The sequence below is a fragment of the Pseudodesulfovibrio sp. genome, from assembly GCF_028692895.1.
Taxonomy (GTDB): domain Bacteria; phylum Desulfobacterota; class Desulfovibrionia; order Desulfovibrionales; family Desulfovibrionaceae; genus Pseudodesulfovibrio.
In genome coordinates this window covers 1-42,677 of sequence record NZ_JAQUWN010000029.1, presented here as the reverse complement: position 1 = coordinate 42,677, position 42,677 = coordinate 1, and the positions used below count along the sequence as shown (strand labels likewise).

At 65.7% G+C, this 42,677-nt stretch carries 38 protein-coding genes and 1 other RNA gene; 22 read left to right on the top strand and 17 right to left on the bottom strand.

Going from position 1 to position 42,677, the window contains the following annotated elements; translation table 11 throughout:
* Positions 1 to 1,035 precede the first annotated feature (1,035 nt).
* The 12 genes from PHP91_RS17290 to PHP91_RS09135 form a co-directional block, all read right to left on the bottom strand.
* Positions 1,036 to 1,299 (bottom strand): leucine zipper domain-containing protein, encoded by a 264-nt coding sequence (locus PHP91_RS17290; protein WP_366141556.1) that lies wholly within the window; start codon positions 1,297 to 1,299, stop codon positions 1,036 to 1,038.
* Positions 1,300 to 1,584: 285 nt separating this feature from the next.
* On the bottom strand, positions 1,585 to 2,217 hold the full coding sequence (locus PHP91_RS09185) for a redox-sensing transcriptional repressor Rex (protein WP_300139803.1): 633 nt from the start codon (positions 2,215 to 2,217) through the stop codon (positions 1,585 to 1,587).
* A 118-nt stretch (positions 2,218 to 2,335) separates the two neighbouring features.
* Entirely contained in the window at positions 2,336 to 2,647 is a 312-nt protein-coding gene (locus tag PHP91_RS09180; RefSeq protein ID WP_300139801.1) for an ATP synthase F0 subunit C, read from the bottom strand.
* Between the two features lie 73 nt (positions 2,648 to 2,720).
* Positions 2,721 to 3,413 carry a F0F1 ATP synthase subunit A gene (gene atpB, locus PHP91_RS09175; RefSeq protein ID WP_300139799.1) on the bottom strand — a complete coding sequence of 231 codons (693 nt, stop codon included), beginning with the start codon at positions 3,411 to 3,413 and terminating at the stop codon, positions 2,721 to 2,723.
* A 22-nt stretch (positions 3,414 to 3,435) separates the two neighbouring features.
* The gene (locus PHP91_RS09170; RefSeq protein WP_300139797.1) at positions 3,436 to 3,852 is read right to left on the bottom strand and encodes an ATP synthase subunit I; all 417 of its coding nucleotides are present in this window, start codon (positions 3,850 to 3,852) and stop codon (positions 3,436 to 3,438) included.
* On the bottom strand, positions 3,839 to 4,111 hold the full coding sequence (locus PHP91_RS09165; protein WP_300139795.1) for an AtpZ/AtpI family protein: 273 nt from the start codon (positions 4,109 to 4,111) through the stop codon (positions 3,839 to 3,841). The genes PHP91_RS09170 and PHP91_RS09165 overlap by 14 nt, the downstream gene beginning before the upstream one ends.
* A gap of 317 nt (positions 4,112 to 4,428) precedes the next feature.
* Positions 4,429 to 5,616: a DUF3426 domain-containing protein gene (locus tag PHP91_RS09160; protein WP_300139794.1), complete on the bottom strand. Its 1,188-nt coding sequence runs from the start codon at positions 5,614 to 5,616 to the stop codon at positions 4,429 to 4,431.
* Between the two features lie 19 nt (positions 5,617 to 5,635).
* The gene (gene hpt, locus PHP91_RS09155; RefSeq protein WP_300139792.1) at positions 5,636 to 6,175 is read right to left on the bottom strand and encodes a hypoxanthine phosphoribosyltransferase; all 540 of its coding nucleotides are present in this window, start codon (positions 6,173 to 6,175) and stop codon (positions 5,636 to 5,638) included.
* Positions 6,176 to 6,196: 21 nt separating this feature from the next.
* Positions 6,197 to 6,652, bottom strand: a complete 456-nt coding sequence (locus PHP91_RS09150; protein WP_300139790.1) for an N-acetyltransferase — start codon at positions 6,650 to 6,652, stop codon at positions 6,197 to 6,199.
* 2 nt (positions 6,653 to 6,654) lie between these two features.
* Complete coding sequence (locus tag PHP91_RS09145; RefSeq protein WP_300139788.1) at positions 6,655 to 7,164, bottom strand: TlpA disulfide reductase family protein; 510 nt, start codon at positions 7,162 to 7,164, stop codon at positions 6,655 to 6,657.
* Between the two features lie 131 nt (positions 7,165 to 7,295).
* Positions 7,296 to 8,729, bottom strand: coding sequence for a sigma-54 dependent transcriptional regulator (locus PHP91_RS09140; RefSeq protein WP_300139786.1), 1,434 nt, complete (start codon positions 8,727 to 8,729; stop codon positions 7,296 to 7,298).
* Between the two features lie 200 nt (positions 8,730 to 8,929).
* Positions 8,930 to 9,220, bottom strand: a complete 291-nt coding sequence (locus tag PHP91_RS09135; protein ID WP_300139784.1) for a hypothetical protein — start codon at positions 9,218 to 9,220, stop codon at positions 8,930 to 8,932.
* A 262-nt stretch (positions 9,221 to 9,482) separates the two neighbouring features.
* Here PHP91_RS09135 and PHP91_RS09130 point away from each other — a divergent pair, with 262 nt between their 5' ends.
* Positions 9,483 to 11,579, top strand: a complete 2,097-nt coding sequence (locus PHP91_RS09130) for a glycosyltransferase (protein ID WP_300139782.1) — start codon at positions 9,483 to 9,485, stop codon at positions 11,577 to 11,579.
* On the top strand, positions 11,572 to 13,245 hold the full coding sequence (locus PHP91_RS09125; RefSeq protein WP_300139780.1) for a glycosyltransferase: 1,674 nt from the start codon (positions 11,572 to 11,574) through the stop codon (positions 13,243 to 13,245). Before PHP91_RS09130 ends, PHP91_RS09125 begins: the two co-directional genes overlap by 8 nt.
* 143 nt (positions 13,246 to 13,388) lie before the next feature.
* Here PHP91_RS09125 and PHP91_RS09120 read toward each other — a convergent pair whose 3' ends face one another.
* The 3 genes from PHP91_RS09120 to PHP91_RS09110 all read right to left on the bottom strand — a co-directional run bounded on the left by PHP91_RS09120 (position 13,389) and on the right by PHP91_RS09110 (position 16,266).
* Positions 13,389 to 14,564 carry a class I SAM-dependent RNA methyltransferase gene (locus PHP91_RS09120; protein WP_300139778.1) on the bottom strand — a complete coding sequence of 392 codons (1,176 nt, stop codon included), beginning with the start codon at positions 14,562 to 14,564 and terminating at the stop codon, positions 13,389 to 13,391.
* A 14-nt stretch (positions 14,565 to 14,578) separates the two neighbouring features.
* Complete coding sequence (locus PHP91_RS09115; RefSeq protein ID WP_300139776.1) at positions 14,579 to 15,838, bottom strand: hypothetical protein; 1,260 nt, start codon at positions 15,836 to 15,838, stop codon at positions 14,579 to 14,581.
* A 197-nt stretch (positions 15,839 to 16,035) separates the two neighbouring features.
* Positions 16,036 to 16,266, bottom strand: coding sequence for a hypothetical protein (locus PHP91_RS09110; RefSeq protein ID WP_300139774.1), 231 nt, complete (start codon positions 16,264 to 16,266; stop codon positions 16,036 to 16,038).
* On the opposite strand from PHP91_RS09110, the gene PHP91_RS09105 reads away from it, so the two are divergent.
* Both PHP91_RS09105 and PHP91_RS09100 read left to right on the top strand, forming a co-directional pair.
* Positions 16,265 to 16,693: a hypothetical protein gene (locus tag PHP91_RS09105; RefSeq protein ID WP_300139772.1), complete on the top strand. Its 429-nt coding sequence runs from the start codon at positions 16,265 to 16,267 to the stop codon at positions 16,691 to 16,693. The genes PHP91_RS09110 and PHP91_RS09105 overlap by 2 nt on opposite strands.
* A gap of 147 nt (positions 16,694 to 16,840) precedes the next feature.
* Entirely contained in the window at positions 16,841 to 17,356 is a 516-nt protein-coding gene (locus PHP91_RS09100; protein ID WP_300139770.1) for a methylated-DNA--[protein]-cysteine S-methyltransferase, read from the top strand.
* 36 nt (positions 17,357 to 17,392) lie between these two features.
* Here the strand turns inward: PHP91_RS09100 and PHP91_RS09095 are convergent, their stop codons facing one another.
* Entirely contained in the window at positions 17,393 to 18,160 is a 768-nt protein-coding gene (locus PHP91_RS09095; RefSeq protein ID WP_300139768.1) for an exodeoxyribonuclease III, read from the bottom strand.
* A 235-nt stretch (positions 18,161 to 18,395) separates the two neighbouring features.
* Here PHP91_RS09095 and PHP91_RS09090 point away from each other — a divergent pair, with 235 nt between their 5' ends.
* The 7 genes from PHP91_RS09090 to PHP91_RS09060 all read left to right on the top strand — a co-directional run bounded on the left by PHP91_RS09090 (position 18,396) and on the right by PHP91_RS09060 (position 29,034).
* Positions 18,396 to 19,622 (top strand): aminoacetone oxidase family FAD-binding enzyme, encoded by a 1,227-nt coding sequence (locus PHP91_RS09090; protein WP_300139766.1) that lies wholly within the window; start codon positions 18,396 to 18,398, stop codon positions 19,620 to 19,622.
* A gap of 352 nt (positions 19,623 to 19,974) precedes the next feature.
* Positions 19,975 to 21,189: a glycosyltransferase gene (locus PHP91_RS09085; RefSeq protein WP_300139765.1), complete on the top strand. Its 1,215-nt coding sequence runs from the start codon at positions 19,975 to 19,977 to the stop codon at positions 21,187 to 21,189.
* 3 nt (positions 21,190 to 21,192) lie between these two features.
* On the top strand, positions 21,193 to 22,602 hold the full coding sequence (locus PHP91_RS09080) for a glycosyltransferase family 9 protein (RefSeq protein ID WP_300139763.1): 1,410 nt from the start codon (positions 21,193 to 21,195) through the stop codon (positions 22,600 to 22,602).
* Between the two features lie 106 nt (positions 22,603 to 22,708).
* Positions 22,709 to 24,445, top strand: coding sequence for a flagellar hook-length control protein FliK (locus PHP91_RS09075; protein ID WP_300139761.1), 1,737 nt, complete (start codon positions 22,709 to 22,711; stop codon positions 24,443 to 24,445).
* Positions 24,446 to 24,457: 12 nt separating this feature from the next.
* The gene (locus PHP91_RS09070) at positions 24,458 to 25,186 is read left to right on the top strand and encodes a flagellar hook assembly protein FlgD (RefSeq protein ID WP_300139759.1); all 729 of its coding nucleotides are present in this window, start codon (positions 24,458 to 24,460) and stop codon (positions 25,184 to 25,186) included.
* Between the two features lie 60 nt (positions 25,187 to 25,246).
* Positions 25,247 to 26,932: a flagellar hook protein FlgE gene (locus PHP91_RS09065; RefSeq protein ID WP_300139757.1), complete on the top strand. Its 1,686-nt coding sequence runs from the start codon at positions 25,247 to 25,249 to the stop codon at positions 26,930 to 26,932.
* A 1,166-nt stretch (positions 26,933 to 28,098) separates the two neighbouring features.
* Entirely contained in the window at positions 28,099 to 29,034 is a 936-nt protein-coding gene (locus PHP91_RS09060; RefSeq protein ID WP_300139755.1) for a flagellin, read from the top strand.
* Between the two features lie 106 nt (positions 29,035 to 29,140).
* Here the strand turns inward: PHP91_RS09060 and rnc are convergent, their stop codons facing one another.
* Positions 29,141 to 29,824 carry a ribonuclease III gene (gene rnc / locus PHP91_RS09055; protein WP_300139753.1) on the bottom strand — a complete coding sequence of 228 codons (684 nt, stop codon included), beginning with the start codon at positions 29,822 to 29,824 and terminating at the stop codon, positions 29,141 to 29,143.
* Positions 29,825 to 29,842: 18 nt separating this feature from the next.
* Between rnc and PHP91_RS09050 the strand changes: the two genes are divergently transcribed.
* The 11 genes from PHP91_RS09050 to PHP91_RS09000 all read left to right on the top strand — a co-directional run bounded on the left by PHP91_RS09050 (position 29,843) and on the right by PHP91_RS09000 (position 42,428).
* A complete protein-coding gene (locus PHP91_RS09050; RefSeq protein WP_300139751.1) occupies positions 29,843 to 31,945 on the top strand; it encodes an acetate--CoA ligase in 2,103 nt (700 codons plus the stop codon).
* A gap of 86 nt (positions 31,946 to 32,031) precedes the next feature.
* Positions 32,032 to 33,096, top strand: coding sequence for a phosphotransacetylase family protein (locus PHP91_RS09045; RefSeq protein WP_300139749.1), 1,065 nt, complete (start codon positions 32,032 to 32,034; stop codon positions 33,094 to 33,096).
* Between the two features lie 306 nt (positions 33,097 to 33,402).
* The gene (locus PHP91_RS09040) at positions 33,403 to 34,758 is read left to right on the top strand and encodes an MATE family efflux transporter (protein WP_300139747.1); all 1,356 of its coding nucleotides are present in this window, start codon (positions 33,403 to 33,405) and stop codon (positions 34,756 to 34,758) included.
* Positions 34,759 to 34,844: 86 nt separating this feature from the next.
* On the top strand, positions 34,845 to 36,212 hold the full coding sequence (gene glmU / locus PHP91_RS09035) for a bifunctional UDP-N-acetylglucosamine diphosphorylase/glucosamine-1-phosphate N-acetyltransferase GlmU (RefSeq protein ID WP_300139745.1): 1,368 nt from the start codon (positions 34,845 to 34,847) through the stop codon (positions 36,210 to 36,212).
* Positions 36,213 to 36,276: 64 nt separating this feature from the next.
* Positions 36,277 to 36,453, top strand: a complete 177-nt coding sequence (locus PHP91_RS09030; RefSeq protein ID WP_300139743.1) for a hypothetical protein — start codon at positions 36,277 to 36,279, stop codon at positions 36,451 to 36,453.
* Positions 36,454 to 36,465: 12 nt separating this feature from the next.
* Positions 36,466 to 36,735, top strand: coding sequence for a cell division protein ZapA (locus tag PHP91_RS09025; protein ID WP_300139741.1), 270 nt, complete (start codon positions 36,466 to 36,468; stop codon positions 36,733 to 36,735).
* Between the two features lie 27 nt (positions 36,736 to 36,762).
* Positions 36,763 to 36,945: non-coding RNA, 6S RNA (gene ssrS, locus PHP91_RS09020), on the top strand.
* A gap of 176 nt (positions 36,946 to 37,121) precedes the next feature.
* Positions 37,122 to 38,678, top strand: coding sequence for a ribonuclease Y (gene rny / locus PHP91_RS09015; RefSeq protein ID WP_300139739.1), 1,557 nt, complete (start codon positions 37,122 to 37,124; stop codon positions 38,676 to 38,678).
* A 143-nt stretch (positions 38,679 to 38,821) separates the two neighbouring features.
* Complete coding sequence (locus PHP91_RS09010) at positions 38,822 to 39,721, top strand: protein-glutamate O-methyltransferase (protein ID WP_300139738.1); 900 nt, start codon at positions 38,822 to 38,824, stop codon at positions 39,719 to 39,721.
* A gap of 197 nt (positions 39,722 to 39,918) precedes the next feature.
* Positions 39,919 to 41,199, top strand: coding sequence for a tyrosine--tRNA ligase (gene tyrS, locus PHP91_RS09005; RefSeq protein WP_300139736.1), 1,281 nt, complete (start codon positions 39,919 to 39,921; stop codon positions 41,197 to 41,199).
* 188 nt (positions 41,200 to 41,387) lie between these two features.
* Positions 41,388 to 42,428 carry an IS481 family transposase gene (locus tag PHP91_RS09000; protein WP_300139734.1) on the top strand — a complete coding sequence of 347 codons (1,041 nt, stop codon included), beginning with the start codon at positions 41,388 to 41,390 and terminating at the stop codon, positions 42,426 to 42,428.
* Positions 42,429 to 42,677 lie beyond the last annotated feature (249 nt).

Here is a 42,677-nt window from a genome sequence, read left to right as displayed (position 1 = left end):
CAATCTCCGAGAATCACCAGAAGTAAGTCCCCGCCATGTTAGGAAAACACGGCGGGGACTAGTTCCTCGAATACGCGGTGGGTCTTTTTGGGAAAAGGTCCCCCTCTTCCCCTTCCCCCGGACCCCATCCCCATCTCCCCTCCCAAACTTTTTGGCTCCGCTGCGCGGGGTAGGTCGGCGATCGGCCTGCGCTCAGTCCGGTCCAACGTCCGGAAAGGAGGGGAGGGATTTGATTTGGCGGGGGTGGCGGAAGCATCGATCACTGACCGATTCGTGGCCGGGTCGGATTGACTGCGATGGGTGGAGGCTCTTGCCGGGCGCACTTGACGGGAGCCGACAACCGACGGGGATGACGAACCAAGCCGCCACCCGCCGCATACGCGACCTCTACGGGACTTAGCTGTGGAGTTGCAAGACGTTGTTCACAGATTTTCCTAATCGGCTGATGGGCGTTTTATTCTGTAACGCCGAATGATTCCGGTAATTATTGTATTCATGGAGCCAGCGGGGCAACTCGCAGGCTCTTTCGCGTGAATTCGCATAGCTGGCAGGCCCCCTCGCGGAGCGCGGTCTGGATGAATCGCTCCGCCTTGCCATTGGTGCGCGGCGTATAGGGTCGGATGCGGATATGCCGGAGCCTGGATTGTAAACACGCTCGCGGAACAGCTTGGAAACATGGCCCATTCCATTGTCCGTCATTACCCGCCGCACGGTAATTCCCAACGACTTGTAAAAACGAAGAGCCGATGAAAGGAACGCAGCGACGCACTCCCAGACCGCACCGCACCTCTCCCTCCGTCGGTCGCCATGCACGCGGTGGCCAGGCTGGGCGAAGCACCCCGATTTCTTGATTCCGATGTGCAGTGAACCGCCCGGATTTTTCAACTGATAGCGCCGCCGAGGAAGGGGTGACCCCTATGATTTAAGCCGGTTCATGCGCAATCGACGCAACGCGCGGTGCACCCGCGCTGCGGAGAGCCCGAGCATAGCGGCGATGCGGCAAGCGGCGAGGTGCTGGCGGCGCAAGGCGGCGATTCACCCTATGGTCCGAGGCTGCAGGGCTGTCGGCGAATGATGGGGCCGTGAGGACTTGTCGAAAAGTTCCTCCTCTTTCCTGCGGCGCGCCAACCACTTGTAAACGGTACGCCGGGATACCCCAAACGCCGCCACCACATTTTGTGGCCGTGATCCGCTTTCCATCCGGCCTACAAGCTCCACTCGACGGACAAGCGTCAATCCGGCATCAGCATGAATGTTCCCTCGGTCCTCCTTTCGGGAATTGCGTCTTCGTAAACACAAGTTGACCGATTAGGGCCGAGTGAACAACCGCCCAGAACTTCACAACTAGCGACCATACACGTTCCGCATCCCGCCCAATCCGCCCCCGTCCCGCCTACTACAGTCAGAAGACACCGCCATCCTGGCCGCAGTCGGCAAGGCGTTGCGCGGCCGCAGCGGATACGGCTGACGACAAGGCGTTGCGCGGCCGCAGCGGATACGGCTGACGACAAGGCGTCGCCCGGCCTCCCCTGGGCGGGGTGGCCGGATTCGTCCTGTTGCCGTGCGTTGCCCGAAGGCGGCCGGTTAGTCGTTGCCGAGGGTGATCTGGAAGGCGATGGAATAGAGGTGGTCGAAGAAGTCGACGTACTCCACGGGGATGTGTTTGGGCACGTTGATGCGCGAGGGCGCGAAATTGATGATGCCGCGGATGTTGGCGTCCACCAGGTGGTTGGCCGCGCGCTGGGCGCGGTCTGGCGGGGTGGCGATGATGCCGATCTCCAGGTTGAGCTCCGGGGCCTGCTCCTTGAGGTGCGTCGGGCAGACGATCTCCATGCCCTCGAACTCCAGCCCGATCTTGTCCGGGTCGCAGTCGAAAGCCGCGCAGATCTTGAAGCCGCGCTTCTCGAAATCGTGATGGCGCAACAGGGCCGTGCCCATGTTCCCCACCCCGATCAGCGCACACTTCCAGACGCGGTCGATGCCCAGGGATTGTTTGATGGAAGTGATGAGTTCCTGAACATAGTACCCAACGCCGCGCACGCCGAACTCGCCAAAATAGGCAAGATCCTTCCGAATCTGTGAGGAGTTCACCGAGCACGCCCGCGCCAGCTTCTCCGAGGAGATGACGTCGTTCCCGTCCCGGAGCAGGTTTTCCAGGACCTGGATGTACACCGCCAGGCGGCCGATGGTGGCCTTGGGGATATGTTCGCTCTTGATGTTCATCCGCTCGTCTCTCATTGATAAGTAGCGTCCGCTATGTGAAATTTCGAACAAGACGTTAGCAGAAAAAGGGAGGCCGAAGCCTCCCTTTGAGTCTTGATCGGTCGAATAGGAACTAGACGACGAAGAGCAGGATGAGGCAGACGACCAGGCCGTAAATGGCCAGGGACTCGATGAAGGCGAGGCCCAGGATCAGGGTGGTGGTCAACTGGCCGCCGGCTTCGGGGTTGCGGGCGATGCCTTCGCAGGCGCCCTTGAGGCCCATGCCCTGGCCGATGCCGCACAGACCGGCGGCGATGCCCATGCCGATGGCGGTGGCGTAGGCCTTGGCGGCCATGACGGGATCACCGGCGCCTTCGGAAGCGAAAGCGATGGAAGCAACCAGGACCATAGCCAGGGTCGTGAACAGGATCTTCGCGATTTTCATCTGTAATTCCTCCAATGGAATTCTTTATTGTTGTGGTCCAAGGACCATTTCCCCAATGTTGCGAGCCCGCCGCCTAGTGGGCGTGCTCGATGGATCCCTGCAGGTAGATCATCGTCAGCATGAAGAAGATGAATGCCTGGATGGTCTTGGCAAGGATGAACAGGAAGTACATGGGCAGCGTGCCCAGGATCGGAGCCAGCATGAACAGCAGCACGAGCACGATTTCCTCACCGCGAATGTTTCCGAAGAGACGGAGGGTGAGGCTGAGCGGCCGCGCGATGTGGGAGATGGGCTCCAGGATCAGCATCAGCGGAGCCAGGAAACCGACCGGGCCCATGAAGTGCTTGATGTACTTGAAGCCCCACTTCTTGATGCCCACGCCCTGGTAGAACACGAACACGATGATGGCCATGGCGGCGTTCGTGTTGATGTTCGCGGTGGGCGCGTCGCAACCCGGCACCAGGCCGGTGTAGTTCATGGTCAGGATGAACAGGAAGATGGTCACCAGCAGCGGAACGAACTGGCGGCCTTCCTGACCCAGGTTGGCGACGACGAAATCCTCGAGACCGCCGACGATGACCTCAAAGAGGTTCTGCATCCCGCCGGGGACGAGTTTCAACTTGCTGCGGACCAGCAGGCCGCAGGTGAACAGGATGATCATGGCCATCCACATGTAAAGCACATGGTTGGCGATGTGGATGCCCGTGGCAGCCTTGAGCATGTCCATGTACAGAAGAGGATGCGGCAAACCGCCGGAAAAACCCATACCAAGCCTCCTTGAAATCAACCTAGGCTTTCTTGTGCCCCATTTGGACCAGGCCGGTGACCGCGATGTTCGCCACCACCGTGCCGAGCCCTGCAACCAAACCCCATATGGGAACGCGGTGAACCCCGATCAGCCAGTACAAGGCCAACCCGCTCAGGGTCATCTTTCCCATGAAGATAGCAAACAAGAGGAAGGGTGCTCCCTTGCGGACGTAAATCAAGGACTGGACTATGCGGGCCATGGCCCAGAAGTTGATCAGGGCGAGCAACGCCCCTGCCGCGAAAGCGAGCGACCACTGCGAAAAAAGTGTCACCAGCACGATCGCTAGAGAGGCCCCCAGCGACACGTAAATCTGATTGCGGATGATCAGCCGCACCTCGGGATGGACGAAGCCGCTTTTTGCAAGCAGCCGCTCCACCGGCCGGTTAATCGTTTCCACCGCTTTTCTCGTCATCTTGTTTCAAAGAACGTTGCTGTTCCATCCTGCGGGCCTCTTCGCGCCGCTGCAGCCGATGAAAGTCCTCCCAGACCATCTTGAACCCGGCCACGACCCCCAAAAGGAAGAAGATCATGATGAGCCAGGGCTTGGTCCCGAAGAAATCGTCGAGCCAGTAGCCGAAGAACAGGCCCACGACGGTGGCGGACACGAAATGCAGTCCGATTGTCCCGGCGGTTCCCCCCACCTGGACGATGGTCACCCACCTGTCGTTTTTTGAAAAGAACACTGTTTGCCCCCGCGAAGGTTTTCGCACATTCCCTTGGGCGGTTACCGCCAAATCAGCAATTAGTGCAATCCTTCACAAGTTGTGGAGGAGTAGCATATCGAGCCTTTTGCCGTCAATGCCCTTTGAGGCAAAAACGATCTTTTTTTCACAAAGCCGCGCCCCTGCGGCTTTCGCCGGGCGGCGGGCCTTCCCGCCGGTTCCGGCCCCGCGCGGGGCGGGTAAAAGCGGACCGGCGGCCGGAGGCTCCCGGCGCTCCGGCGCGTCATTGTCCAATCGCTCTTGCGGACGCCCTATTTCGGGTCGCCCACGTCCACGACCTTGACCAGGAATTCCTTCACCCCGGCGGGCGGATCGAAGAACACGGCCATGAACGGCGTGGACGAGCCAGGCCGGATGAAGGTGTTGTTCGAGAGGACGCCGACCTCGCTCTTGAGGCCATCCTCGATCTCGGGCCGGGTCTGGACCTGGAGCTGGAACTGGGAGAGCAGGTTGCCGCACAGGAATGCCTGCGACGTCAGCACGTTGCCCGTGCCGTCGTAGAGCACCACCTCGACCTTGATCCGCTCCTTGGGCGCGGTGAACTGGTTCACCGCCTTGCCCTCGACAACGAAGAGGTTGCCGGTCTTTTCGTTGGCCACGTAATATTGCTTGACGTTCTTGAGCACGATGTTGCGCACGCGGTCGGCCGGGGATTCACCCGGGGCGGCCTCCTTGTCGCCGCCGGTCTCCTCCAGGCAGAGCTTGCCCACGTAGGGCACGTTCTGGATGTAGGAGCACGGGTCGAATCCGAACCAGCGCCAGGCCTTGAGCCACACGGCCCCGCCGATGAGCAGCGCCAGCACGAGCAGGACGATCAGGCAGCCCAGAGGCTTGCGGCTGCGGACCGGCTCGTCCTCGTCCAGGTCCAGGCCGTCGCTTCCGCCTTCGTCGTCTCCGCCCTCTTCCTCTTCCGCCTCGTCCTCGTCCTCGTCGTCTCCGGCGAAAAGGTCGTCAGCGTCGTCAGCGTCATCCGCGAAAATATCGTCCACCGGGCCCTCGCCCTTGGCCGGGGGGTCCTCGTCCGGGGTCCCGTCGTCGGCGAAGAGATCGTCCGCGTCGCCGAACAGGGAGTCCACGTCCGCATCGCCGCCTGGCGCGGCGACCTCCCCCTCGTCGTCGCCGAAGAGGTCGTCCATGTCCGTGCCGCCGGACTCGGCTTCGTCCGCCGCGTCCACATCGTCCGGCTTCCCGGCGGGCGCGGCCGAGCCGCCCGACGACACCTCGTCGAAGGTCTCGTCAAAGGCGTCGCCCGCGCTGGTGTCCGGGGTGGAGGGAGTCTCCTCCTCCAGGAGGGTCTCCACCTCCTCCTCGGGCGTGGCGGGCGGCTCGGCCTTGAATACGTGCGCGCACTTGGAGCATTTGACCTTGGCCCCTCCGGGCGGGACCTTGGCGTCGGGCAGGTTGTACCGGGTCTGGCAATTGGGACAGGTGACGATCATAACTTATCTCCGATTATCCTTATTCACTGGACAATTCGTAGAGTCCATCCAACTCCCTGTAGCGTTCGGCATAGTCCATGCCGTAGCCCACGAGAAAACCGACGAGGGCGTCGTCGCTCAGCTTGAATCCGGCGAAATCGACGGTGATGTCTCTTTCCCGTCGCTCATGCTTATCAATAAGCGCGCATATTTTCAAACTCTTCGGACCGCGCCGTCTGAGGACGTGCAGCAGGAAGTCCATGGAGTGGCCGGAATCCACGATGTCCTCCACCACCAGGACGTCCTTGCCTTCGATGGCGATCTCCAGGTCCTTGGAGAAGACGAGGTCCTCCCCGCGCGTGGTGCCGGAGCCGTAGCTGGCCAGGCGGACGAAGTCGACCTCGATTTCGCGGTCGATGCGCCGGATGACGTCGGCATAGAAGAGGAACGCGCCCTTGAGCACGCAGATGCAGACCAGGGGCTCGCCCCCGGAATAGCTGGCCGTGATCTCCCGGCCCAGTTCGGCCACGCGTTCGGCGATCTGTTCGGCGGAGAGGTATGTTGTCAGTTTATGAGCCATGTCGCTTGTGAAATCCGAAGGTTAGAGGTGCAAGACCATGGCGACTTCGTTGCACAGGTCCGGGAATCGGGTGCAGTTCAGGCAGTCGGCCCAGACCTTCTGGTTGAGGCCGTCCATGGCGGTCTGCTCGAACCCGAGGTGGGCGAAGAACCCGGTCTGCTCCGTCAGGGTGTACACGGTGTAGATGCCCAGCGTGACCGCCTCGCTCAGGGCTGCCTCCAGCAGCTTGCGCCCGAACTTGCGGCCCCGGTATTCCGGCAGGACCACCAGGGAGCGGATTTCCGCCAGGTCGTCCCAGATGATGTTCAGGGCGCAGCAGCCCACGACCTTGTCGTCCTCCACGACCACGAAGAAGTCGCGCAGGTGGGAGTAGAGTTGGCTGAACGACCGGGGCAGGACCAGGCCGTCATGCTCCTGGCGGTTCATGAGCAGGCCGTGGATGATGCGGACGTCGTCCATTTTGGCTTTTCGGATCATGGCTACTTGCTGTTCAGGTCGTCGACCACTTTTTCCAGCATGGCCTGGGGGAAGGCCCCGGGCTTGCCGAAGATCTGATTGCCCAGCTTGTCGAAGATGACCAGCGTGGGAATGGCCTCGACGCCGAACCGCTCGGCCATGGCCCGGCCGCCGGAGAACACCGCCATCTTCATGGGATGCTGGTCCAGATAGGCCTTGAGCTGACCCAGGTCCTCGTCCAGGGACACGGCCATGATGTTGGCCTTGTCCCCGCGCGAACCGGCCAGGCCTTCCATCTCGGGAAGGGCCTGCTTGCAGGACGGGCACCAGGTGGCCCAGAAGATCAGGAGCGTGGGCTTGCCCGCGTGCGCCTTGAGGTAGGCGTCCAGGCCCGCCGAGTCCAGGGTCGGGACGCCGGAGGCCGCCTTCGGCGTCGCCTGGGGGTTGCCGGCGGTGGATTCCCGGCCGTCGGAACAGGCCATGAGCAGCAGGGCAAGCAGCAGGGCGACGCCCGTAAGCCGCATTCGATTCATACTGTCACCTCTCGATAATGGTGCGGGCACTCTACCAGAGTTGCGCCGCAAATAAAAGCGGGAAGGTCGCCCCGCACGCCCGGCCGAACCCGACGGGCGGGCCGAAGGCGGGGAGCCGCAGCCGATCGGGCCTAAACGTCCAGGCCCTGTTTCTTGTACTCGTTGAGCTTGTTGCGCAGGGTGCGCACGGAAATGCCGAGGAGTTCGGCGGCGCGGGTGCGGTTGCCGGTGGTCTCGGCCAGGCTCTGAAGGATGAGCCGCTTCTCCATCTCGTGGATGGGCATGACGGACACCGCCTCCTCGGGCGTGGCGGGCGGCGCGGCCTCGGCCACGGCCCGCTGGCCCGCGTCCACCTCGCCGATGTCGTCGGGGTCCCAGTCCTCGTCGCCCATGAGGAAGTGGCGCGGGGAGACGGGGCCGTCCCCGGCCAGGAGCACGGCGCGCTCCATCAGGTTCTGGAGTTCGCGCACGTTGCCGGGCCAGTCGTAGTCCAGGAGCCACTGCCGGGCCTCCTCGGCGAAGGGCAGCCGCGGCAGACCGTAGGCCGCGCAGAACTTGGCCACAAAAAACTCGGCCAACAGGAGGACGTCCCCGCCCCGCTCGTGCAGGGGCGGCAGCTTGAGGGGGATGACGTTGAGCCGGTAGAAGAGGTCCTGCCGAAACTCGCCATCGGCCACCGAGGCCTCGATGTCCCGGTTGGTGGTGGCCAGGACGCGCACGTCCACCTTGACCGTCTCCACGCCGCCCACGCGGTCGAACTCGGACTCCTGGAGCACGCGCAGCAGCTTGGCCTGGAGCCCGAGGTCCATCTCGGAAATTTCGTCGAGCAGGATGGTCCCGCCCTGGGCCAGCTCGAACTTGCCGAGCTTGCGGTTGATGGCCCCGGTGAACGCGCCCTTCTCGTGGCCGAAGAGCTCGCTCTCCAGCAGGTGCTCGGGCAGGGCCGCGCAGTTGATGGCGATGAACGGGCCGCCCCCCCGGTCGGAATTGTAGTGCAGGTAGCGGGCGAACATCTCCTTGCCGGTGCCGGACTCGCCGGAGATGAGCACCGTGGCCTTGGAGCGGGCCACGCGCTTGGCCAGGGCCAGGACGCGCAGCACGGCCTCGTGGCGGCCGATGATCTGGAACTTGCTGTGGGCCACGGGCGCGGCGGGCCGGGGGGCGTGGTGCTGGGCCGATGCGGCCGGGGCGTCCTCCTCCTCGTCCAGCTCGTCCTCGGCGGGCAGGATGACCCGGATTTTCTCCCAGACCAGGGGCTCCAGCCAGAAATCGCGCGCGCCCTGCTCCAGGAACCGGGTGGCCTCCTCGGCGCTGCCGTGGGCCGCGAAAACGACCACGGGCGGGAAGCCGGGCACGGCGCGCGCCTGCTCCAGCAGCGCGGCGGCGTCGAACCCCTGGAGCCTGGGGCGGCAGAAGACCAGGCAGGGGCGGGATTTCCGGATGAACCCGAGGGCCCCGGCCAGATTGTCGGCCAGCCCGGCCTGCAACCCGGCCTCCTTGAGGGTGGGGAAGATCGCGGTGACCGACTGCGGCTCGGCGATGAAGAGGACAGTTCTGGCCGTCATGTTTCACCCTATTAACGGCAAGTCGCACGGTTTACAAGTAGTTCCGGCGAACAAGGCGCAGGTCGCGGGCCACGACGCCGACGGCCGCTCCCGCCCGCCCCGCGCCGGATTCACCGGCTCTCCCGGGACGAGGCCCGCACCATGAAAAAAACGCCGCCATCGGTCGATGGCGGCGCTTTGCGTTCGCGAAAACCGTTCGGCTAGGCGACCTGGGAGGCGGCGCCCCCGCCCTTCTCGCCCCGTTTGAGCTCGACGCCGCTGTGCTCCAGGGCGGCGCGCATGCTCCGCTTCTTCAGCTCGGAGATCAGGCCGAGGTGGAAGGCGCGCTCGATGCCGTCCTCGGAAAGGGTGATGACCGGCTTGAGCAGAAACAGCCCGGAGGCCTCCATTTCCTTGATCGCGCCGGGCCCGTAGGTGCGCGGGGAAAACCGCTCCATGCCGCCCTTGATGAACTTGGAAATGCACTCGTCGACCAGGGATATGCTCTTCATCTGCTGCCACCTCGAAATCAGGGCTCGTTTGCCGATGGAAGATACTAGAAAAACTCCAGACAAGCAACCGACGGGGGGACATTTTCCCATTTTTTCAGGGCGATCGGCCCACAATCCCCGCCCGGCAACGCTTTTCCCGGCGCCAGCCCGACGCGTGGGGCACGGCCGCCGGGCGGGGCGGAACCGGGTCCTCTTCCGCCCCCCCGTCTTGCCCTGGTTGCCGCCTTCTGATACTCCCAGGTTCCGAGCCAACGAGAAGGAAATGATCCGAGCATCCATACCCGTTTTCTGCTACCACAACGTCAGCGAAATCGACGGCCACACGCCCGAGCTCTTCGCCGAGCACCTGGACGCCATGGCCGACGCGGGCTGGCGCACCCTCTCCGCCCTCGACCTCCTGGCCGTGGTCCGGGGCGAGCGCAAGGCCCCGCCCAAGTCCCTGGTCCTGACCTTTGACGACGGCCACCTCTCCAACTGGCTGACCGTGGTCCCCGAGCTGACCCGGCGGGGCATGACCGGGACCTTCTTCGCCCTGACCGACTTCATCCGGCCCGGCGGGCCCCGCACCAGGGACTCCGCCCCGGCCATGCGCACCATGCCCGAGGCCTTCAAGCACGCCCTCCAGGGCAACGACTTTTCCCAGTTCATCAACGAAGGCGAGATCCGAGCCATGCTCGGCATGGGCATGGAGGTCTTCGCCCACGGCTGCCGCCACCAGGGCGTGTTCCGGTCCCTCCGGCCCCTGGCCCGCATGGGCGAGGCCCACGCCCGCTGGCCCGCCTGGTCCATCTACCCCGGCTACGATCCCGAGTGGCCCACCTTCGACGACGCCAGCGCCTACGTCTACGACGGATTCAAGCCCCTGTTCGACCGGCCGGGAGCCACGCCGCGCTTCGTCATGCGCAGCCGCGAGGAGCGCCTCGCCCTCTGCCGCGAGGACTTCGGCCGCTCCCTGCGCCGCATCCGCGAGCTCAACGGCCTTCCCGTACAACTTTTCTGCTGGCCCTGGGGCCAGTTTCGCGACGACGCCCAGGCCGAACTGCGCGCCGCCGGTTTCGCGGGGGCCTTCACCCTGGAGCGCTGGGTCAACGCGCGCGGCGCCGACCCCTTCCGCCTGAACCGCATCGGCGTGGGACGGCCCAAGACCGGCAAGTGGATTCAGTCCCGGCTGCGCATGTACGGCTCGGACCCGGCGGCCCGCGTCTTCTTCAAGCTCCAGCGCCTCAAGCCAGAGGTCCGGCGAATCCTCTACGCCACGGACTCCCTGCGCCTGTCCGGGGGCAGCCGCCAGTTGCTCAACAACATCAAGGCCATGCGCGACATGGGGGCCGAAGTGCACGCCGTGCTCCATCCGGACTCCCCCCTGGCGGCGGCCGCCGCCGGGCTCGGGGCCGAGGTGGCGACCTTCGACGGGTTCTCCAGCTACCTGCGCGCGGGCTCGTTCCTGGCCCGGCTGGTGCGCGAGCACAAAATCGACGTGGTCCACACCTTCCACAACCGGGCCTACAAGATGGGCGTCATCGCCCGGCTCATGGGCGCGCGGTTCGACCTGTTCATCAACCGGGGCGTCATCTCCCGGCCCAACGACATCTTTTTCCTGTGGACCGCCTTCGCGCGCGGCGTCGTCTGCAACTCCCGCCGCTGCGCCGACGTGCTGGCCCGATACCGGGTGGCGAAAAAACGGCTGAACGTGGTCTACAACGCCTATGACGGCCCGGACTTCGGCGACCCGCCCCTGCGCAAGAAGCGCGGGACCCGCTTCGCCTACGTGGGCAACGGCGCGGAGGTGAAGGGGCTCGACGTCTTCCTGCGCGCGGCGGCCCTCTACTGCGCTCAGGGCGCGCGGGACACCGAATTCCTGGTGGTCGGCCTGCGCGGCGACGACGCCCCGCTCTACGACGCCCTGCTCACCCCGGAGCTGCGCCAGCGGCTGACCTTTGCGGGCGAGCTGCCCCACGACGAGGTCATCGACGCCCTGCGCTTCAGCGACGTCCTGTGCATGACATCGCGCAAGGAGAGCCTGCCCAACGCCCTCATCGAGGCCTACGACCTCGGCCTGGCCGCCGTGTGCACCTCGGTGGGCGGCGTGCCCGAGCTGGTGCGCGAGGGCGTGAACGGCCTGCTCTGCCCGAGCGAGGACGCCGAATGCCTGGCGCAAAAGATGCGCACCCTGGCCGACGACCCCCTGGGCCGCCACCGCATGGGCCTCTCGGGCCGGGCCGTGGTCCGCTCCCAGTTCACGCCCGAGGCCAAGGGACGGCGGCTCATGCGCGTCTACATGGGCGAGCGCGTGGACGACCCCCTGGACGTCCGCCCCGCCCCCGAACTCCAGCCCCCGCCGGACCCCGACCATGACTGACGCCGCCGCCCGTCCGCTGACCGCCCTCTGGGACTCCCTGCCGGAGCCCGTCCGGGAGCGCCTGCGCCTCGGGTTCACCGGCAAGCTCCACCTGCTCGACCTGGCGGGCCGCGTCCTCGGCACCGACGACCCCGTGCTCGCCTCCCTGGGCGGCGACGCCCTGTGCGCCGCCTTTGCCGAAAACCCCCTGGACGGAGCCATGGCCCGCGAGCTCCTGGCGCGCGACGACACCCGCGCCCTGGTCCCGGCCGCCGCCCGCCCGGCCATGGCCGCCGTAGCCGAGGCCTGGCGCAGGCCCGAGGCTCCCGACTATTTCGCCCTGCTCCCCACGCGGGATTTCCCGGCCATCCGCCGCCGCATCGAGCTGGGCGCGGCCGGGGACCCGGACAACCTCTTCTGGCGCGAGCAGGCCCTTTCCATCGGCCTGATCGACAACGACCCGGACTGGACCGAGCGGCTGGCCGCCCTCCCCGACCGACCCGGCCTGGCCCCGGTGCGCGACAACGTCGCCGCCTGCCTGGCCCTGCATCGCGGGGAGCACCACGAGGCGGCCCGGCTCTTCGCGGCCACGGGCGACGCCTTCGGCCCGTCCTTCGCCGCCCTCAGGTCCGGCCTGGCCATGCTCGCGGCGGGCGACGCGGCCTCGGCCCACCTGCTCCTGCTCCGGGCCCTGGCCAACGCCCCGTGGAACACCAGCCTGCTCCTGCGCGCCCACGACCTGCTGGCCGGGTGGGACGACCTGCGCAGCCCGCTCAACGGGTCCGTGGCCGTGCTGCTCTACTCCTGGAACAAGGCCGTGGAGCTGGACGCAACCCTGCGCGCCCTCTACGAATCCGAGCTCTCCGGGGCTTCGCTCTTCGTGCTGGACAACGGGTCCACGGACCCCACCGCCGAGGTCCTCGACTCCTGGCGCGGCCGGTTCGAGTCCCGCCTGGGCCGCGACCGGTTCACGACCATCTCCCTGCCCGTCAACATCGGCGCGCCCGCCGCCCGCAACTGGCTGATGCACCTGGAGGCCGTGGGCCGCCACGACTTCGCCTGCTACCTGGACGACGACGTGGACCTGCCCGCGGACTGGCTGCTCCGCCTGGGCGCTGCCGTGCGCCGCTACCCCGATGCCGGGGTCTGGGGCTGCAAGGTGGCGGACCACGCCAACCCGGCCATGATCCAGAGCGCCGACGCCCACCTGCTGGCCGACCCGGACGGCCCGGCCCCGGACCTGACCCGGGCCGAGCCCAATCCCTTCCGCCTCTCCAACCTGCACATCCAGACCTTCGACACCGGCCTGTTCGACATCCTGCGCCCCTGCGCCTCGGTCACCGGCTGCTGCCACCTCTTCCGCACCGCCGGCCTGCTCGCCTCGGGCGACTTCGCCCTGCATCTCTCGCCCACCCAGTACGACGACATGGAGCACGACCTGCGGCTGTGCGAGGCCGGGAGCTTCGCGGTCTACCAGGGGCATCTGGCCGTGCGGCACAAGAAGCGCACCGGCGCGGCCACGCGCGTGGCCGGGCCGGAGCTGGGCAACGCCCTGGGCAACAAGTACAAGATGCAGACCATGCACGAGCGCGGGGCCATCATCGAAGCCGCGCGGCGCGAGCAGGAACTGCTCGACGCGGACCTGCGCCGCAAGCTCGGCACGGTCGAAAGCCCGCTGATCTCATAGGCATTCGCCTGCGGCGGGCTGGAGTTTCGAGGTCCGTTTTTCTGGGGGGAAAGGCCAGCCGCAGATTGGGAGTAAGCCGAAAGCCGGGGGAAGCGTGCGCTTCCCCCTCCAGTCTTTTTGCACGCCCGGCGCGGGCAGCCTCGCTACTCGCCCTTTCGCGTCCCGTCGTACAGCTCGTATTCGAGCAGCCGGCATTCGATCTTGGCGTTGAACAGGGTGCGCCGGCTTTTGGTGCGCAGCCCGACCTGTTTGGCGAGCTTGAGGTTGCCGGTGAAGATGAAGCCGGTCTTGCCGGGGCAGGACTGCTTGAAGAAGTCGCCGATGGCCTTGTAGACCGCGCCGAGCTGGGCGGCGTCGCCGAGCCGTTCGCCGTATTCGGGGTTGAGCATGACGATGCCGGGCCCGGCGGGGACGTCGGTCCGGCGGAAGTCGCAGGCGCCGAACTCGATGAAGTCGCCGACGCCTGCGGCGCGGGCGTTGTGGCGCGCGGCCTCGACGGCTTCGGGGTCGTGGTCGGTGGCGATGATGCGGCCGTGGAAGCCGGGGTTTTCGGCGTCCTCCGCGTCGGCGACCAGGGCGTCCCAGCAGCCGGGATCGTAGCCGGGGACGGCCATGAAGGCGAAGTGGTCGCGCAGAAGGCCGGGCGCGCCGTTCAGGGCGATGAGGGCGGCCTCGATGGCGAGGGTGCCGGAGCCGCACATGGGGGCGACGAAGTGGGCGTTCCGTCTGGCCAGGGCGGGCCAGCCCGAGGCGAGGACGCAGGCGGCGGCGAGGGTTTCCTGCATGGGGGCCTTGTGGGGGCGCTTGCGGTAGCCCCGGCGCGGCAGGGGTTCGCCGGTGGTGTCGAGGTAGAGGGTGGCGCGGCGGCCCTGCCAGTGGAGGAAGAGGCAGACGCCCTTGGTTTCCGGGCCGGAGTCCGGGCGTTTGCCGAAGCGGTCGTTGAAGTGGTCGGCCACGGCGTCCTTGACGCGCAGGGCGGCGAAGCGGGAGTCGTTGACGGCGGTGTCGCGGATCACGGCGTCCACGCGGAAGTAGCCGTCCACGCCCAGGTAGCGTTGCCAGTCGAGCTTGCGCACGGCGCGGTGGAGCTCGTCCGGGCCGGGCGCGTCCAGTCGGGCGAGTTCGAGGAGCACGCGGTGTCCGGTGCGCACCCAGAGGTTGAGGCGCATGCAGTCGGCCAGGGTGCCGCGCGTTTCCACGCCCGCCTCCAGGGGGTGGATGTCGGCGAAGCCGAGGCCGGACAGTTCGTCGGCCAGGATGTCCGGCATACCCTTGGGGCAGGTGACCAGGATGGTGGAAGTGGTGTCGAAGACGTTCATGGTTCTCCGGGGGCTCAGCGCAGGTCCCATTCCGTGGCCGGGTCGGGGGCGGAAGCGGGGGCGGGTTCGGCGTGCCGGGTATTGGCGGGCGCGGCGGGGGGCCGGGCCAGGGCCAGGGTCATGGCCAGGCCGACGCAGACGCCGGTGGCCGGGTCGTAAAGCAGCGGGGTTATCATGCCCTGGGCGAAGAGGGCGGTGACAAGTCCGGCCCCGAGCCGGGTCAGGCGGCGCAGGAGCAGGGCTAAGGCCAGGCAGAGCAGCGCGGCGGGCACGGCGGCGCCCCAGGCCAGGGAGAGACGCAACCAGAAGGACGGCACCTGGTCCACGTAGGCTCCGAAGATGGCGGACGCGCCGGTGGCGGCCTCCCAGATGGCGCCCATGCCCATGGGAAAGTTGAGGGGCAGCGGCTGGTTGACCGGGAAGCCGGTGAGCAGCAGCGAGGGGTTGTCGGTGAAGAGGCGGACCCCTTCCATCCACAGCCAGTAGTCGGTGTAGCGGACGGCGTCCGAGGCCGTGGGCGGCAGGAAGAAGGTCCCGGCCAGGACGATCAGGCAGAGGGCGGCGAACAGGGCCCGGCGGGCCATGGACCCGCGTCCGAAGCAGAGCACGACCCAGGCCGCGCCGAACAGGCCGGTGCGCGACAGGCAGGCGATGAGCCCGAGCATGGTCAGGGCGCGCCACCACGGCCGCCCCTGGTCCGGCTCGTCCGGGCCGCCCTGGTTGGGGCCGGGACGAAGCCCGGCGCACAGGGCGACGAGCAGCAGCCCGGCCAGCACGTCGGCATTGCCGATGAGCCGCACCGAAGGCGCGGCCCGGAAGAGGATCGTCTGCACGGCCAGCTCCGCGACGCACAGGGAGCCGAGCAGCGCGCCGAAGCGCTGGAAGTCCGCCCGGTCGGGCAGGCCGCAGGTGGACGCCCAGAGGGCGGCGAAGAGCAGGTAGACCACGGGCGCGCCTTCGCCCAGGTAGGGCAGGACCGGAGAGAGGGCGGCGCGCCAGTCCGGCAGGTAGCGGACCAGCCCGCCCACAAGCAGCGCGACCACAAGCAGCGAAAAGGCGAAGCCGCGCCGCGCGGGCGCGCCCGGACAGGGGCGGCGCAGGGCCAGGAGCAGCCCGGCCCCGGCCAGGGCGGTCCAGACCGCGTCGGGCGGGATTTCGGGCGCTTCGCCGAGCCGCCCGGCCAGGCTCCACAGAGGCAGGACCGCATAGGCCAGGACCAACGGGACCACGCCCGGCCACCGGCCCGGCCGCGAGATTTCGGTTGCGCTGCGCATGGGCTCACTTACCCGTTTGCGCAGTCCAGGTAAAGCGCGCCCGCTCCGCCCCCGTTTTGCATTTTTTCAGGAATTCCAAGGCAACTTTTTTTAAGCGACCGCTTTCATTGACCATTTTAGCACGTCCAATTTATACTCTATTCCATTGAAATAACTTGGCTTTCAAGCTCAACCCCAACACCGGCGGCGCAACCGCCCTAAATGTTTCGAAAACATTGTCCGATGAAGAAGAACAGTGTATCGTGTCGCATCGTTATCCGGCTCAGTGGGATGAGGATGGTCAACGATTCTACCAGTGGGGTGACCATGCATCGGACGACGAAAGCCGCTTTGAGGAAAGCGGCGACAACCACCTTGGCGGTGATTTTTTTCCTGGCGTCGCTGCCCGGTTGCGCGGTCGTCGCACCGTTGCTCAGCGTGGGCGGCATGGCCGGTCTCGCTCCGCTCCAGTACGCGTCCACGGCCATAACCCTGGGCGAGTTCACCTATGAGTACGCCGCCAACGACAAGGACCCCTCCGAGGTCATCGAGGGCAAGATCATGGCCGTGCTCGACGGCAGCGCCTTCGAGATGCCCGACTTTGACGGCGACGGCCGGGAACCGGTCGTGGTCGCCGAAGCCGCGCCAGCGACCAAGGCCGAGACCGTGGAGGCCGCCATTTCCGCCGGGGCGCGCAAGCAGCGCATCGAATACCTGCTCGCCCACCGCGACCTTCAGTTCGAACGGCTGGAGCTGCGGCGCATGGCCTTCCGCAGCGCCCGCGGCGACGGCGAACTCTCCCTGCGCCAGACCGCCATGGCCTCCTCGCCCGACCTCATCCGCTCCGCCGACGGCCGCACCACCCTGCGCCAGTAGCGCCGCACGAACTTCACCTGTTCCGGGGACGCCGCTAGGCGTCCCTTTTTTTTGCGGCTGATGGTGCTGCCCGGACCTGCCGGCACGTTTACACCGCGCCCCGCTTCGGGCATGCTGAAGACTCTTGCCCTCAACCCGGGAGCCGCCATGCCCGTCCATCGCCCGACCCTGCGCCATGCCGCCGTCACCACCCGTTTCGGCTTGCTGCTCGCCGCCTTTTCCGACCGCGGGCTCGTCTCCCTGGAGCCGGGCGACGACGCGGCCGCCCTGCTCCGGTCCCTGGCCGAGCGCTTCCCCGGCGCGACGCTGTCGGACGACGCGCCAGGCCTCCGGGAGCCCCTGGCGGCCATCGCCGCGTTCATCGACGACCCGGCGCGGCCGCTTGGCATTGCGCTGGACCCGCAGGGGACGCCGTTCCAGCGGGAGGTCTGGCGGGCGCTGACGGCCATCCCGGCCGGGCAGACGCGCACCTATTCGCAGGTGGCCGAGGCCGTGGGACGCCCGTCGGCGGTGCGGGCCGTGGCGTCGGCCGTGGGGGCCAACCGGCTGGCCGTGATCGTGCCGTGCCACCGGGTGGTGCGCAAGGACGGCGGCCTGGGCGGCTTCCGCTGGGGCGTCGGGCGCAAGGCCGCGCTCCTCCAAGCCGAGGGCGTGAAGGCGTAGCCCCGCTCGGGGCGTCGGAAAGGCCGGTGGTCCCGGCTAAACGTCGATTTCCACGCCGATGGGGCAGTGGTCGGACCCGAGGACGTCCGGCTCGATCCAGGCGCGGGCCACCCTGTCCCTCAGCTCTTCCGAAACGAAGAAGTAGTCGATGCGCCACCCCGCGTTGTTCTGGCGGGCGTTGAAGCGGTAGGACCACCAGGAATACTGGCCGGGGCCGTCCTCGAACAGGCGGAAGGTGTCCACGTAGCCGTGCTCGATGAACTTGTCGATCCAGGCCCGCTCCTCGGGCAGGAAGCCGGAGCGCTCGCTGTTGGCCTTGGGGTTCTTGAGGTCGATCTCGCGGTGCGCGGTGTTGAAGTCGCCGCCCACCACGATGGGCTTGGCCTTGCGCAGCTCCTGGGCGTGGTCCAGGAAGCAGTCGTAGAAGCCCATCTTGAAGGCGAGCCGATCGTCGCCCATCTGGCCGTTGGGAAAGTAGATGTTGAAGAGGTGGAAGTCCGGGTACTCCAGGTGCAGGACGCGGCCCTCGCCCGTGTAGCGCGGGTCCGGCAGCCCGGTGGACACGGCCAGGGGCTCGGGATTGGCGAAGCAGGCCACGCCGGAATACCCCTTCTTGCCCTTGGACCAGTTCCAATAGTGGTTGGAAAACGAGTCCGGGGCCCGGTCCTCGGGGTCGAGCTGGTCCGGCTCGGCCTTGGTCTCCTGGAGCATGACCACGTCGCCGCCGCAGCCGTCCAGCCAGTCGCGGAAGTTCTTCTTGAGCACGGCCCGGTAGCCGTTGACGTTCCAGGAATAGATGATCATCGCCACCTCCGGATGCGGGACGGATAAAACAAAGGGGGAACCGGCCGCGCCGATTCCCCCCGTCATGCCGCGCGAGCGGCGAAAACTACTTCTCGTTGGGAGAGCTGACCTTGATCATCACCAGCGCGGCGATGGTCATGGACAGTCCCAGGAAAAACCAGAAATAACCCAGCATGATCGCTACCTCCATCAATTCTCGTGTTCGGTCAGATGCCTATACCAGAATCCGGCGGCGATGGAAAGCCGATTCCGCCCCCTGGCGCGCGGCCCGGCTCCCTGCTATCTTCCGGCCATGCAAACGTGCGACGCCATCATCCTCGGCGCGGGGGCCTCGGGCCTGTTCTGCGCCCTGACCGCCGCCCGGCGCGGCCTGGCCGTGGCCCTGGTGGACAATTCCCCCCGCCCCGCGCGCAAGCTGCGCATCTCCGGCGGCGGCAAGGGCAACTTCACCAACCTTTCCGTGGAGCCGGGCAACTATCTCTGCGCCAACCCGCATTTCGTCAAGTCCGCCCTGGCCCGGCTCACCCCCTGGGACGTCATCGACTTCTTCACCGCCCACGGCGTCACCTACGAGGAGCGCGACCACGGCCGCCTCTTCTCCATGGAGGGCGCGCCCCGGCTGGCGGGCATCCTGGCCGAGCAGTGCGGGCGGCTCGGCGCCGCCTTCCACCTCGGCCGGCCCATCGAGGCCGTGGAGGGGCCCGGCCCGTTCCGCGTCCGCGCGGGCGGCGTCGCCCTCGAATCCGCCAGGCTGGTCATCGCCCTGGGCGGCCCGTCATGGCCCCAGGCCGGCGGCACGGACCTCGCCTATTCCCTGGCCCGACGGTTCGGCCTGGCCGTCACCCCCACCCGCCCCGGCCTGGTCGGGCTGGCCCTGCCGAAAAAGCGGCTCGCCATGTGCCGGGATCTGGCCGGAAACTCGCTGCCCGCCACGGTCTCCTGCGGCAACGCCCGGTTCACCGACGCCCTGCTCTTCACCCACACCGGCCTGTCCGGCCCGGCCGTGCTCCAGATCTCCTCCCGCTGGCGCGAGGGGCGGCCCGTGGTCATCGATTTCCTGCCCTCCGCACCGCTCGCGGAGCTGGTGGAGGCCAACCGGTCCTCCAACATCCTGTTCCGCAACCTGCTCGGCCGCGTCCTGCCCAAGCGGCTGCCCGGCCACCTGCTCCCGGAGGGCGTGCTCCAGACCCCGGTCAGCCAGCTCTCGGCCGAGCAAATCGCCGAGGCCGCCGAGGCCGTCCACGGGTTCGCGGTTACGCCGTCGGGCACCGAGGGGCCGGCCCGGGCCGAGGTCACCGTGGGCGGGGTGGACACGGACGGGATCTCGTCCAAGACCTTCGAGGCCAAGGACGTGCCCGGCCTGCACGTCATCGGGGAGGCGCTGGACGTCACCGGGGACCTGGGAGGGTACAATCTGCATTGGGCTTTCGCCTCCGGCGCGGCTTGCGGGGAGAACCTGTAGCCGTTTTGCGGGCAGCGTCTTGCCCCGTGGCCGGGGCGTCGGACGGAGCACATTGGAAGCGGTTTTGGCTTGCTTCTGGGCGCTCCGGCCAAAAGCGCGTTGCGCATCCAGGACACAGGCCTGTGAAGAACGTCCCGCCGAAAACGGCTCCTTATCGCCTTTCGCCTTTTCCAAGGATTAAGGACGGGAATCAACCAAGCCGGGCGGGCGCCCCATGCGCCCCCTCGGGGGAAAAGCGGTGCAGGCTGGCCTGGGGCCGCCGGAGCGGGGGCAGGCGGAATATTGTAGGCGTTGACCCACATGCGGCCCGCCGCCTATGGACAAAACCCCGCCCGGCCGCTAGGTAGGGACGATGCAGAGTCCCGGCGCCAAATGGCCGAAGTTCCGGTCCGCGAAACCGCGCATCCTCCTGCTCACCAGCCAGTATTTCCTGATCGGCGAGCTCAAGGCGGCGTGCGAACGCCTCGGCGTGGAGCACCGGCTGCTGGATTTCGGGACCAGGGAAATGGACCTGGACGCCTTCGTCTCATGGGTGATGAGCGCCCTGACCTCGTTCCGGCCGGACTTCGTGCTGACCGTGAACCACCTGGGTGTGGACCACGAGGGGGTCCTGGCCGCGCTGCTGGAGCAGTTCGACGTGCCGCTGGCCTCCTGGTTCGTGGACAACCCGCACCTGATCCTGGGCACCTACCACAACCTGGACGCAGGCCGCACCGCCCTGTTCACCTGGGACGTGGACAACCTCGAATCCCTGCGGACCATGGGCTTCCGCAACGTCTTCCACCTGCCCCTCGGGGCCGACCCGACGCGATTCGCGCCCCACCGGGACGGCGGCGACGCGTCCTGGCGCGCGCCCATCTCCTTTGTGGGCAACTCCATGCTGACCAAGACGGTCAAGCGGCTGGAGGCGGCCCGGCCGAGCCCGCGGCTGGTGGAGTCCGGGCTGATGGTGGCCAAGGCCTTCGCCGACTCGGGCGAACCCTGCTCCGGCCGGTTCCTGACCCGGCGGTTCCCGGAGCTGCGGCGGGACTTCGAGGCCTTGGAGCCCCCGGCGCGGCGGCAGGCCTTCGAGACCTTCCTGACCTGGCAGGCCACGCTCATGTACCGGCTGGACTGCGTGCTGCGCATCCTGGATTTCGGCCCGCTCATCGTGGGCGACGAGGGGTGGAAGGAGCTGCTCAAGGGGCGGCCGGGCTGGCGTTATCGGCCGGAGCTGTCCTACTACGACGAGCTGCCGGACTTCTACCCGCTCTCGGACATCAACTTCAACTGCACCAGCCGCCAGATGCTCGGGGCCGTGAACCAGCGCGTCTTCGACGTGCCGTGCTGCGGGGCCTTCCTGCTCACCGACTACCGGCGCGGCCTGGAGGACCTCTTCGAGCCCGGCTCCGAGGTGGCCTACTACAGCCACCCGGACGAGATCCCGGGCCTGGTGGAGCTGTACCTGGAAAACCCGGAAAAGCGCCGCGCCGTGGCCGATGCCGCCCGCCGCCGCGTCCTGGCCGAACACACCTACGATCACCGCATGACCACGCTCATGGAGGCCATGCGCCAGACCTTCGCCTGACGAATGTCCAAGCGGCCGATCCTGATAATGCAGATGCAGCGGATGGGGGACCTGATCCTCTCCTTCCCGCTGATGCTCTGGCTGGCGCGCAAGTATCCGGGCCACCCGCTCTACGTGGCGGCCGAGGAGCTGTTCTACAGGCCGCTGATGAAGCTCTCGCCTCCGGTGACCTATTTTCCCTGGGCGGGCGCGGACGTGCTGAGGCGGCACGAGTTCGAGCTCGTCATCAACCTCTCCATCCAGGAAAAGGCGGCGGTGCTGGCGGGCCAGCTCCGATCCGAGGCGGTCTTCGGCCCGGTGCAGGCGGCGGACGGCGGACGGGTCGTGCACGGCGACTGGCAGCTCTACCGGACCTCGCTGGTGGGCAACAACCGCTACAACCGCTTTCACTGGGCCGAACTGAACGGCCTGGACGTCATCCCGGCGGCCGAGATCGCGGCCACGAGCTTCGCCGAGCCGCGCACCCAGCCCGCCGACGTCACCAAGGTGGGGCTGTTCCTGGGGGCCAGCGAAACGGCCAAGCGCCCCTCGGCCGAGTTCTGGGCCGGGCTGGTGCGCGAGCTGCTGGCGCGCGGGCTGCGCCCAGTCCTCTTCGGCGGCCCGGCGGAAAAGCCGCTGGGCGCTGAGGTCAAGCGGTTGGCCGGAGTCCCGGTCCTCGACCTGTGCGGCAGGCTGGGCCTGGACGAATTCGGGGCCGTGGGCCAGACCCTGGCCCTGTTCGTCACCCCGGACACCGGACCCATGCACCTGGCCGCCTGGACCGGCCTCAAGTGCCTCAACCTGTCCATGGGCCCGGTCAACCCCTGGGAGACCGGCCCGCACTCGCCGGGTCACTACGTGCTGCGGGCGGACATGGACTGCGCCAAGGGGTGCTGGCGTTGCGGCCGGGAAAAATTGTTCTGCCACGAGCCATTCGCCCCCAACCGGGTGGCCGTGCTGGCCGCGCGCCTGGCCGCGGGCGACGGGCCGGACAAGCTTTCGAAGATGTCCCTGCCCGGCCTGGCCCTGTTCCTGACCGGCAAGGGGCCCCTCGGCCTTTATCATATAAGAAGGCTCGACAGCGCCCCCCCGGACGGGGAGCGGCTGGCCTCCCGGTTCTGGCAGGCCTTTTTTGCCGCGCGCTTCGGCATCGGCGGCGAGGACGCGGCGGCGGCCGCCTGGCGCGGCCTGACCGAGGACGCGCCGAAAACGGCGCAGGTCCTGCTGGCCCATATCCCGGCCATGAGCCGCCAGCTCCGGCACGGGCTCGGGGCCGGCGAGCGGATCGACGCCGCATTCTGGGCCGAAAGCCCCGTCCCTGCCCGGCCGCTGACCGGCCTGGCCCAGATGCGGCTCCAGAACGGCGACTACGGCCGACCGGCATGGGCTGCCGTCATGGGTCACCTGGAAGCCCTGATTCGAGTCTGCGCATAGTCCTTCCGGCTGTTTCTTCCTACCTTAAGATTCCTTAAGTTTCCGAAATATCACATTTTCAAATTTGGCACGCCTTTTGATGAATGGAGTGCCGAAGGAGAAAACCATGCAAAATATTCCCGGCATCACCTCCGACAGCACGGCGGACCAGTACAAGGCCCTGAAATTGACGGTCACCACCACCACGAGCACCGACAAGCAGTCGATGTTCGAGGAGCTGTTCCAGATGCATTCCAGCAAGGTGGAGCACGACCTGGCTCTTTCTCCGATTGCGACCACGGACAAGATGGTAGCGAGCGCTCCCGAGGCCGCCGAAAGCGTGGCCCAGGACGGCACGGCCCAGACCAGCGTGGCCCAGAGCGGCCAGGCCAAGGAAACCAAGTCCACCGCGTCCAAGACCACGGCCAAGGAAGACAAGGAGCCCGCCCAGGACAAGCGCGACCAGCGCATGACCCAGGACGACTTCAACAAGGTCAAGGAAGACCTCAAGGAATACGGCCTGTCGGACAAGGAGATCGCCGAACTGGAGAAGAAGGTGAACAGCGACGAGGGACTGACCTGGAACCAGTTCGTCTCCGCCCTGGCCGAAAAGATGGCCGAGCTGCGCAAGGTCGCCCTGAGCGACGCCCAGAAGGCCGACCTCACCTCTTTCTTCTCCAAGCTGGGCTTCTCCGAAAAGCAGTCCGCCCGCCTCCTCTCCCAGGTCGAGAACGGCGAGACCGACAAGGTCATGACCGCCCTCAAGGCCAAGCTGGAATCCATGTCCGACGGCAAGCAGCTCCTGCTGACCAAGGACGAGGTCGACGCCTTCGCCTCGGCCATGCAATTTTCCAAGGAACTGACCGGCAAGCTCGAAGAGCTGCTCGGCCAGGGCGGCACGGGCAAGGGCATGAAGCAGGCCTTTGCCATGCTCGGCAAGGAAATGGCCGCCCTGGACGCCAAGGACGAGAAGCTGGTCAAGGCCGTGGGCAAGGCCTTCGCCGAAGCCACCGGCAAGGAGGTCAAGGAGACCTCGGTGGCCAAGGACATCCAGGAGGCCGTGGACCTGAAGCCTCGCACAGCCGACGACAACGGCGCGGACACCATGGTCAAGGAAGACCTCAAGGAAGCCCTGGAAGAACGCCGCGACACCATGCCCGAGTCCAACGCCAAGAAGGCCGCCGCGACCAAGACGCTGCCCAAGCAGGCAGAGGGCCAGGCCGAGCCCCGGGAGCAGAAGACCGAGGACGAGTCCGACAAGAACTGGCGCGATTTCTTCGGCAAGCTGCGCGACGACGCCTCCGCCTCCGTCCGCCAGACGCAGGCCAAGGCCGAAAACGCGGAGCAGGCCCTGAACGCCGCCCTGACCGACACCTCGGCCAAGGCCAAGACCCAGGCCTGGGAAAAGGTCACCGCGCCAAAGGTCATGCGCCAGGTGGAAAACGCGGTCATCAAGACCCTGTCGAACGGCGCCAAGCAGCTCACCCTCCAGCTCGCCCCGGAAAACCTGGGCAAGCTGAGCGTGGCCCTCCAGGTCCACGGCAAGGAAGTCAGCGCCGTGATCCGGGCCGAGTCGAGCGAGGCCGCCAAGCTCATCCACGAGAATCTCGACGTCATCAAGCAGGCCCTGCAAGACCAGGGGCTGAAGGTGGACAAGCTGGACGTCCAGTCCGGCCTGACCGGGAATTACAGCGACTCCAACTGGTTCGGCCAGGAGCAGCACAACCTGGCCCGCGAGCGGGAAGTCATGACCGCCATGCGCAACCACATGCGCGCCATGCGCGGCGAGACCGGGACGGCGACGGACGCCGCCCAGGCCGTGGTTCCCACGGTCCAAACCGACGGATTGCACATCGTCGCCTAAGCGAGGTCGATCATGGGTTACGTCGATTCCACCGGATATCTGCTGGGGCAGCAGGAGGCCTATATGGCCGCCTCCAACACCCCCGAGCACAAGGACTCCCTGGAACAGGAAGACTTCCTGACCATCCTGGTGGCGCAGCTCACCCATCAGGACCCGCTGAGCCCCATGGAGGACACGGACATGACGGCCCAGTTGGCCCAGTTCTCCAGCCTGGAGCAGCTCACCAACATCAACACGAACATCAAGGCCCTGAGTGATTCCATGGAGCACAGCGACCTGCTCAACGCGGTCAGCTTCATCGGCAAGGAAGTCAAGGCGGACGGCTACAACATCAGCCTGGAAAGCGGCAACGCATCGACCATCTACTACGGCTTCGGCGAGCCCGTGAGCGGCATCACCATGAACATTTACGACTCCGACGGCGCCATCGTCCGCACCGTCGAGCTCGGCAGCAAGGAATCCGGCTCCTACCAGTACGTGTGGGACGGCAAGAACGAGGCCGGGACGGTCCTGCCCGACGGCATCTACGGCGTAGGCATCCTGGGCAAGGACAAGGACGGCGGCGGGGTCCTGGTGCAGACCGAAGTCTCGGGCGTTGTCGACGCCGTGGTCAACGAGGACGGCACCCAGTACCTGCGTCTCAAGGACGGACGGTACCTGAACTTCCTGAACGTCACGGAAATCGTCGACCCCGGCACCGCCAGCGCCGTGGACTCCGAGACGACCGCCGAAGAAGAGTAAGGATTGAAGAATATCCGGTTCGATAGCCGGACATACTTGGAGAAGATATAGGAGGTCACCATGGGTTTAGGAGCATCACTGTATTCGGGAATCACGGGCTTGTCGGCCCATTCCGAACGCATGACGGTCATCGGCAACAACCTCGCCAACGTCAACACCATCGGCTTCAAGGGCTCGCGCATGCACTTCGAGGACCTGCTCAGCCAGGACTACTCGACGGTCAACGGCGTGGGCCAGGTCGGCCGCGGCGTACGCGTTTCCACCATCTATTCCGACTTCGGCCAGGGCTCCTTCGAGTCCTCCACCGAGGCGACGGACATGGCCATCTCGGGCGACGGCTTCTTCATCGTCTCCCCGAAGGGCGAGGAAAACAAATTCTACACCCGGGCGGGCAACTTCCGCTTCGACCAGGACGGATACCTGGTCGATCCCCACGGGTACATCCTGCAGGGCTGGCAGGTGGAGCAGTCCTCCACCACCGTGTCCACCACGGCGTCCACCACGGACAGCGGGACCCAGTCGACCCGCATCATCGGCACGCCCACGGACATCCGGCTGGAGAACTTCCAGTCCGCGCCGAACCCGACGACGAACGTCTCCATGGTCACCAACCTGGACCCGTCGTCGCCGGACAACTCGACCAGCACCTCCAACCCGTACTTCGCCATGTTCAACAACTGGAACGGCGCGACGGACACGCCCATCGCCTCCACCCGCTATGCATACTCAAGCACCATCAAGGTGTACGACGACATCGGGACCGCCCATAACCTGACCGTGTACTTCGACCCCGTCACCCTGAGCAACGCGGGCGGCGACACGGTCTGGGAATACATGGTCACCGTCGACCCCAACGCGGACAAGCGGACGCTCGGCGGCGCTGACGGCAACAACACCATGATCGGCCAGGCCGCGACCTCGGCTGCGGGCGTGCTCATGATCGGCACCCTGACCTTCACCTCCGGCCAGCTCTCCGGCATGAACGCCTACACGCTCAAGTCCAACGGCGGCAACAACGGCGGTCCCAAGAACCTGGCCAACTGGACCCTGGCGGACTTCTCCACCGGCGGCTACCCGGTATTCACGGCCAACTTCCTGGGCAAGTCCAACGCCTCCACGGCGGAAGCCTCGGCGGCCACGCCCATCCAGCTGGACTTCGGCATCTCCAACAAGGACCTGTCGAGCAACAGCGGCGGCCCCGACACCAAGGGCTGGGCCGTCGGCCTGGGCACCCTGCCCGTGCACGCCAACGCGGCCCAGTTGTCCTACAAAAGCAACACCTCCTGGCTGCCCAACTTCAAGGACCCGGCGGTCAGCGCCCTGGCGACCCAAAGCTACGACACCGGCGGCTCCTCCACCCTGTACGAAAGCCAGGACGGCTACGCGGCGGGCGTGCTCCAGAACGTGTCGGTCAACCGCGAAGGCGTGCTGAGCGGCCACTATTCCAACGGCCAGGTGCTCGAACTCTACGCCCTGACCCTGGCGACCTTCACCAACCAGCACGGCCTGCGCCGCGAGGGCGGCAACCTCTTCTCCGAGACCCTGGAATCCGGCCCGGCCCTGACCGGCCAGGCGGGCTCCACCGGAAAGGGCACCGTGGACGGCAACTCCCTTGAGATGTCCAACGTGGACATGGCCACCGAGTTCGTGCGCATGATCACCACGCAGCGCGGCTTCCAGGCCAACACCAAGGTCATCACCACCACGGACTCCATGCTCGGCGAAGTCATCGCCATGAAGCGTTAACCTGTTAAGAAAGGTCTTAAGTACCAACCCATACTGATAGACTCCTTCTCCAAGCGCCCCGCGTCTGACCCGCGTGGGGCAACGAAAGCGAAACGGCCCGGCAGCAACTGCCGGGCCGTTTGCATTTTGGGAATCGGAAATGCGGGAAAGGCAGGAAGAGGAAAGGCGAAAGGCAAAAGGCGAAAGGCGAAAAAGGAGCCGCCTCCGGCGGGACTTTATCGGGAGGTTTCGCGCCCTGAAGGCGCGACTTACTTTTGGACCAGAGCGCCCAAAAGTAAGCAAAAACCGCTCCTGGGTGTGCCCCGCCCCCCGCCCCGTCCACGGGGCAAGAAGCTGATCCAAACGGCCTCCACTCCCGCAGCCAAGTCGCCAAAATAGAAAAGCTCCAAGGCTGCGAAAAGCCGCTCCGGCCGTTTGGTCAGCTTCTAAGCCGCCTGGCCGCAGGGCTGCATTGTAGGCGCTTGCAGGAATGCCGCTGCGGCAAGCAAAAGCCCGATCATTCGCAGAAGCCGGAGCCCGGACACTCGCAAAAGCAGGAGCCCAAGAAAATCGTCCGGGACCGTAGTTCGTCTGAGTTAATTTGCCAAATCCAGCCCTGTGTTCCGGCGCTTAGCAGCCGACCAAGCGGGTAAGGCGGCTCTGTGTGGCCACCCGGACGGTTAGGTGCAGTCTACGAATTTTCGCGGAGGAACGGCACTATACTTTTCCGAGAGATGGAGCCGTCCCGCTTGGATCGGATGTTTGGCGACGCAACACGTCGGCGGCCAAGCTACCCGCAAGGGCCTTTTTTTGCTTCTTTTTTTGGCCCAGCAAAAAAAGCGCCGCCCGCGCAGGGCATTCAAAAAGCTTGGAGGGGGAAGCGAACGCTTCCCCCGGCTCTGGCCGGACTTCCAGGCTACTGCTTGCCTTTCCTCCCCCTTCCCTCTCTCCTCTCCCCTTTCATCTTAACAAAAAGTCGCCCCCGCCAAGGGGGCAACTTTTACCTTTTCCACCCGACAAACCCTTGACGTGCCACCCACCCACTCCCCCTCCACCCTGGGAAAAAACCACCCTCTAGACTTAATTTAGAAACTCAATATCTTAATATTACTTAATAATATTAAGTTGGCATGTTTGCTGCTTAACAAAGCGCAAATGGATTTCCCGATTGAACAAGGAGGGTTCAAATGTCTTTAGTCATCAACCACAACCTCATGGCGATGAACGCCCAGAGGAACCTGACGGAACACTATGGCCGCCTCAGCACTTCGACCAGGCGGCTTTCGTCCGGCCTGCGCGTGGACACCGCCGCCGACGACGCGGCCGGGCTGGCCATCCGGGAGCTCATGCGCTCGGAGATCAACTCCCTGCACCAGGGCATCCGCAACGCCAACGACGCCATCTCGCTGATCCAGACTGCCGACGGCGCGCTCCAGGTCATCGATGAAAAGCTCATCCGGATGAAAGAGCTGGCCATGCAGGCGTCCACCGGCACCTACAACTCCGACCAGCGGCTCATCATCGATTCGGAATACCAGGCCATGTCCTCGGAAATCAGCCGAATCGCGCACGCCACGGACTTCAACGGCATTTACCTGCTCAACGGCAATCTTTCCGGCGACCTCGGCGCGGCCCAAAACCCGCACAACGGGCACGGCCTGTACTCCACCGGTCCGCTGAAGATCCACTTCGGCACCGGCAACGACTCGTCCGAGGACTACTACTACATCGCCATCCAGGGCGCGACGGCCTCCGCCTTCGGCCTCGGCATGGACGCCTCGGCCAAGTCCGGCGCCACCAGCGAGGAGATCAACGCGGGCAAGTCCATCTCCACCCAGGCGCTGGCCCAGGCCGCCATGGAGGCCCTGAACCAGGCCATCATCTCCAAGGACAAGATCCGCGCCAACCTCGGCTCCATGCAGAACCGGCTGGAGAACACCATCACCAACCTGGAAATCCAGGCCGAGAACCTTTCGGCCGCCGAGTCCCGCATCTCCGACGTGGACGTGGCCCAGGAAATGACGGAGTTCGTCCGCAACCAGATCCTCACCCAGTCCGCGGTCGCCATGCTCGCCCAGGCCAACTCCCTGCCCAGGATGGCCATGCAGCTCATCGGCGGCTAGTCGCAGACGCCCCTCAGGCACATCGACTGAAGACGATCGGAATCCATCCCGGCAGCCCGCGCGGCTGCCGGGTCGATTCCGGTCGTTTGCCGTTTTTCGGGAACGGCTATTCGTCGTCGAGGTAGACCAGGGCCTGCCGGGCCGCTTCCTGCTCGGCGCGCTTGACGCCGGTGCCCTCGCCTCGAAACACCTCGCCGGCGGGCAGGGTGGCGTCCACGATGAAGATCTTCTCGTGCTCGGGTCCGCGCGTGCCGGACAGGACGTAGACCGGGCGGTCGCGGAACCGCTCCTGGGCCACCTCCTGCAGCCGGCTCTTGTAGTCCTTGACCTCGGTGAGGGAGGACGGCTCGGGCCAGCGGTCCGCGAAGATGCGCAGGATCACGCCCTTGGCCGCCTCGAACCCGGCGTCCAGGAACACCGCGCCCAGCACGGCCTCGAAGGCGTCGGCCAGCAGGGCGTCGCGGTCGCGTCCTCCCTGCTGTTCCTCGCCCCGGCCGAGCAGGACGTGGCGGTCCAGCTCCAGCTCGCGCGCGATGGCGGCCAGGCTCTTCTCCTTGACCAGTTGCGAGCGGATGCGCGTCAACTGCCCCTCCGGCGCTTCCGGGAACCGCTTGAACCCCTCTTCGGACACGCACAGCTCCAATACGGCATCGCCCAGGAACTCAAGCCGCTCGTTGTCGGCGTTGACCTCCCGTTCATTGGCGTAGGAACTGTGCGTCAGGGCGGTCTCCAGGAGCTTGACTTGGTCAAACCTATGGTGAATACACTCTTGCAGGCCAATTACATTCATTCAACCCCTCCGAGGTCCATGCTTTCCGGCACCCGTTTCCGCGCCCTGCTCGATCCCGACTCCATCGCCGTTGTCGGCGCGTCGAGAAATCCCGCAAAACTCGGCCACTTGATCCTTTCGAACCTCATCCGCGCAGGGTACAAGGGTAAATTGTACCCCGTCAATCCCGCGGGAGGCGAAATCGAGGGGCTCAGGGTCTACGAGCGCGCTGCGGCCCTGCCCGCGCCCCCGGACCTGGCCGTCATCGTCCTGCCGCGCGAGCAGGTTCTTGAGGCCATGGTTGAGCTGGCCGACGCCAGGGTCGGGGCCATCTGCATCATCACCGCCGGATTCCGCGAGACCGGGCGCGACGGTTTCGAGCTGGAGACGGCCATGGCCGAGCTGGCCCGGCGCCGGGACATCACCCTGCTCGGCCCCAACTCGCTCGGGCTCATCAACACCAAATGCGGCCTGAACGCCACCATCGCACAGGCCTTTCCGTCCGAGGGGTCCATCGCCTTCTTCTCCCAGTCGGGCGCGCTCTGCTCGGCCATCCTGGACTGGGCCGACGGCGAGAACCTCGGGTTCTCCAAGTTCATCTCCCTGGGCAACAAGGCGGGCGTGTCCGAGGCGGACATGATCGAGGCCCTGGGCGACGACCCGGACACCAAGGTCATCATCGGCTACCTGGAGAGCGTGGACGACGGCGAAAAATTCCTGCGAAAGGCGCGCCTGGTCACGGAGAAGAAGCCGGTCATCATGATCAAGGCGGGCACCACCCGGGCCGGCGCGCGCGCCACGTCGAGCCACACCGGCTCCATGGCCGGGAACCTGGCGGCCTCCACCGCCGCCTTCCGGCAGTCGGGCATCATCGAGGTCCACGACCTGGAGGAGCTCTTCGACCTGGCCAGGGCCTTCGCCGAGCAGCCGCTGCCCGCCGGGCCGAACCTGGCCGTGGTCACCAATTCCGGCGGCCCCGGCATCCTGGCGGCCGACGCCTGCGAGGGCGCGGGCCTGAACCTGCCCCGTCCGTCCCAGAAGACCCTGGAGGCCCTGACCGCCGCCCTGCCGCCCTTCGCCGCCATCTACAACCCCATCGACATCATCGGCGACGCCCCGGCCGAGCGCTACCGCGCCGCCCTGGAGGCCGTGGTGGCGGACGAGTTCACCCACGCCGTGCTGGCCCTGCTCACACCCACGGCCTCGGCCCGGATCGAGGAGACGGCCCGGACCATCATCGAGGTGGCCGAGGGGTGCGACAAGCCGATTTTCACCTGCTTCATGGGCGCCATGCGCATCGGGCCCGGCCGGGACCTGCTCATCAAGGCGGGCATCCCCTGCTACGGCTATCCCGAGCCCGCCGTGCGCGCCATCTCGGCCATGCTGGCCCACCGGCGCTGGCTGGACCGCCCCTACCCGGTGGAGGTCTGCTTCCGCCGCGACGTGGGGAGGGCCAAGCACGTCCTGCGCCAGGCGCGCAAGCTCGGGCTCCAGGAGCTGCCCTTTGCCGACGCCATGGACGTGGCCATGGCCTACGAACTGCCCGTGCCCGAGTCGCGCCTGGTGCGCACCAGCGAGCAGGCCGTGCGCGCGGCCAAGAAGATCGGCTACCCCGTGGCCCTCAAGATCGTCTCGCCGCACATCCCGAGCCGCCGCGACGTGGACGGCGTGGCCGTGAACCTGCGCGACCCGAACGAACTGCGCAAGGCGTGGCTCGACATCACCATCCGCGCCCAGCGCAAGCGGCCCGACGCCTACATCGCGGGCTGCCTGGTCCAGGCCATGGGCCCGGTCAGGGCCATGGAGGTGGTGGTCCGCTTCACCCAGGACCCGCAGTTCGGGCCGCTCATTTCTTTTTGCATCGCCGGCCCGTCGGCCGAGGTGCTGCACGACGTCAGCCACCGCCTGGCCCCGCTGACCCTCCAGGACGCCCAGGACATCGTGCGCGAGATCAAGTCGTTCCCGCTGCTCCAGGGCGCGCGCGGCGGCGCGGCGGTCAAGCTGGCGGCCATCGAGGACATCCTGCTGTCCATGTCGCAGATGGCCACGGATTTTCCGGAGATCCGCGAGGCGGAGCTCGACCCGGTCCTGGTGGACGCCGAAGGGGCCCTGGTGGCCGACCTGCGGCTGACCATCGGCTGACCCTTGGCTTTTTCATCGGTCTGGGATACGAAAACAGGATGGGGCGCCGCCCGGCGGGCCCGTCACAGTTGAGGAGGAATCAAGGCATGGCTGGACTCTATATCGGCTCGACCACCGGCTACTCGGGCAAGAACATGATCATCATGGGCCTGGGCCTCAAATTTCAGAAGGAAGGCTTCAACGTCGGCTACATGAAGCCGGTCGGAGCCATGCCCATGGAGATCGGCGGCAAGCTCGGCGACGAGGACGCGGCCTTTGTCCAGGACGTGCTCGGCCTGGAGGCCGACCCGGAGCTGGTCACCCCCGTGGTGGTCACCCAGGACTTCAAGGTCAAGGCCTTCACCGGCAGCGTCGAAGGGCTGCTGGACAAGATCGTCGAGAGCTACAAGACCATCTCCGAGGACAAGGACATCACCCTGGTGGCCGGTTCCGGCTCCATGTACTCCGGCAAGTACTGCGACACCGACGCCATCTCCGTGGTGCGCAAGCTCGGCATCAAGACCATCGTCATCGACCGGTTCCAGAAGGAGCTGAAGTACGACTACCTGATGGTCATGAAGGAACAGCTCGGCGACCTGCTGGCCGGGGTCATCCTCAACGACGTCCCGCCCCAGTTCATGGACGAGATCAGCCAGCTCCTGGGCCCGGCGCTGGAGAAGAAGGGCGTGCGCGTCCTGGGCGTCATCCCGCGCGACCCGCTCATGGGGGCCATCAAGGTGCGCGACCTGGCCGACCGGCTGGGCGGCAAGATCATCTCGGCCCACAACAAGAGCGAACGTGTGGTGGAGTCGTTCCTCATCGGCACCATGCAGGTGGAGAACTTCATGACCCACTTCCGCAAGAAGAAAAACTCGGCCATCATCGTGGGCGGCGACCGCTCGGACGTGCAACTGGTGGCGCTGGAAGGCGACTGCCCCTGCCTGGTCCTGACCGGCAACCTCTACCCCAACGACATCATCCTGACCCGCTCCGAGGTACTGGAAACGCCGATCATCATGGTCCGCGAGGACACCTTCACCGTGGCCAAGAAGATGGACGACATCCTCTCCCGCCACAAGCTGCGCGACGCCATCAAGATCAAGCAGGGCGCGGAGCTGGTGGCCTCCAACATCGACTTCCAGACCCTGCGCAAGGAACTCGGCCTGAAATAGCCAGAGCCGCGACAACGACGCAAAACGGGCCGAGAGCAAACGCTCCCGGCCCGTTTTCTTTGCGCAACATCCGCAAGAAGGGACAACGGGCGTCGATTCAGGGAAAAGCCCAACCCCCAAGCCCTCCCCAGCAAAGCGGAGATGGAAGGTTTTGGAGATTCTCAAGAACCTTTTTCCCAAAAGGTTCTTGAGCCGCCGGAGGCTTCTTCCGCCCCCGCCTGTCCCGCACCGGCGCGCGCCAACGGGCCGATCTCCGCTGTACTTGCGGGCCGGTCTGCGGCAGACTCGACGTCCAGGAGAACGACCGTGACCGACACCACCGACCTGACCCGGCGGCCCGTGCCCGACGTCATCCGCCAGGTGGCCGTGCCCGCCTCGGTGGGATTCTTCTCCCACACCATGTTCAACCTGGCCGACACCATGTGGGCCGCGCGCATCGACACCCAGGCCGTGGCAGCCCTGTCGCTCTCCCTGCCGGTCTTCTTCGTCATCACCTCCATCGCCGGCGGCATCGCCACCGGCTCCACCGCGCTCATGGGCGCGGCCCTGGGCAGGGGCGAGCGCGAACGCGCATCCCTCACCGCCGTGCAGATGCTCGGGTTCGGCGTGCTGGTCTCGGCCGCCCTGGCCTGGTTCGGCCTGGCCTTCTCGCCGCCCATCTTCGCCTGGCTCGGGGCCGAGGGGCCGTACCTGGCCACCTGCCTGGCCTACATGAACCCCATCTTCGCCTGCAACGCGGCCACGGTGTTCCTCTACCTCTTCAACGCCGTGCTCCAATCCAGGGGCGACACGAAGAGCTTCCGCAACGTCCTGGTGGCCACCGCCCTGCTCAACCTCGGGCTCGACCCGTGGTTCATATACGGCGGCTTTGGCCTGCCCGCCATGGGACTGGCCGGGGTGGCCTGGGCCACGGTCCTGCTCCAGGCCGCCGGGGCGGTCTACCTGGGCTTCAAGGCCCGGCGCACCGGCCTGCTCGCGACCGACCGGGGCCGCAACCTGATCCCCCGGCCGCGCATCTACGGCCGGATCGCCCACCAGGGATTCCCGGCCTCCCTCAACTTCATGACCATCGCCCTCGGGTTCTTCGTCATCTTCCGCTTCGTCTCCCGGTTCGGCCCGGCGGCCTCGGCCGCCTTCGGCATCGCCACCCGCATCGACCAGGTCATCCTCATGCCCGCCATCGGCCTGAACGTGGCGGCCCTGACCGTCACGGCCCAGAACTTCGGGGCGGGCAGGCCGGAGCGCATCCGCGAGACCCTGGCCCACTGCCTGCGCTACGGCGCGTGGCTGCTCATCCCGCTCTGCGTGCCGCTCGGGCTCTTCGCCGAGCCGCTGATGCGCCTGACCACCGCCGACCCGGCCGTGGTGGCGGTGGGCGCGGAGTACCTGCGCGTGGACGCCTTCGTCCTCTACGGCTACGTGATCATCTCGGTCTCCACTGCCGCGCTCCAGGGCATGCAGCGCCCGCTCTTCGCCATCTGGATGGGCGTAAGCCGCCAGGTGGCCGCGCCCTGGCTGCTCTTCACCCTCCTGGTGGGCCGGATGGGCTGCGGCACCCTGGCCCTGTGGCTTTCCATCGCGGCCATCGTATGGGCCGCCGCCCTGGTATCCTTCTGGTTCGTGCGCCGCGTGCTCCGGCAGGCGGAAGCGCGGGCCGCCTGAGCCGTTCGCAGGTTCGGGTTGTCCTTTTCCCGCCGACGGCGTATTTTGCCCCGGCAAGAAGACTCAACCCGCAAGACGGAGACCATATGCCCGAAACCAAGATCACCGCCCTGGTGCTGGCCGCCGGAAAGGGAACGCGAATGCACTCCCCCCGGCCCAAGGTGTTGCAGACCCTGCTGCGCGAGCCCATGCTCCGCTACGTCTACCGCGCCCTGGACCCGATGTTTTCCGACATCCTCACCGTCATCGGCCACGGGGCCGAGGAGGTGGAGACCGTCTTTCCCGGCCGGTCCTTCGTGGTCCAGGCCGAGCAGTTGGGGACGGGCCACGCCGTGCAGACCGCCTGGGACGCGGTCAAGGCCACCGGGGCCACCCACTGCCTGGTCATCAACGGCGACACCCCGCTGGTCACGCCCGAGGCCCTCTCGCGCCTGACCGACGCGGCGGGCGACGGCGACCTCGCCTTCATGACCATCACGCCCAAGTCCCCGGCCGGGTTCGGCCGCGTGGTCCGCGACGAGGACCGGCGCATCGCCGCCATCGTCGAGGCCAAGGACTACGACATCGCCGTGCACGGCCACGCCACCGGCGAGGTCAACGCAGGCATCTACCTGCTCAGGCTCGACACCATGGGCGCCCTGCTCGACCGGCTGGAGAACCGCAACGCCAGCGGCGAATTCTACGTCACCGACCTGGTGGAGCTGGCCGTGGCCGACGGTCTGACGGTCACCGGCGTGCAGTGCGGCGACGACCTGAGCCTGATGGGCATCAACAGCCCGCGCGAGCTTATCCAGGCCGAAAACGCCCTGCGGCGGCGCATCGTGGAGGACCTCATCGACCGGGGCGTGCTCATCCACAACCCGGACACGGTCATCATCGGGCCGGGCGTCACGGTGGAGCCGGGCGCGGAAATCTTCGGCCACTGCGAAATCTACGGCGAGTCCTCGGTGGCCGCCGGGGCCCGGCTCGGGTCCTACAACCAGATCACGGACTGCGCCCTCGCCTCCGGGTGCCTGGTCAAGGAATTCAACCACATGGAAGGCGCGGTGGTGGAGGAGGGCGTCCAGGTCGGGCCCTATGCGCGGCTGCGGCCCGGCGCGGTGCTCCGGCGCGCGGCCAAGGTGGGCAACTTCGTGGAGGTCAAGAAGTCCGTGGTGGGCGAGGGGGCCAAGGCGAGCCACCTGACCTACCTGGGCGACACCGAGGTGGGGGCCGGGGCCAACATCGGCGCGGGCACCATCACCTGCAACTACGACGGCAAGAACAAGTTCAGGACCGTCATCGGCGAGGGCGCGTTCATCGGCTCCAATACCGCCCTGGTGGCCCCGGTCACCGTGGGGCGCGACGCATTGGTGGGCGCGGGCTCGACCATCACCAAGGACGTGCCCGACGAATGCGCGGGCATCGCGCGCGGCAAGCAGGTCATCATCAAGCGGCGGCTCAAGCGGTCCTGAGGGATGGAGCGGGCCGCCCCCAATAACTGTTGATTTGTGTGACGTTAGGGGATAGATAGAGGAAATGGAACTTGTTGCCCAACTTGAACAGCGCTTTAGTGAGCTGATAGATAAAATCAAGGTTTTAAAGGAAGAAAACCAGCATTTGAGGGAGGAGGTCGAGGCCGAACGCAACCTGCGGCGCGACATCGAATCTCGCATCGACGCGATTTTGGAGAAGATCCAAAGCGAGCTGGAATGACAGCGATAAACGATGCCACGCTACACGTTGAATCTGTTCGGACTTGAAATATCCTTCAAGACGGATGCGGAAAGCGACCGCATCGAAGCCGCGCAGGCGTTTCTGGAAAAGAAATACAGGGAGCTGACCGAGACCGCCGGGGACCTGAGCAAGGAAAAGGCGTTGACGTTTCTGCTCCTGAGTCTGGCCGACGACTACCTGGTCGGCGTGGGGAAGCTTGAGCGGTTGGAAGGGAAGATCGGAGAGATTTTGGAAAAAACCTCGCAGGACCCAGGCCGATAATAGGAAGGGTCCGGGAGTGGTGAAGAAATTACCCTGGGACGTTCGTGATTGCCCGGAGCGTTCTTGAGCCAATGCTCTTTAAAAGGGCGACGACTCCAGTGGATTGGTGTGCATGCCCGCCCCGCGCGGGAAGCCTGAAGGTCCGCGAGTCATGCCCACCTGGACAACCAGGTTCAAAACCAAAAGGCAACACGGCTTCCCGGGGCCTATAACCGGCTCCGAGCGCCGGACGACATAGATTAAACCGTTTCCAACCTCCCTCCTCCCATTGCTCCTGGCAATGGATTCCCTCCAAGGCGCACCTCCCATGCGTCGATCCTCAAGTGCGCTAAAGGGCGTCAACAGACCGCCAAAAGTCTGTCAACATACACCCAAGGAGCATTCCAATGATAACCGAAATCGCCATGATCGGCGGCGGGATCATCGTCGGACTCGGCGGAGGATTCGTTCTCAACAAATACATCTCCGACAAGAACATAGCCGATTCCCGAGGCCTCGCCGAACGCATTGTGGAAGAAGCCCGCAAGGAGAGCGAAGCCCTCAAGAAAGAGGCCCGCATCCAGGCCCAGGACGAAATATACGCCCAGAAAATGGACCTGGAAAAAGACTTCAAGGATCGTGAATCCCAGCTCAAGAACGAGGAAAAACGCCTCCACTCCAAGGAGGAGCGCCTCGACGCCAAGCGCGAAAAGGTGGCCGACAAGGAGGCCCAGGTCGTCGAGCTGGAAAAGCAGCTCATCAAGCAGGAAAAGCGCCTGGCCGAGCTGGAGGAGGACCTGACCCTCAAGGCCGACGAGCACGAGCGCAAGCTCCAGGAAATCTCCGGCCTGACCGTCGAGGAGGCCAAGGACCACCTCATGACCGAGATCGAGTCGCGCACCCGTCACGAGGCCGCGCGCATGATTCGCAACATCGAGATGGAGGCCAAGGAGAACGCCAGCAAGAAGGCCAAGGAAATCCTTTCCCTCGCCCTCCAGCGCTACGCGGGCGACTATGCGGGCGAGCAGACCGTCACCGCCGTGACGCTGCCCTCCGAGGACATGAAGGGCCGCATCATCGGCCGCGAGGGACGCAACATCCGCGCCCTGGAGGCCGCCACCGGCGTGGACCTCATCATCGACGACACGCCCGAGACCGTGGTCCTCTCCGCCTTCAGCCCCCTCAAGCGCGAGGTGGCCAAGCAGGCCCTGGAGCGCCTCATCCACGATGGCCGCATCCATCCGGCCCGCATCGAGGAGATCGTCAAGAAAGTCGAATCCGAGATGGACACCAAGCTCAAGGAGATCGGCGAGCAGGCCACCTTCGACGTGGGCGTGCACGGCATCCACCCCGAGCTGATAAACCTCCTCGGCCGCCTGCACTACCGCACCTCCTTCTCCCAGAACGTGCTCCAGCACTCCATGGAAGTGGCCTTCCTCTGCGGCGTCATGGCCGCCGAGCTCGGCCTCAACGAGAAGGAAGCCAAGCGCGCGGGCCTGCTCCACGACCTGGGCAAGGCCGTGGACCACGAGATCGAAGGCCCCCACGCCATCATCGGCGCGGACCTGGCCAAGAAGCACGGCGAGTCCAAGGAGATCATCCACGCCATCGCCGCCCACCACGAGGACACGCCGCCCATGTCAATCCTGGCCAACCTGGTCCAGGCGGCCGACTCCCTCTCCGGCGCCCGCCCCGGCGCGCGCAAGGAGCTGCTGGAGAACTACGTCAAGCGGCTGGAGGACCTGGAGAACCTGGCCACCAGCTTCGACGGCGTGCAGAAGGCCTACGCCATCCAGGCGGGCCGCGAGATCCGCGTCATGGTCGATTCCGACAAGGTAGGCGACGAGAACACCTACGTGCTCTGCAAGGACATCGCCGAAAAGATCGAGAACAACATGACCTACCCCGGCCAGATCCGGGTCACGGTCATCCGCGAAAAGCGCGCCGTGGGCTACGCCAAATAGCCAGATGAACGCAAAAAGCCCCGGCTTCACCCGAAGCCGGGGCTTTTTGCCGCCCGCCGCCCGGCCATGCAATTTATCATGGCGCAAGGCCTCCGGCATTTGCTAGGGTGGCGTGAAATCAGCACCCCCCCCACGGAGCCAGCATGATCGACAGGGACCCCGCACATTCCGACGACAGCGCCGAACGCAGTGACGGCCCGGTCGAGCTGTTCCGGACCACCATGGGCGACAAGGAATTCGCCCGGTTCAGCCAACTGATCCACTCCGAGTTCGGCATCAAGATGCCGCCCAGCAAGAAGGTACTGCTCCAGTCCCGTTTCCAGAAGCGCCTGCGCGCCCTGGGCATGAAGAGCTACAAGGAATACTGCGACTACGTATTCTCCCCCGAGGGGCGCGAGGCCGAGCGCTCCCAGCTCATCGACGTGGTCACCACCAACACCACCCATTTCTTTCGCGAACCCAAGCACTGGGACATCATGAATCGCACCGTGCTGCCCGAGCTGTGGCATCGCGGCCTGGGCCGGGGCGCGCCCCTGCGCGTCTGGAGCGCCGGGTGCTCCAGCGGCGAGGAGCCCTACACCCTGGCCATGGTCCTCTCCGAGTTCGCCGCCCGCTCCTCCGGGTTCGACTTCACCATCCTGGCCACCGACATCTCCAACGAGATCCTGCAAAAGGCCATTCGCGCGGTCTATGGCATGGACAAGGCTGAGGAAATCCCCATGGAGATGAAGAAGAAGTACCTGCTCAAAAGCAAGAACCGCAACAACCCGCTCATCAAGATCGACGAGCCGCTCCGGCGCAAGGTCTCCTTCCAGCGGCTCAACTTCATGGGCGACTTCCGCCTCCAGAACCCACAGGACATCATATTCTGCCGCAACGTGGTCATCTATTTCGACCGCGACACCCAGGTCACGCTCTTCAACAAGTTCTGCAACAACCTGAAGCACGGCGGCTACCTCTTCATCGGTCATTCCGAATCCCTCTCCGGCATGACCCTGCCCCTGCGCCAGGTCGCGCCCACAGTGTTCCAGCGGATCGGTTGACCTCGCTGCGCTTCAAGGATAACACCACATCCGGCCCTCGGAGCACCCCCCCTTTCCGCGCCCTTTTCAAGGCGCGTTTTTTGACATAAGGAATACCTCCGGACGGGCGGTTTCTCCCGCCCTCTCCCTGCGGGACGTCCGTGCGTTTCCCGCCGCCGGGCCAATGCGGCGTACACACGGTAAACGATGAGGATTACATGAATATTTATGAAGATTTGAAATGGCGCGGGCTGATCAATCAGGTCTCGGACGAAGACAAGGTGCGCGAGTACCTGAACACCCCCGGAGCCGTCATGTACTGCGGGTTCGACCCCACGGCGGAATCCCTGCATGTGGGCAACCTCGTGCCCCTGCTCTGCCTGGTGCGCATGAAGCGCGCGGGGCACCATCCACTCTACCTCATGGGCGGGGCCACCGGCCGCATCGGCGACCCGTCCGGCAAGGACAAGGAGCGCGACCTCTCCGATCCCGAGGTCATGGAAACCCGCCTGGAGAAGATCAAGGCCCAGGTCCGCCGCTTCGTGGAACGCAACACCGGCGACCGCCCCGACATCGTCAACAACTACGACTGGACCAAGGACATGACCGCCATAGAGCTGCTCCGCGATGTGGGCAAGCACTTCACGGTCAACTGGATGCTCCAGAAGGAATCGGTCAAGGGACGCATCGACCGCGACGACGTCGGTATCTCCTACACCGAATTTTCCTACATGATCTTGCAGAGCTACGACTTCTATCACCTCTACAGGACCCGCAAGTGCCGTCTCCAGATCGGCGGCGGCGACCAGTGGGGCAACATCACCGCCGGCTGCGAGTTCATCCGCCGACGCACCGCCATTGACGGCGAGCAGGCCGAGGCCTTCGCCCTGACCTTCCCGCTCCTGACCACCGCCTCGGGCAAAAAGTTCGGCAAGTCCGAGAAGGGCGCCATCTACCTCAACGCCGAGGTCACCTCGCCCTACGCCTTCTACCAGTACTTCTACAACACCGACGACCGCGACGTGATCCGCTTCCTCAAGCTCTTCACCTTCCTCGGTTCCGACGACGTCGCCGCCATGGAAAAGGAGATGGAGGAGGCCCCGCACCTGCGCCCGGCCCAGAAGCGCCTGGCCGAGGAGGTCACGCGCATGATCCACGGCCAGCACGAGCTGGACCGCGTCCTGGCCGCCTCCGAGGCCCTCTTCGGCACCGGCGACCTGCGCAAGGTCGATCCCGCCACCCTGCGGGCCGCCCTGGAATCCGCCCCCCACCGGCACTACGCGCCCGGCGACGTCCCCGACATCGCCCAGATGCTCGTCGACCTCGGCCTTGTCCCCTCCAAGGGCCAGGCCCGAAAGGACATCAAGGCGGGCGGCGTCTACCTTGGCGGCGAGCGCGTGGCCGAGAACCAGGAACTCGCCGAAACCGACTTCCTCGGCGGCGACCTCCTCGTCCTGCGCAAGGGTAAAAAGAACTACGGCCTCGTCACCCGGGGCTAGCAACGATCGCGTGCACCGCGCATTATGGCCGCCGGGCTCAGCCCGGCGGCTTTTTTTCGCCTTCACCAATCTGTAGTGAGATGGTTATAACCTGACACACGGCCCTTCCGAAAGGAAGTGGTCATGCCGTCCCTGGCCGGGGTATGGATGGAGTTACGAGCTTCACCAACCTCAGCAAGGAGAACGTCATGACCACCAAGAAGAAGGTAGCACGAAGGAAGCTCAGCCTGCTAGAGCTGGCGACCGAACTCGGCAATGTGAGCAAGGCCTGCAAAGTCATGGGCTATTCGCGGCAACAGTTCTACGAGATTCGCCGCAACTTTCAGACGTATGGAGCGGATGGCCTGCTCGACCGGCTTCCCGGCCCCAAGGGGCCACATCCCAACCGGGCGGACGAACACGTGGAGAAAGCTATCCTGGATTACTGCCTGTCTTTTCCCACTCATGGTCCTCTTCGGGTCGCGCAACAGCTTGTCCTGCTGGGCGTGCAGGTAAGCTCCAGCGGCGTGCGCGGCGTCTGGAGCCGCCACGATCTGCTGAGTCGCCACGAACGTCTGCTCCGCCTCGAACAAACGGCCCGGAAGCGCTCACTGAAACTCACGGACGAGCAGATTCGCGTGCTGGAAAGGTTCAGCCCGGAGTTCCGGGAACGGCACATCGAGACTCGCCACACCGGCGATCTGGTGGCCGTGGACACGTTCTTTGTCGGTACGCTCAAGGGCGTGGGGCGGGTCTATCTGCAATCTGTCATCGATTGCCATAGCCGCTACGCCTGGGGCAGGCTGTACACCAGCAAGCTGCCGGTGACGGCGGTTCATGTCCTCAATGAGGACGTTTTGCCGCATTTCGAGGCCCACGGCGCGCGGGTCGAAACCGTCTTGTCCGACAACGGCCGGGAGTTTTGCGGCAGGCCGGACCGGCACCCGTACGAACTGTTCCTCCAGCTCGAAGGCATCGAACACCGCACGACCAAGGTGCGCAGGCCACAAAGCAACGGCTTTGTGGAACGCCTGCACCGCACGCTCTTGGACGAGCACTTCCGCATCAAGGGCCGGGAGAAGTGGTACGAATCGGTGGAGGAGATGCAGAAGGACCTGGACGGTTATCTGCTTCACTACAACACGGAGCGGGCGCACCAGGGCCGGGGAATGAACGGACGGACGCCGAACCAGGCCTTCTTGGACGGCATCGTGAAGGGCAAGGAAACAGGAACCGAAGAAGCCGCGTAGCTCACCCCGCCAGGGGCGGTAGTGTCAGGTGAATACTATCTCTGTACAACCAATCCCTACCAAAGCTTTTGGGCGACGCTTCGCGTAATCATTCTATTAATTGCCAACTTACAATTTCTTCTCAAACCTTTTGAAATCTAGAAAAGATCCATTGTCATTTTTTGATAGTTCACATTGAAGGTCTTCCATTCCAATTTCTTGCTGGCATAATGTACGAAGTTTTCCATGAAGACTTGCCAACTCATTTTT

Excerpts from the sequence above, each read along its gene's own strand:
- PHP91_RS09180 (WP_300139801.1), bottom strand. The coding sequence starts at position 2,647 with ATGAAAATCGCGAAGATCCTGTTCACGACCCTGGCTATGGTCCTGGTT.
- atpB (WP_300139799.1), bottom strand. The coding sequence starts at position 3,413 with ATGGGTTTTTCCGGCGGTTTGCCGCATCCTCTTCTGTACATGGACATG.
- PHP91_RS09160 (WP_300139794.1), bottom strand. The coding sequence starts at position 5,616 with ATGATCGTCACCTGTCCCAATTGCCAGACCCGGTACAACCTGCCCGAC.
- hpt (WP_300139792.1), bottom strand. The coding sequence starts at position 6,175 with ATGGCTCATAAACTGACAACATACCTCTCCGCCGAACAGATCGCCGAA.
- PHP91_RS09150 (WP_300139790.1), bottom strand. The coding sequence starts at position 6,652 with ATGATCCGAAAAGCCAAAATGGACGACGTCCGCATCATCCACGGCCTG.
- PHP91_RS09145 (WP_300139788.1), bottom strand. The coding sequence starts at position 7,164 with ATGAATCGAATGCGGCTTACGGGCGTCGCCCTGCTGCTTGCCCTGCTG.
- PHP91_RS09140 (WP_300139786.1), bottom strand. The coding sequence starts at position 8,729 with ATGACGGCCAGAACTGTCCTCTTCATCGCCGAGCCGCAGTCGGTCACC.
- PHP91_RS09135 (WP_300139784.1), bottom strand. The coding sequence starts at position 9,220 with ATGAAGAGCATATCCCTGGTCGACGAGTGCATTTCCAAGTTCATCAAG.
- PHP91_RS09130 (WP_300139782.1), top strand. The coding sequence starts at position 9,483 with ATGATCCGAGCATCCATACCCGTTTTCTGCTACCACAACGTCAGCGAA.
- PHP91_RS09125 (WP_300139780.1), top strand. The coding sequence starts at position 11,572 with ATGACTGACGCCGCCGCCCGTCCGCTGACCGCCCTCTGGGACTCCCTG.
- PHP91_RS09120 (WP_300139778.1), bottom strand. The coding sequence starts at position 14,564 with ATGAACGTCTTCGACACCACTTCCACCATCCTGGTCACCTGCCCCAAG.
- PHP91_RS09115 (WP_300139776.1), bottom strand. The coding sequence starts at position 15,838 with ATGCGCAGCGCAACCGAAATCTCGCGGCCGGGCCGGTGGCCGGGCGTG.
- PHP91_RS09105 (WP_300139772.1), top strand. The coding sequence starts at position 16,265 with ATGGCCGGTCTCGCTCCGCTCCAGTACGCGTCCACGGCCATAACCCTG.
- PHP91_RS09110 (WP_300139774.1), bottom strand. The coding sequence starts at position 16,266 with ATGCCGCCCACGCTGAGCAACGGTGCGACGACCGCGCAACCGGGCAGC.
- PHP91_RS09100 (WP_300139770.1), top strand. The coding sequence starts at position 16,841 with ATGCCCGTCCATCGCCCGACCCTGCGCCATGCCGCCGTCACCACCCGT.
- PHP91_RS09095 (WP_300139768.1), bottom strand. The coding sequence starts at position 18,160 with ATGATCATCTATTCCTGGAACGTCAACGGCTACCGGGCCGTGCTCAAG.
- PHP91_RS09090 (WP_300139766.1), top strand. The coding sequence starts at position 18,396 with ATGGAAAGCCGATTCCGCCCCCTGGCGCGCGGCCCGGCTCCCTGCTAT.
- PHP91_RS09085 (WP_300139765.1), top strand. The coding sequence starts at position 19,975 with ATGCAGAGTCCCGGCGCCAAATGGCCGAAGTTCCGGTCCGCGAAACCG.
- PHP91_RS09080 (WP_300139763.1), top strand. The coding sequence starts at position 21,193 with ATGTCCAAGCGGCCGATCCTGATAATGCAGATGCAGCGGATGGGGGAC.
- PHP91_RS09075 (WP_300139761.1), top strand. The coding sequence starts at position 22,709 with ATGCAAAATATTCCCGGCATCACCTCCGACAGCACGGCGGACCAGTAC.
- PHP91_RS09070 (WP_300139759.1), top strand. The coding sequence starts at position 24,458 with ATGGGTTACGTCGATTCCACCGGATATCTGCTGGGGCAGCAGGAGGCC.
- PHP91_RS09065 (WP_300139757.1), top strand. The coding sequence starts at position 25,247 with ATGGGTTTAGGAGCATCACTGTATTCGGGAATCACGGGCTTGTCGGCC.
- PHP91_RS09060 (WP_300139755.1), top strand. The coding sequence starts at position 28,099 with ATGTCTTTAGTCATCAACCACAACCTCATGGCGATGAACGCCCAGAGG.
- rnc (WP_300139753.1), bottom strand. The coding sequence starts at position 29,824 with ATGAATGTAATTGGCCTGCAAGAGTGTATTCACCATAGGTTTGACCAA.
- PHP91_RS09050 (WP_300139751.1), top strand. The coding sequence starts at position 29,843 with ATGCTTTCCGGCACCCGTTTCCGCGCCCTGCTCGATCCCGACTCCATC.
- PHP91_RS09045 (WP_300139749.1), top strand. The coding sequence starts at position 32,032 with ATGGCTGGACTCTATATCGGCTCGACCACCGGCTACTCGGGCAAGAAC.
- glmU (WP_300139745.1), top strand. The coding sequence starts at position 34,845 with ATGCCCGAAACCAAGATCACCGCCCTGGTGCTGGCCGCCGGAAAGGGA.
- PHP91_RS09030 (WP_300139743.1), top strand. The coding sequence starts at position 36,277 with ATGGAACTTGTTGCCCAACTTGAACAGCGCTTTAGTGAGCTGATAGAT.
- PHP91_RS09025 (WP_300139741.1), top strand. The coding sequence starts at position 36,466 with ATGCCACGCTACACGTTGAATCTGTTCGGACTTGAAATATCCTTCAAG.
- rny (WP_300139739.1), top strand. The coding sequence starts at position 37,122 with ATGATAACCGAAATCGCCATGATCGGCGGCGGGATCATCGTCGGACTC.
- PHP91_RS09010 (WP_300139738.1), top strand. The coding sequence starts at position 38,822 with ATGATCGACAGGGACCCCGCACATTCCGACGACAGCGCCGAACGCAGT.
- tyrS (WP_300139736.1), top strand. The coding sequence starts at position 39,919 with ATGAATATTTATGAAGATTTGAAATGGCGCGGGCTGATCAATCAGGTC.
- PHP91_RS09000 (WP_300139734.1), top strand. The coding sequence starts at position 41,388 with ATGACCACCAAGAAGAAGGTAGCACGAAGGAAGCTCAGCCTGCTAGAG.